We start from the raw sequence: 56,313 nt of genomic DNA on the forward strand, positions 1-56,313 counted from the left end.
TGCCGGCCATCTCCGGTTGCTGCAGGCGGTCGTCGCGCACGCCGGCGTTGCCCTGACCAACGCCCGGCTGGTGGACCAGCTGAGTCACAGCGCCCAGCACGACAGCCTGACCGGCCTGCCCAACCGGCACAAGCTGATCGCGGACCTGCGTCAGGCCCTGCAGGACCGGCCGGACAGCAACTCGCAGGTCAGTGTCCTCCTGCTCGACCTGGACCGCTTCAAAGACATCAACGACGCGCTCGGGCACACCATCGGTGACGACGTTCTGCGCGAGGTCGGCCGGCGGATCCAGGTCCGCTTCGGCGACCGGGCCACGGTCGCCCGGCTCGGCGGCGACGAGTTCGGCGTCCTGATCTCGGATGCCGGCTCGGAGGACGAGGTTCTGGCCGTCGCGGCGGATCTGCACGCCATGCTGGAGAAGCCGACAACGGTGTCGGGCCTCGCTCTGACCACCCAGGCGAGCATCGGAGTCTGCCTGTCCCCCCGGCACGGCACCGACCCGGACCAACTGCTGCAACGGGCCGACATCGCGATGTACGTCGCCAAGAGGGCCCGCAGCGGCGTGCACGTCTACAGTCCCGAGGATGACCAGGACACGCCGCGCCGGCTGGGCCTGCTGACCGATCTGCGCACTGCCGTCGAACAATCGGCGGTGCAGGTCGCCTACCAGCCGAAGGTCGACCCGGCGACCGGCCGGGTGCTGGGCGCCGAAGCGCTCGCCCGTTGGTCACGCGCCGGCGTGCCTGTCCCCCCGGACGAGTTCATCCCGTTGGCCGAACGCGCGGGCCTGATCGCGTCCTTGACCGAGCACATCCTCGACACCGCCCTGGCCGCGTGCGCATCCTGGCGGCGGGCCGGGCACCCCCTGTCCGTGGCGGTGAACCTGTCGCCGCAGATGCTGACCGACCGGACCGTCATCCAGAACGTGGTGCAGCAGGCGCTGAACAAGAACGGCGTACCCGCGCACGCGCTCACGTTGGAGATCACGGAGGGCGGAATCATGGCTGACCCCACCAACGGCGTACGCGTCCTGCACGCGCTCAGGGCTCTCGGCGTGAAGCTGTCAGTTGACGACTTCGGCACCGGCCACTCGTCGCTCAGCCGGCTGATCGACCTGCCCGTTCAGGAGCTGAAGATCGATAAAAGCTTCGTCCAGGACATCGTTCACCACCGCGGTCGACAGGCTGTCACCGCGGCCTCGCAGCAGCTCGGCCACGCGCTCGGCCTGCACGTCGTCGCCGAAGGAGTCGAGACGCTGGAGGAGTTCGACTACCTGAAAAACGTGGGCTGTGACTCTATCCAGGGCTACTTCATCTCGCGCCCGCTCCCTCCGGACGACTTCTTGCGATGGCTGACCACCCCCCAGCCGAAATACGACCTTGCCGGCGCGGCGGCCTCCAACTCGGCGACCTGACGCTGGTCGTCAAGCGTCAGGCGGCGATAGTGACGGAGAACGCGTCGGCTGCCCGGCTGCGTGCTGTTAGGCTCAAAATCCTTTACGTACCGTCTGGTACTGATTGCCTGCGGCCGGGGTCCGCACCCGGCAGGCCGGGAGGGAACCGACGTGGCCTGGAGCACGAGCGAGCTCGCGACACTCGCCGGCACCACCGTGAACACGATTCGGCACTACCACCGGCTGGGCCTGCTCGAGGAGCCCGAACGCCGCTACAACGGCTACAAGCAGTACGAGACATCGGATCTCGTCTGCCTGCTGCGCATCCGGCGGCTGGTCGAGCTTGGTGTGCCCCTGTCCCGGATCAGCGAGCTGGGCGCGGGCTCCCCCGAGGCGCTGCGCCAAGTCGACGTCGACCACGCGGACGCCATCCAGAGACTGGAGAAGGCCCGGCAGGGCATCGCGGCCATCCTGAACGAGAACGCACCGCCCGACACGCCGCCGGGGTTCGAGTCCGTCGGCGGCCGCCTGTCCGACGCCGACCGCTCGATCATCCACATGTACACGCAGGTCTTCGACGAGCAGGGGCTGGCCGACGTGCGGCAGGCGGTGGAGAACGACGACACTGTCAACGAGGACTTCGAGGCGCTGCCGGCCGATGCCGACGAGGCGACGCGGCAGAACCTCGCCGAGAAGTTCGCACCGTCGCTGGCCCGTACCTTCCGGGACTTCCCCTGGATGGATGGCGACCCGATGGCCCACGTGGTGAAGGGCAAGTCCGTCACGCGGCAGACGTTCATCGACGCCGTGCGCGAGCTCCACAACGAGGCCCAGCTCGACGTCCTCCGCCGCGCCAAGGACATGGCCCGCGAGCAGTTGCGCGCCGAGGGCTGAGGCCGCCGTCGGTCCCCCGGCGCTTGACCCTGTGCGGGGGACAGGGTCTTCACTGTCAGCCCACAGATCTCGTCCCGGGCCGACTACGCCGCCTCCCCGTCGAAAGGCAAACCCGATGACACCGCAGCCCGGCCCGCCGACCCTGGCTGAAGACCTCCTGATCGTCCTGAAACCGTTCGGCATCGATACGGAGCCCGTGCTGGTCCGCACGCTCGCCGGAGCGCTGCTGGCCGACCTCAGCCTCGGCCACCACGTGCGAACCCTCCCCGGCCGGGGTGGATCGATCCGGGTGGAAGCGGTCACCGAACGCCCGCCGGCCGACGACTTTCTCCGATCGGCCTGGGAGTTGCTGCGCTCACATCCTCGCGGCGTCCAGGCCGCACTCGCCGAGATCGGGCCGACCTTGATCAGCCCGTTGCTCCCCCGGCTCGACCGGCCCGGCGACTCACCCCGGGCCGGTTCGGTCGACCCGGATTCCGGCGGGGACGGGGAAGCCGGCCGCCGGGTCCGCCTGGTCTCCGGCGTACGGGGACTGCTGGTGGACGGCGCGGAAGCGCCGCAACGGATCGTCGCGCTCGCCGCGCTGTTGTCCGCGAGCGGGACACTTCGGCGATTCGACCCCGAGATCCCCTGGACACCCGCGGTCATCGCCCGAGCCGCGGGGATCGAGCGTGACGTCTGGGAAGCCCGGGCCGTCGCCGAGGCGCTCACCCGAGCCGTCGCCGCGGCCCTGGCCGGCAACGTGATCCTCGCGGCCGCCGTCCTCTCCGGCAGCGAACGGCACTGAACCACCGAACGACCTCTTGACCGTGTCGCCGGGACAGGGTGTCGACTGGCCGCGATGTCCAGTGGCTCAGGAGGAACCGACGTGGCCTGGAGCACGCGTGAGCTCGCCGATCTGGCCGGCACAACGGTGAACGCCATCCGGCACTACCACCGGCTCGGCCTGCTCGAGGAGCCGGAACGCCGGTACAACGGATACAAGCTGTACGGCGTCCGGCATTTCGTTCGCCTGCTTCGTATCCGGCGGCTGGCCGAGCTGGGAGTACCACTCTCGCAGATCGAGGTGGCCGGCATCGAAGGCGACGCCGGCCCCCAAGTGTTGCGTCGAGTCGACGCCGGTCTCGAAGCGGAGCTCGAACGCCTGCGTCAAGTGCGCTCCGAGATCGCCGTGATGCTGCGGGACGGCGCTCCCGCCGACGCGCCGGCCCTGTCCGCCGCCGACAGCTCGTTGCCTCACCTCATCAACCAGCTGTGCGACGAGGACGCCGTGCAAGACCTGAGACGCATGGCTGAAGCCGGCACCGACCCCGTGGGCGCGGAGTTCGACGACCTGCCGGCCGACGCCGACGAGGAGTCCCGCCGGCACCTCGCCGGGCGGCTCACGCCCATCCTCGTACGGCACCTCGTCGACTACCCCTGGCTGAGCGATCCGGCGACTTGCCTGGTCCGGAGTGGGCACGTCACGCGGCAGACGTTCATCGACGCCGTGGTCGACTTCTACAACGCCGCCCAGCTCGACGTGCTGGGCCGGGCCGGCGTCCTTGCCCAGGAACAGATCCGGCTCGCCCGCGGGACCAAGAACGCTGTCCTCAACGCGTCCGGTGCGGACCGGCCGGAGTCATCCGCTGCCGGTCGGTGAGGGCGTCGCGCAGGGCGGCCCGCGAGCTGATGCCCAGCTTGGGAAACACCCGATAGAGATGCGACGACACGGTACGCGGCGAGATCACCAGACGCGCGGCGATCTCCTTCGTGGGCAGGCTGGCCGCGGCCAGCTCGGCGACCTCGAGTTCCTGCGGGGTGAGGGCATCGGCCCGCAGCTCTCTGGCCGGCCCCGAGCCGGGCCCGGGCGGCCCACTGCCGGTGGTCCGCGACGCCGAGGCGAGAGCCCCGAATTCCAGCAGGGCCAACGGGTTTCCCTGTGCCTGATCCGCCACCTTCGTGATCACCCGGCGCGGGAGGCCGGTGAACCGGCGCGACAACAGCCTGATCGCGTCCGCCTCGGCCAGCGGCGCCAGCGGCATCTCCGGCAGACGGAGGTGCTCGGGCAATTCAGGGATCCCGGTGCGGAGGGCTGCCAGCACTCCTAGGCGGTGGCCGCCGGTGCGCCGGGCCACGAAGCTCAGCACGTACCAGCTGGCCCGGTCCAGCAGGTGCAGGTCGTCGACCACCAGGAGCAGAGGTCGCTCGCGGGCGGCCTCGGCGAACAGTGAGAGGGCGGCGTGCAGGATCGCCATGTCGGCCGGGCCGGGTCCGGTTCCGAAACCGAGCGCGGCCTCCAGGACCTCCCGGGCCGGCTGCGGCAGGAGAGCCAGTTCGGCGCCGAGGGGATGGACGAGCTGGTGCAGGCCCGCGAAGCTGATGTCCGACTCGTACTCGACACCGCCACCCCGGATCACCCGGATGCCCGCGGCCACCGCCCGGTCCGCCGTCGCGCTCAGCAGGGCCGTCTTGCCGACGCCGGGCTCGCCGGTGAGCAGCAGGGCGGCACCGTCCTGAGTGGCCTCGTCCAGGAAGGCACCGAGGCCGGCCCACTCGCTGGCCCGTCCCACCAGACCGGTCCCGTCGACGAGCGCCCGAGAGCCTTCACCGGCCGGTCCGGCGCGCCGGACCGGCTCGTCGAGGGCCGGCAGGCTCGAGCCGACGCGCGAAGTGGTTGTCATGTGCCGCCTCCCCACCCGAGAAAGTGCGATCCGGATCCGGTTGCATCGTCGATTGAAAAGCATGTTCTTGCCACCGGGTCAAGCCGCGCCGCGGCCCCGACCAGCAGTTTCACTGATTCGACGGCGGCGCGGCCGGGACAGCCTCAGGCGGTGCTCGACTGTGTTCCAGCCACCCGGTGTCGGCTGCAGCGGACCGTATCGGCCGCGCCCGGCCGGACTTGGTGGACGGCTCTGCACCGATTCAGCCGATCGACCGGGCCGCGTCGAGGATGAGCTCGGCGACCGCGACCGGCTCCGACGCGGGAAGGGCGTGCGACGCACCGGCGATCTCCACTGTGGCGCGGGCGCCGGACCGCTTGGCCATGAAGCGGTGTGCTTCGAGCGGGATGTTGTAGTCCAGCTCCGGGAAGATGAACCAGGACGGCACGCTCGTCCACGCCGGCTCGCCGGCCCCCTCGTTGAGCGCGGTGGTGTTCAGCGGGCGTTGAGCGGCCGCGTCGACGGCGGCCCGCTCGGCCGGGAGGTCGGCGCTGAACTGCCGGTGGAACTTCTCCGGCCGGATGTAGAGGTCAACGGTTCCGTCCGCCAGGGGGACCTCCCGCAGCGTCTCACCGAGGGTGCTGCCGGGGAACTTGCCGGACAACGCGCCGATGCTCTCGCCGGCCTCGGGCGCGAAGGCGGCGACGAAGACGAGCGCCTTGACGTGGTCGTGACCGACGGCGGCGTTGGAGATGACCGCCCCGCCGTAGGAGTGGCCGACGAGCACGACCGGCCCGTCGATCGTGCTCAGGATGCTGGCGACGCCGGCGGCGTCCCCGGACAGGCTGCGCAACGGATTGGGCGCGGCGACGACCGGGTGGCCGTCGTCGAGCAGGCGCTGGATGACGCCGCCCCAGCTGGCGGACTCGGCGAACGCGCCGTGAACGAGAACGATGGTGGGTTTCACGTCAGTACCTTTCATCGGGCCGGCAGAAACAGGTGGTATGGGCCCAGGAGAAACCATGTTCCTCGAACAAGGTCAAGACCCGGCCCGTCCGCGCTCGTCACCTCAAGGCGCCCTTGACTGCGTTCCCGCGACAGGGTGTCGCATCGACACCGGACGCCGACGGAGGACGCAGGAGGTTTCACATGTACCGAAAACGTGGCGCTGTGGTGATCGGGGCGATCGCCTTGCTCGGCACATTTGTCGTTGCCGGGCCGGCTGCTGTGGCCCGGCCAGCCGCACCCGAGTTGACCTGGGAGGCGTGCCCGGCCGATGTCGTGATGCCGGCGCCGGTCGCGGTGCAGTGCGCGAAAATCCCCGTACCCCTGGACTATCGCGACCCAGGGGGCGAGCAGATCGAGGTCATGATCTCGAGGATCGCCAGCACCAACCCGGCCCAGCGACGCGGCATCCTGCTGCTCAACCCGGGCGGGCCGGGCGGTACCGGGCTGAATCAGGGCTCCTTCCTGATCAACCGCGGCCTGCCGACCACCGTCTCGGACGCCTACGACCTGATCGGCATGGACACCCGCGGGGTCGGGCACTCGACGCCGATGAGTTGCGGCTTCACGCTCGACGATCCGTACTGGGCCAACATTCCGCCGTACGCGGTCGACGACGCCGCCGTGACCCGGCAGGCCGCGATCGCGAAGCAGGTGGCCGACAAGTGCGCCGCCACCGACAAGGACGGCCGGCTGCGGCACATCACCACGGCGAACGTGGCTCGCGACCTCGATCGCGTCCGGGCGGCGCTCGGCGAGAAAAAGGCCAGTTACTACGGAGCGTCCTACGGTTCGGCGCTCGGGGCGGCGTACGTCTCCCTGTTCCCGAAGACCACGGACCGGATCGTCCTCGACAGCAACGTCGGCGACACCCATCTCGACCGGGCGGGCATGCGCCGGTACGGGCTCGGCTTCGAGCAGACGTTCCCCGATTTCGCCCGGTGGCTGGCGGCCCGGCACGACATGTACGGCCTGGGTCGTACACCGCAGGAGGTCCGCCGCACCTTCCTGCGGATCACCGAGCGGCTCGACAAGACGCCCGCGCCGGACGGTGCTGACGGTGCCGTCGTCCGGTACCTCACCTTCGCCGGCCTCTACAGCGAAATGCTGTACGGCCGGACCGCGCGCATTCTGCAGACGTACCTCAAGCCGGCCCAGACCCCGGCGACCCGGCAAGCGGCGCCGGCGAACCCCAGCGACAACGCGTTCACGGCGTTCCTCGCGACCACCTGCAACGACGTCGACTGGCCCGAGGACGTGGCGACCTACCGCCGTGCCGTCGCCGAGGACCGCAAGCGGTACCCGCTGTTCGGCGCCGCGACCGCGAACATCACGCCCTGCGCCTACTGGAAGCACGAGCCGACCGAGGCCCCGGTGAAGGTCGACGACAAGGGCCCGGCCAACATCCTGATCCTGCAGAACCGCCGCGACCCGGTCACCCCGTGGGCGGGTGGCAAGCTGCTACGCGACAAGTTCGCCTCGCGCGCCAAGCTGGTGACCGCCGAGGAGAGCGGCCACGGCGTCTACCTCGTCCACACCAACGCGTGCGCACACAACATCACCACGAACTGGTTGGTCGGAGGCAGGATGCCGGCCCGGGACACAACCTGCCGGCCCAGCTGAACAATTGGCACCGGAAGCCTTCCGGCCGTCAGCCACGACGGCCGGAAGGCGCCGCTATCGTTGAGCGGTGATCGGCAACCTTGAGACGTTCCAGGACGAGCTGGCCGCCAGCGGGTTCCCGCCGCTGGTCAACAAGCTGGCCGGGGCCGGATTCCGGGGCCGGATCGTCACCCGTGACCTCGGGCCGCTGCGACTGATCTCCCTCGACACACCCGCGAGTTCCTGTGTCGGGCGGCAGCGCGACGCCTCCGACGGCGAGAACCTGGCGATCAAGGTGATGACCCGAGGCCGGACGCGGATCGAGCAGGGGCGCGGTCACGCCGAACTCGGGCCGGCCGACCTGGTGCTGCTCGATCCCACGCGTACGCTGCAATTCGAGAGCACCGCCGCGACGCACGTCACCGTCCTGGTTCCGCGCCGGGAGCTTCGGCTGCGGCCCGCGCAGATCGACCGGCTCATCGGCCAACGCATCGACGGCAGCCACGGTCCAGGTGCTCTGGTCTCCGTGCTGGCCCGGGAGTCGGCGCGGTCGGCGACCGAGTTCCGCGAGGCGGAGGCGCTGCGGTCCGCGGGCGCCGTCATCGAGCTGATCGCGGTCGCCCTGGAGGCCCGGCTGGGCGACGAGCAACCGGCCCCGGACGAGAGGCTGCGGAACCGGATCGCCGGCTACATCGAGGCCCGGTTGGCCGATCCCGATCTGTCCCCGCCCGGCATCGCCGCCGCGCACCACATCTCCGTACGCCGGCTGCACAAGCTGTTCGAGGATCAACCGCTCACCGTCGCGGCCCTGATCCGCCGTCGCCGCCTGGAACGCTGCCGGGCCGAGCTCGCCGGAAGCGGACGTACGGTCACCGCCGTGGCCGCCCGGTGGGGATTCTCCGATCCCACCCATTTCAGCAAGCTCTTCAAGACGACGTACGGCTACAACGCCCGCGCACTGACAACCAGCAACCGTGCACGGACGACCAGGACGCGCCCAGCCGGCCCGGAACAGGATGGTGGTCACCAAGGCCGGCAATAGCAAGGGAGAAAGTCGTGGCGAAGGTGAACATCGTCCGCCCCGGTGAGGGCGAGATCCTCGGCAGCGGGGCGCAGCGGATCCGCATCCTGGAGAACGGCGAGCACACCGACCACCGGCTGGGGTTCGCCGAGGTCACCATTCCACCGGGCACCCCGAGCCCGTTGCAGCACCGCCACGCCCAGCACGACGAAGGCTTCTACGTGCTGGCCGGAACGTTCCGGTTCACCGTCGGCGAGGAGCAGTACGACGCCGGGCCGGGCACCTGGGTCATCGTGCCGACCGGGGCGCCGCACACGTTCGCCAACGTCGGCGACGAGAACGCGGTCATGCTCAACACGTTCACGCCGGATCTGTACGTGCAGTACTTCCGCGACTTCAAGGCCATGATCGATTCCGGGCAGCCGGTCAACGCCGAGACCATGAAACCGCTGTGGAAGAACTACGCCACCGAGATCTCAACCGAATACGCCTCGTGAAGCGCCTCCAGTACCACCGCTACGGCGGCCCGGAGGTGATGCGGCTCGCGGACTTCGAGCCACCACGGCCGGGTCCGAACGAGGTTCTCGTCCGCGTCCGGGCGGCGGCCTCCAACCCGCTGGACTGGAAGATGCGCAACGGCGAGATGAAGCTGATGACTGGTCGCTCCTTTCCCCGGGCGATGGGGCACGACTTCGCCGGAGTCATCGAGGCCGTCGGCGCCGGTGTCACCCGCTTGAAGTCCGGCGACGCGGTACTCGGTGGGGCTCGGTTACGGCAGGCGGGGGCGTTCGCCGAGATGGTGGTGGCCCCGGTGAAGTCGGTCGTGCTGAAACCGGTGGACCTCTCGTACGAGCAGGCCGCCGCGCTGCCGACCGTGGGCTTGACCGCCTACCAGGTCATGGCGAAGGCCCGGCCCGGGCAGGCGGTCTTCGTCAACGGGTGCCTGGGCGGGGTGGGCCGGGCCGCCGTCCAGTTCGCCCGGGCGCGGGGAGCCTCGGTCGCCGGCAGCTGCCGCGACACCGCGGCCGACGAGGCCCGCGAGCTCGGCGTCGAACCGGTCGTGGGTTTCGGCTTCGACCCGGCTGCCCTCGCGGGACGCTTCGATCTGGTCTTCGACACGCCCGGCATGCTTCCCTTCGCCGCCGCCCGGACGCTGCTGAAGCCGGGCGGAACCATCGTCGACATCGTCCCGACTCCGGTCAAAATGATCAGAAGCGCCCTGCCCGGACCGTTCCGGGCGACGATGGGCCGGCCGGTGACCGCCGACCTGGATGAGGTGGCCCGGGCCCTGCGCCTGCCCATAGTCCGTACGGTCCCGTTGGCCGAGGCGATTCCCGCCCTGACCGAACTGGAGCGCGAGCAGCGCCCGAAGGGCGGCAAACTGATCATCACCGTGGCCGGAAGCTGACCCTCGGGGGCTCGCACGGACGGTCGAACGCCCTCGATCACACGCGGCCGGCTACTCCTTCAGTGTGAGCGGAAAACCGAACGTCGCCGCGAGGACAGGATCATGGAACTTGGTCACTCGCGAGATGCCGGTGGAGGTCGCCGTCAGCACGACGACGCCGTCGGCGGAGTAGGTGCCGCTCGAGTCCAGGCGGTAGACCACCGCAGCCGGCTGGCCGTTGGCGGTGGTCGCGATCATCCTCCAGTCGCCGGGTGAGCCGAGGACATACGTGTCGAGCACCTGGAGGCACATTGTCCGGCCCGACTGCCAGTCTCGGAAAGGCGTCGCCTCCAGGGTGGCGTCGGCGCGCAGCACATGTTGCAGGAGACGAACGTCAGAGCGCTCGAAAGCCGCGATGTAGCTGGCCAATAGCGCGCGAGCCCGTTCGTCGCTCGGCTCGAGCAATTCGGTGGGAGTGGGATCCCTCTCGTCCAGCCGAGCCCGGGCGCGCTGGAGTCCGCTCTTGACCGCGGCAGTGGTGGTGTCGAGGATGTCCGCGGTCTCAGCGGCTGAGAAGTTCAGCACTTCGCGCAGGACGAGAATCGCGCGTTGCCGGGAGGGAAGGTGCTGCAGGCTGGCGACGAGTGCGAGCCGGATCGATTCGCGGGCGATCACCACCTCGGCCGGGTCGTGTTCGGACGCACCGATCCTCGTGTCCGGAATGGGTTCCAACCACGAGACCTCGCCCTTTGCCAAGGACCGAGGCGGACGATCGGCGCCCTCGTTGGGTGGCACCAGCCCTGAGGGTAGAACGCGAATCGGGCGCGGTTTCAACGCTGTCAGGCACACATTGGTGGCGATCGCATAGAGCCAGGACCGGATCGACGCCCGGCCCTCGTACCGGGAGTAGGACCGCCAGGCCCGGAGGAAGGTTTCCTGCACCAGGTCCTCGGCGTCGTGCACCGATCCGACCATGCGGTAGCAGTGCGCCAGCAACTCCCGGCGGAACCGCTCGGTCTCGGATGTGAACCGGTCCTGGTCCGACGTCAGGCGTAGGTGCGAGGTCACGCGACGAGCCTAGTGACCACCATGGGGACGGCCCGGGCCGGCAGGCTTCTCACGGCAACAGCGCCAATTTTCCGATCGTGGCCCTGTCTTCCAGTTCCCCGAGCGCTTTCGGTCCGTCGGTCAACTCGTACGTTGTGGGCCGACCGGCAGTCAGGACTCCAGCTGCGATGAGGGCGGACAGTTCGCCCATCAGGGCACCGAATATCTGTGGTGTTGCCTGGATCAGCGTTCCGAGATTGAAGCCGGCCAGGTGGACCTGATGCCGGTACACCAGGTCCCAGTTGGTCAACGAAGCCTCGCCGCCGGCCAAGCCGTAGATGACCACCCGACCTGTCACCCGCTTGGCCGCAGCCAGGCTGGCCTCGAAGGTGAGCCCTCCGGCCGACTCCAGCACCAGATCGGCACCGACGCCGCCGGTCAACCGCCGCACCTCGGAAACGATGTCACCGCCGACGGAGTCGAGCACGTGATCGGCACCTGACGCTCGTACCACCTCGTGCTTGCCGGGTGAAGCAGTGGCGATGACCGTCGCCCCGTAGTGCTTGGCCACCGTGACCGCCACCTGTCCGGTCGCACCCGCGGCGGCGTGAATCAGGACCGTCTGCGTCGCGGCCAGACCGCCGACGGGCTTGAGCACCGCGAGCGCCGTGACCGCGTTCACCAGCAACCCCAGCGCCTCGACCGCGGTCCAGCCAGGCGGCACCGGCATCACCCCGGCCGCGGGGAACACCGCATTCTCGGCGAAGGTGCCCTCGCCGACACCGACGACGAAGGTTCCCACCAGCTCCGTGGCCACCGCGGCACCGACCGCGACGATTTCGCCGGCAGCCTCGAAACCAGCCAAGTACGGGGGCGTCGGGCCGTCCCGGAACGTACCCCGCGATTTCGAGATGTCAGCGAAGTTGACGCCGGCAGCGACGACCCGAACCAGGACCTCACCCGAGCCGGGCCTCGGCACCGCCGCGTCCGTGATCAGGCGCATGTCCTGCGGCCCGTTCAGAGACATCTGCTGCAGCGCGCGCATTGCCGTGGGAAGAGTCATCAGCGAACATCCTCTCGGTCTGAACATGGCAGGTCGTGCACGACTCCCGGCGAGCGGGCCGAGGATCACAACATGTAGACCTCAGCGAGCCCGCGAAGGAATCGCTTCTGCCGGCACGCGGCTCCGGACGGGCACGCGCCGGCGGAAGTGGTGGCCGGCGAGCCGCCGAAATGCAAATCTTGCAACTCCTTGTATTGATATCTACAGATGCCTATCGTCCGGAGGTAAGCGCTTTCCTGTCGTGGGGAGGGGCGCGCGACACATCCCCGACGATGGAAGTGAGACAAAGTGAAACGATCAGTCGCCCTACGGTGGTCGGCCGGGGCCGCCACCGCGATCACCGCCGCCGCGATCGTGATGACACTGCCGGCCACCCAGGCCCTCGCGGCCGACAACCTGAGCCTGGGCGGCGGCGCCGACGGCTCGAGCAAGGCCAGTGGTACCAGCTACGGCAACGTCAAGGACGCGAACACCGGCACCTACTGGTCACCGGCCAGTGCCACCGGCTACGTCTCGGTCAAGTGGAGCAGTGCCACCGCGGTCTCCTCGGCCATCATCAAGCAGAGTTCGGGCGGTGGCTCGATCAGCGCCTGGCGGGTGCTCAACGGCGACACCGGCGCCGTGCTGACCAGCGGTAACGGCAGTCCGAGCACGATCTCGTTCGCCTCGACGTCGCTGAAGAAACTCACCTTCGACATCACGAGCGCGTCCGGCGCACCGCGCATCGCCGAGTTCGAGACGTACGGCGGTGGTGGCGGCACGACCCCGACCACCGGACCGACCCCGACCAGCCCCCCGACCAGCCCCCCGACCAGCCCTCCGACCACCCCTCCGGCCGGCGGCACACCGACCGGCGCCTGGCCGTCCTCGGCCGGTTCGGTGAGCATCTCCGGCACGGTCAACGTCTCGGGCACCTTCGACGGTGGCATGAAGACGTACTGCTGCATCGGTGACGGCTCGCAGAACGAGTCGCAGGACCCGATGTTCAAGATCGCCAACGGTGGCACCCTGCAGAACGTCATCCTCGGCTCCCCGGCCGGCGACGGCGTGCACTGCGAGGGCACCTGCACCATCCGCAACGTCTGGTGGAACGACATCGGCGAGGACGCCGCCACCTTCAAGGGCACCGGCAACGGCACCAGCTACGTCATCGGCGGCGGCGCCCGCAACGGCAGCGACAAGACGTTCCAGCACAACGGCAACGGCACGGTCAGCATCTCCGGCTTCTACCTGAGCGGCTCCGGCAAGCTGTACCGCGGCTGTGGCAACTGCACCAGTTCGTACACCCGCCACGTCAAGATCGACAACGTGCTGCTGAACGACATCGACATGGTCGCCGGCATCAACTCCAACTGGGGTGACACGGCCACCATCACCCGCGTCACCCTCACCAACAGCTCGAGCGCCACCGTCTGCGGCAAGTACCAGGGCGTCGCCAAGGGCAGCGAGCCCAAGTACCTCGGCGCCGGCTGGAACGACGCCAACTGCAAGGTCAGCCAGAGCGACATCACCTACCGGTAAGCCCGCCCGAGTCACAGGAGGAGCCCGACGCTCCTCCTGTGACCGTGCGGATGATGCGTTCCGGCTACCAGCCTCGTTCGGCGAGGGCGGACGGGTGGTCAGCGGGGCTCGGCCGCGCACGTGACGTCGTGACGCGGGCGGTGTCCGGTGGTGAGAAACGCGGTCACCGTGTTGTTGGCGCACATGTTCGCGGCGAACAGCAGATACGCGCCATGGCCGCCCTGGTCGGCCGTGACCATCCGGGCCCGGTCACCGAAGGCCTTCCGGAGCTCGCGGGCGCCGACCAGCGGGGTCCCGGGATCACGAGAGTTCTGCACCAGAAGCACATTGGACGGCCCGCGGTCACCGATGCGCACCGGCCGTTCGACCGGGGACGGCCAGAACGCGCACGGCCCGATGTTGGCCGCGGCCGCCCCGATCAACGGATGCCTGACCCGTTGGACCGCGACGTCGCGCTGGTAGGTGCGGACCGAGCGCGGCCAGCGGGAATCACCGCAGATCACGTGGAGACGGCTGGAGATCGAGTTGTCGATGTCGCCCAGCGGCGGCTCGGGAGGCAGCGGCTGGTTCGTGTCGAGCGCCTTCCAGACCGCGGCCAGCACGGACATGCCCGTGTCGGTGTAGAGGAGGTCGAACGTGGTTCCGCGGAACAGTGAGCCGTTGATTCCCTGCACGGGCGTCTTCTCCAGCCGGGCGGCGAGTTCGAAGAACTTGGCGCGCACCTGCTTCGGCGTGGTACCGAGCCCGTACTGCGGATTGGCGGCCGCGAACTTCGCGAAGTCCGGGAACCGATCCTCCATGCCGCGGCCGAACCGCTGGTGGGCAGTACGGTCGTACCCGCCCGGCCCCAGGTTGCTGTCGAGCACGAAGCGGTCACTGCGCTGAGGGAACATCGTCGTGTAGACCGCACCGAGGTAGGTGCCGTACGACGTACCGAGGTAGGAGATCTTCGGCTCGCCCAGCGCTTCGCGGATCCGGTCCATGTCGCGGGCAGTGTTCGCGGTGGTGATGTGGGGCAGCAGCGCGGCCGTCTCCGACGTCGCACACTGCCGGGCGATCGCCTGGGCGATCCGGGCGTCCCTCAGCACGTCGGCCGCGTCATCCGGGTACGGGAGATTTCGCCGGGCGATCTGCTCCGGCGTCACGTCGCAGGTCACCGGCGTGCTGTGGCCGACGCCGCGGGGGTCGAACCCGATCACGTCGTACCGGTCCCGGACGCTTTCGGGCAGAGGCCGCGGTGTCAGGTCACTGGCCAGCAGGCCGGGATAGCTCAGTCCGCCGGCACCCGGGCCGCCCGGGTTGGTCAGCAGCACGCCCCGGCGCTGCGACGGGTCCTTGCTCGGCAACCGGGAGACCGCCACGTCGAGTTGCCGCCCCTGCGGCTTCCGGTAGTCCAGGGGGACTTGAACCGTTGCGCATTCCAGCCCGGGCAGCGCACTGTCGGCCGGACACGGACCCCACCGCAGGCGGCTCTGCGCCGCAGCTTGAGAGGCCCCGACAGAAACCAGCGACATCGCCGCGATCGCTGAGACGAGCACGGCCGACAAGGTTCTTCGCATCTGACTCCCCCACTCATGACTGGACGGACCCAGTGGAAACCCTGTCGTCGCCACACGGTCAAGACGACGGAGACGTGGGCCCGGCTGTCTTGACTGTGTGGCGAGAACACGGTCTGCACTGGTTCACGCCGGACGAACGGGCCGGATCAAGGACGACCATTCAGGGAAGGCAGAACCGACGTGGAGCAAGCGGAGACATCCCGCGCACCGTCCTCACCCGCTGTCGAAGTAGACCGGCTGAACGTCTCGTACGGTGAATTCCAGGCCGTCAAGGATCTGACCTTCCGGGTCGAGCAGGGTGAGCTGTACGCCCTGCTCGGCACCAACGGAGCCGGCAAGACCTCGGCCCTGGAGGTCATCGAGGGGCATCGGAAGGCGTCGTCGGGCACCGTCCAGGTCTTCGGCACGAGTCCGGCGGACCGGCGCGCGGTGCGGCCCCGGATGGGGATCATGCTGCAGGAAAGTGGGTTCTCGGCCGACCTCACCGCCGCGGAGTCCGTCCGGCTGATCGGCCGGCTGTCGGGCCGCTCCGATTCGGTCGACCGCGTCCTGGGCATCGTCGGCCTCACGCACAAGGCCGCGACCAGGGTCGGGCAGATGTCCGGGGGCGAGAAGAGGCGACTCGACTTCGCCACCGCCGTCTACGGGCGGCCGGAGCTGATCTTCCTGGACGAGCCCACCACGGGGCTGGACATCCAGTCACGGGACGCCCTGTGGGCGGCCGTGGGGGAACTGCGCGACAACGGTTCGACCGTCATCCTGACGACGCACTACCTCGAAGAGGCGCAGCAGTACGCCGACCGCATCGGGCTCATGCACCAGGGCACTCTCCGCAGCCAGGGCACGGTGCCCGAGCTGACCCGGACACTGCCGGCCGCGATCCAGTTCTCGCTCTCACCCGGCGCTCCCGTACCGCCCTTCGGCACCACCGGGCCGGCCGGCCCGGCGTACCAGATCGAGACCTTCGAACTGCAGGCGGATCTGAAGCGGCTGCTCGACTGGGCCGATCTGCACGACGTCGACCTGCACGGGCTCTCGGCCGCGCCGACCCGGCTGGACGACGTCTTCCGCGCCATCGAGACCGACCCGGTCCCCACCCCGACACGCTGAAGGCAACGACATGCTTCCCATCGCATACAGCGAACTCGCCCAGATCTTCCGCAACCGTGCCGTGTTGATCTCCAACCTCATCATGCCGTTGGCGGTCGCCGCGTTCTTCATCTACAGCCGGGACACGTTCACCGAGATCGGCAGCCTGGGTTACATCGCCGCGGTTCTCGTCTTCACCGTCGGCGCGTTCAGCCTCTACACCACGGCGGTCACCACCCTGTCCGCCCGTCGGCAGGACCTCTTCCTCAAGCGGCTGCGCTCCACCGCGGCCGGCGACGCGGCGATCCTGTCCGGCCTGACCCTGCCGGTCGCCCTCACCGCCCTCGTCCAGGTGGTGGTCATCCTCGGGGTTTTCGCCGGGGTGAGTGGCCGCCCGGCCGATGTCGCCCTCCTCGTCGTGGCCATCCTGGCGACTTTCGCCATGATGCTGGCCCTCGCCCTGGCCACCGCCGGACTGACCGGCTCACCCGAGCAGGCTCAGGTCACCACGCTGCCGATCAGCCTGGTGACCATCGCCGTGACCAGCTGGGTCGGCATCACCGGCACGGAAAGCCTCACCCTGCTCAAACGTTTGCTGCCCGGCGGGTCGGCCACCGAACTCATCGTGAACACCTGGAACGGCGGCGTGCCACTCTCCGATTCGCTGCCGCTGCTGGGTCCGACGTTCGGCTGGGTCGTCGTGGCCGTCGTGCTCGCCCTGCGGCTGTTCCGGTGGGAACCCCGCCGCTGACCCCGGCGCGACGCTGCGAGCCAGTCGCCCCTGCGTCGAATCACTGTTCGCCGAGGGGCATCGGGGACGACGCCTGACGCCTCTCGCCGGCCGCGAGTTGCTCGCGTACCGGTGCGGCGATGCGGGCCAGGGCGGCACCGAGGTGGCGCTGCTGTGCCCGGCTGAGCGGGTCGAACACCAGCCGCCTCACCTGATCGACGTGAGCCGGGGCGCTGTCGGAGACCTTCCGCAGACCGAGGTCGGTCAGGGTCGCACGGGTGTATCGGCCGTTGTCCGGGTCGGGGTGGCGGATGATCCATCCCTGCTGCTCGAACCGGACCATCAGCTTGGACAACCGGGGCAGCGTGCTGTTGCACTGCGCGGCCAGGTCGCTCAGCCGCATCGTGCGCGACTCGGTCATGGACAGCCGGGCCATCACGCTGTATTCGAAGTTCGAGATCCCCCCGTCCCGCTGCATCTGACGATCCAGCAGCGTGGGCAGCGCGATGACCACGGTGAGCAGGTCCTGCCACAGCTGCTGCTGCTCGTCGTCGAGCCACTGGGGCGAGTCGGTCATGAACCGACCTTACTTGCCTGGGCAACCTCAACCACTCGCCGGCCCCTGAGAACGGCTCTGTGATGACGCCCCTCTTGACTTGCCTAGGCAAGTGAGCGACAGTCCTTCTAACTTGCCTAGGCAAGTGTCGCGACGAATCCGCCGCGCCAACACCATGAGGAGAATGTCGTGAAGGCCATCCGTTACCACGAGTTCGGCAGCACCGAGGTGCTACGCCATGAAGAGGTGGAGCGCCCAGCTCCCGGCGCCGGCCAGGTGCTGCTGAAGGTGGCGGCCACCTCGTTCAACCCGGTCGACGACCACATCCGGCTCGGCGTGCTCGCCGCCGCGATCCCCACCACGCTGCCGGTCACCCCTGGTCTCGACGTCGCCGGCACCGTCGCCGAGCTGGGCGACGGGGTCGGCGGCCTACAGGTGGGCGACCAGGTCATCGCCATGCTGCCGCTGAACGAGCACGGCGGGACCGCCGAGTACGCGGTCGTCGCCGCCGATCTGGTCACCGCGGCGCCTCGCAGCATCACGCTGACCGACGCCGCCGCCCTGCCTCTGACCGGCCTGGCCGCGCGCCAGGCGTCGGTCGAGCTCGCGGGAATCACGACCGGTCAGACCGTGCTCGTCAACGGAGCGGGCGGCGCGGTCGGCAGCCTCGTGGTCCAGCTTGCCGTCCAGGCCGGTGCGAAGGTGACCGCCGTCGACGGGCCGCAGCACACCGACCGCTTGATCGGCTACGGTGCGGCTCAGGTCGTCGGCCCGCTGGACCTCGACGCAGGGCCGGCCGCGGTGGGCGGCCCCTTCGACGTGGTGGTCAACCACGTGCGGTTCGGCCCCGGCGACCTCGCGAAGCTGACCCCGTACGTGGCCGACGGCGGCATCGTCGTCAGCTCCGCCGGTCCGGTCCCGGCCGACGATGCCCGCTCGGTGCGCACGGCCGCTGTGTGGGTCAGCCCGGATGCGTCCCACCTGGCCGACCTGGTCTCGCGCGTCGACGACGGTGTCCTGAAGCTGCACGTCGTCGACCGGCGCCCGATGCAGGACCTCCCCGCGGTTCACCAGGCCTCGGCCGGCGGCAAGCTGCCCGGCAAGACGGTCATCATCGTCGCCTGACGCCATCCGAGCCGGCGTCCACCGTCATCGACCGGAAATGGACGCCGGCTCACGGCATCTCCCTGCGGCGAGCCCGAGCGAAAGTGCACGTCACCGCGCCGGCGAGCTATCTTGCTGACAAGATGCGGACGCGTGCGCGGTGACTCTGATCGACCTCGGCAACGCCGGGGCTGCCACCGAGGCAGCTGCCGCGCCGGTCAACCTGCCGCGGCTGCGCCGGCTGGCGCTGGCCGTTCTGACCGCGGTGGGCCTGGCCGCGATGACCGCCTCGGCGCCGCCGGCACCGCCCCTGGTGCGGCCGCTCTGGACGACGGCGTTGCAGCCGAGCGACGCCGTGGCCGTGGACGGCCGGACCGTCTACCTGAATCGCAGCAGTCCTTCCGGGCCGGCCGAGGTTGTCGCCTACGACCTGCACACCGGACGCCTGCGATGGAGCACGCCGACCGGCGACGCGTACGATCTGCGGCCCGTCGGAGGCGTCGTGCTGGCGACCACCGGCCCGTTGCCGCCCGGCTCGGCCGCGTTTTCGCCGGGACCCCGCACGATCGCGCTCGACGCGGCAACCGGCACGCGACTCTGGCAGTCCGCCGGCGCCTCCTCGCCGTCGTCGGTCGGCTCGGGGGTGCTGCTCGCCGAGACCGGCCAGTCGGGGGCCATCACGGGCCTGCGCCTGGTCGGGCTCCGGGACGGCCACCAGGTGTGGCGACGGTCGATCACCCCGGCCGAGGAGTGGACAACCGTCACGGAGGGTGGCCGGCCTACCTCGGTCGTCACGGTGACCCCCACCGGCGATGCCACCGTCTACGGCTACGACGACGGTGCCGTACGCCATCGCAGCCGCATCCCCTGGAACGGGGTGTATTCCGCGACGTTCTTCCCGGTCGGCGACCAGCTGGTGGTGATCCGCACAGCCTCCGCCCAGACCGCCGCCGCCATTTACCGCGCGGCCGACCTGCGCCGGTTGTGGCGATCCGACGAGCTGATCGGCTCCGTCACCGGCTGCGGCCCGCTGATCTGTACGGCCGGTGTGCGCGGTGTGGCCGGCCGAGATCCCGCCACCGGTCGTCAGATCTGGCGGCGCGACGACATGAGGTTCGTGTGGGACCTCGGCGCCGACCGCCTGCTGCTCTCCGCCGCCGCCAATCTGGCCTCGTCCACGACGGTCCTGGTCGACGCCGCCACCGGCCGCACGATCGGCCGTCCGCTCGGCGGCCAGGAGGCGTTCGTGGCCGGCCCGTCCGGTTCGCTGATCCTGCTGCGCGCGACCGGAAAGCCCGAGGATCGCACCGCCGTGAATCGCCTTGACCTGGCCGATGGCCGGCAGACCTCCCTCGGCACGGTCGACCGGCTCGCCGAGCAGGCCTGCCAGGGTGTGCCCGGCTATCTGCTCTGCCCGCGCGGGGCTGCCTTGACCGTCACCGCCGTCGGTTGATCCCCGGCACCGAGGCCATCACGCAACGCGGCACGGCGCTGCTCACCTTCGCCGCTGCGCCTTGCTGGTCGGTAAGCGCCGGGCTTGACCGTGTTCCGGCAACACAGTGTGTGCTTCACCGGCAGAGCATCCGCCCAGAAAGAGACTCGCCATGACATCCATGAACCCCGTCGCGCGGGAAGTCGGTCTCGGCCACGGATCACCCTCGCGTCCGGCCGATGACACGCGTCCGTTCGGGACGCACATCCGGATGCCGTGGTGGAAGTCGCTGATCATCATCGCCGCGATCCCGCTGACCCTGCTCGTCGTTCAGCTCGGGTTCTACCTGCTGGCCGGTCTGGTCGAGAACGGCGACCCGCTCGAGTCGACGCTCACCCCGATGAAGCTGCTGGCGGCCAATCTCAGCACCGGACTGACGGCGCTGCTCGCCGTGGTGCTGGTTACGCGGTTCTCGCAGGTGCCGTGGCGCAGCGTCTTCAGCTCCCCGCGACGCTTCGATCCGCGGCGTCTGGGGGTCTCGTTCGCCGGCTCGGTCGTGCTCGTCGGGGCCGGCATCGCCGTCGTGGCGGTCGCCGCGCCCGATGCGACGGGCTGGGTCGGCTTCGGCTTCAGCGGCACCACCGTGGCATTGCTCGCCGTCGTGGTCCTCTCCACGCCGATCCAGTCGGCCGGTGAGGAGATCATGTTCCGGGGTGCGGTGCTCCCCGCCGTGGGGTCGTGGTTCCATGCTGTGCGGCCGGCGTTCATCGCCGGTCTGGTCGTCTCGAGTCTCGCGTTCGCCGTCGTGCACGCGGCCAGTGATCCCTGGCTCTTCGGCTACTACGTGTTCCTCTCGGCCTGCACGGCCCTCATGGGGTTGATCACCCGCGGTCTCGAGGCTGCGATGGCGTTCCACATCGCCAACAACGTGGTCGCGACGACCATCAACTCACTCCTGGCCGGGGGTGGCTCGCTGGTCGTCGACCGCACCGCCGGCGGGGGTGGTGGTGGTCCTGCGCTGATCGTTCCGGCCGTCGTGAATCTGGGGGTGCTGGCGTTCGTCTGGCATCACGAGCGCGCGCGCCGCACCGACGCGGGGTAGCCCACGCCCGGCTCGATCATGCTGCACCGGCCCGTGCTGCAGCGACTGGTACGGCGGCGGTGACCCGGTTGCGGCCGTCGTGCTTCGACCGGTACAGCGCCTCGTCCGCCCGGGCGACGAGTTGCTCCGGGATCTCCCGGCCGTCCCACAGCGCGACACCCGCCGAGAAGCTCTGCCCGCTCGGCGTGACCGCCCGCATCCGGTCGAGAACGGCGATCGCGGTCTCCAGGGACTGGCCGACCAGCACCACCCCGAACTCCTCGCCGCCGTAGCGGGCCAGCAGGTCCCCGGTACGCAGCTGGTCGCGCCAGGCGGCCGCGGCCTCCTTGAGCAGCCGGTCGCCGGCCGGGTGGCCGTGGGCGTCGTTGAACCGCTTGAAGTGGTCGATGTCCATCAGGGCGACGGCGACCGGCTCGCCGCTGCGGACCGCTTTGGCCATCTCCCGGCTGAGCTCGAGGTCCCAGGCCCGGCGGTTCGGCACCCCGGTGAGCGCGTCGTTGTGGGCCAGCGCGCGCAGCTGGGCCGCCTGGTCCTGGACCCGCGAGATCAGGCCGGCCATCCGTGCGAGCACCAGCAGGAAGAGCACGACCGAGCTGATCGCGATCGCCGGCCAGTCGATGCTGGCCGGAGTGGTCAGACCCTGCACGGTCAGGACGACGGGGGCCAGCAGCGAAGCGACCGCCAGCAAGGTGAGGCGGCTCCTGGTGAACCGTTCCGTCCGGTCCGGCGCGATCTCCGACAGGGCCCGCATCGACGGATGCAGGGCCGCGGCGCCGAACAGCACGTACATGCCGATCCAGCCGGCGTCGAGGACGCCGTCGCTGTAGGTGGTGAACAGGTTCACCACCGCATAGCCGATGTCGCTGACCAACTCGGCGACGAGCCCCGCGATCACCAGGCGGTAACTGGCGGTGCGGGCTCCCGGCGTGGTGATCAACCGCACCACCATGATCAGCAACAACAGATCGCCCGCCGGATAGGCGAGCGAGGCCAGCCGCTGGAGCACGCTGAGGGACTCGTCGACGGCGATCGGCCGCATCAGGAACGACCAGCACAACAGCGACAGGCTGGTGGAGACGATGGCCGCGTCGAGCAGGCCGGCCCGGTCACGGCCGGAGATACGACCCTTGATCAGCTGGAAGGCGCCGATCGCCAACATCGGATAGGCCAGCAGGTAGAGCCCGTCGGCCGGGGCCGGGAAGCTCTGCCAGTCCCAGACGAAGAACTGCACCTGATAGACGACGTCGCCGGCGGCCCACAGGGCCAGCGCCGCCGCGAACCAGTACCACGGTCCGGATCGGCGAGGCCGGTTACGCCGGACCCCGATCACGATGGCAGCGGCCGAGGCGAACCCGATGACGTTGTAGAGCCCCCAGGCCCACGGGTTGTCTGACGGAAGAGCCAGATAAACGGCACCCATCAAGCCACCGCACAGTAACCACCAATGCCACAACGGTCGCCTACCAAGAAGCATCACGCCGCAGCCATCGACGACCGGGAGAACGGCTTGAGGCGACGTACGTATGGAGTGGCTCACACGGTCGGCGGGTGCCGGGCCACGCCCGTGGCATCCAAACCCAGCCGAAGGACGCCTTACACACTATTCAGTAGCGAAATTCGGCAACGAGTTCCGACAGTTCGGCAGAGGTGCGGCTAAGGCCGTCGGTGACCTGACGTGAATGTTGGACACTTTGACTGGTGTGACGAGCCGCCTCTGCCACACCGGTGATGTTCTGGGCGATCTCGCCGGTGCCGGTAGCGGCTTCGGACACGCTGCGATTCATCTCAGACGTTGTTGCGGTCTGCTCTTCCACAGCGGAGGCGATCGTGGTCTGGAAGTCGCTGATCCGGGCGATCACGCGACTGATCTCCTCGATGGCGAAAACGGCGCCGCTGGTATCGGCTTGAATGGTTTCCACGCGGCGGGAGATGTCCTCGGTGGCACGGGCGGTTTCCTGGGCGAGGTCTTTGACCTCGGATGCGACGACCGCGAACCCCTTGCCGGCCTCACCGGCCCGGGCGGCTTCGATGGTGGCGTTGAGCGCGAGAAGGTTGGTCTGTTCGGCGATCGCAGTGATCGTCTTGATGACGTTGCCGATCTGCAGTGATGACTCGCCGAGCTTGTTCATGGTAGTTGACGTCGTTGCTGCCAGATCGACGGCCTGTCCGGCAACTTGAGCTGCTTCGCTGGCGTTCTGTGAGATCTCACGGATGGAGGCGCCCATTTGTTCGCTGCCGGCCGACACTGTGTCGACGCTGCGAGAAATCTGTTCCGAGGCTGCCGATACGGCCTGCGCTTGAGTCGATGTTTGATCCGCCGACGTCGCGATCTGCACGGTGATTCCGGACATCTCGTCAGCTGCACCGGACACAGCGGCCGCAGAGTTGTCGATGGCGGAGACTGTCTGACGGAGCCGCACCATCGCCGAATCCAGCGCCTGACCCATTTGCCCGGGTTCATCCCTGGAGGTGAGGCCGGACGTGCGCGTCAGATCACCATGAGCGAGCCCTTCACACACGTCCTTGACCTTGTTGAGGGCCCGGACGATCTGTCGAGCCACCAGGCGTCCGAGGCCGATCGCTACGAGCAGCCCGCCGCCGAGCAGGACGAGAGCCAAGGTGCGGTTGGACGAGTAGTCCGATCTGGCGATACTGGCCTGGCTGTCCGCGTCGGCGTCTTCGGCGGCGTCGAGCGCGGTGAGATCCTCGAGCATGGCGTTGGCCAGCGGTGCGATCTCCTCGTCGCGGGTCGCCTGCCAAGCAGCGATATCGTTTCGCCGGCTGGCGGGCAGCTGCTCGTTCTGGGCAACCTGTTTATAAGCTTACCAGTTCGCCTCGAGCCGGTGCAGGATCGCCGGATCCCCGAACGGATCAGTCCCTCGGTAGGTCGCGAACGCGGCATCGACCGCCTTCAGGTTCTCGGCGAAGGTCTGCTCGTACTTGGCCTTCGTGGCCTGGTCTCGCGACACGGCGTGATTACCCAACGTCAGCCTGCTTTGGAGCATGGCCGCGTTGAGCTCACCCACCGCCCCGGTGGCGTCGACGTTGCCGTACAGCCGTTCGGTCGCCTTGGTGGCACTACTCAACGCCAAGAGCCCGGAAAGACCAACCACCACCGCGACCAGTCCGGCGACAGATACGGAGGCCAGGACCTTGGTGCTCACTGGAAGGTCGGCCAGGGCGAACCTGCTGCGCTTACCGGTAGGCGCCACGGACATGACAACAGTGCTCATCGAACCTCCACGCCACATCGGTATCGGGAATTACGCTGCGGCACAGCGGCTCGATCGGCGGCGGTCGCCACCACCGCTTCCCACTGCTGCAACGTCCCTTCAATGCGATCCAGTGCCGCCCGGAGCCCGAGGACGATCATGTGAAGATCAGGCATTCGCTCACTGTCGCGTAGCAATCGCGTGGCGATGTTCTGCGCCCACCGCAGCCGCAACACGGCCACATCAAGTTCTGCATTCACCGTCGGCAGCACGATCCGGGGATCAATCGGCTTTGAGGCAGTCACTTCATCACCGTAGGAGTGAATGATCGCGCAGGCGGCGCCTTCGACCGAATCCATCGGGCCCAAGGTGGCGCGAACGCTTTCGGCTCGGCGCGTGGGTCGGACTGAGAGATCGACGAGCGCGATAAGGTGCCGCGGTTCCGGCTCGAGTCAGGATCGGCCGGCGAGGAGTCCGGCAAGGTAACAGCTGCCGCTACCGTCGCGCTGGCACCTTCGGTGATCACCGCCGGGTTGGCTGTTGACAACACGGCGTTGCAGGTACGGTGGTCGGCGTCACCGTCCACACGGGTTGGCAAGGCGGAGGTAAGGGTGCCGGTCACAGGCCAACGCGTCGTGCGTCGGGCGTTGGGGCGGCGTTTGACGCGGCTGCGCACGGCGTCCGGGATGAGCCGGCGTGATGTGGTGGAAGCGCGGCTGGGCATCTCGGAGCCGACGCTGCACCGCATCGAGACGGGCAAGGTGCCGGTCACCGGGGCCAACGTACGCGCGCTCTGCTGGCTCTACAGTGCCGACCAGAGCATCACTGACGCGCTGGCCGACCTGGCACTGGGCACGTCACAGCAGGAGTGGTGGGACGCCAGCCCGGTGATCCCCGAGTGGTTCAAGCTGTATGTCGGGCTGGAGGCGTCCGCATCCCGCATGTCCGGGTACGACGGCGAGATCGTTCCCGGCGAGCTGCAGACTCCGGAATACGCGCGCGCCATCTTCGGCGCCGAGCAGCCGGTGGACTCGGAGCTCGCCGAGCGGCACATCAAACTCCGCCTGCAGCGGCAGAAGACGCTCTTCGCCCGTAACCCACCGATCCACCTCGTGACGGTGCTCGGCGAGGGAGCCTTGACCCGCCCGGTCGGCGGCGACCAGGTGATGAAGGGGCAGATCGAGCATCTACGGCGGCTGTCCCGAGAGGACACGGTCGACATCCGGGTGCTGCCGTTCTCAGTCGGGGCGCACGCGGCGATGGCCGGTGCCTTCCGGATCCTGGAGTTCGACGACCCGGACGATCCCGACGTGGTCTACCTCGAATCGCACGTCGGTGCGCTCTACCTGGAAGAGCAGGTCGAGGTGGACGAATACCGGCGGATCTTCGATCTCATCGGCAAAGATGCCATACCGGTCGGAGAGTTCCGCTGACGAACTGATCCGTGGTGGAGGTCCGCCGCGATCAGTCGGTCAAGAGCGCGTCGAACTCGCCGCGCTTGGCGCCGAACAGGAACGAGTCCCACTCCTCGACCGTGAACACCACGGTGCCGGCCTCGCGCGCCTTGCTGTTGCGGACCTCGATGAGGCCGTCCTGGCGGCGGGCCTCGACGCAACTGCCTCCGTTGCCTGTCGACCTGCTGGAAATGATCCAGCCTGATTCGCCACTCATCAGTGCCCCTCCCCCTGGAGTTGCTCACTGTGGGTCATCAACTTGCCACTGGTCCAGTGACCGTTACGTCCCCCAGAGCGTGTCTGACGTGCAAAATCAGTGCACCAGGCCATCCGACGACTCTTTCACCACGAAAGTGCACATACCTAGAGTAGCCGAAAGCCGCCTCGGATGCATCATGTCGTCGTGACAGTCGTCGCCGTGAAATCTTGCACGCGCCTCGCGTGACTGCCATGATTCAACTGTGGCGCTGGTGATGCCTCGCCGTCGTCTCGACAGCTCCCGCTGGACCGCCGCAGTTCTGAGAGGACGGCCGATGCGGATCCTCGATCCTGCCGCCGCCGACATGAGCGGTTCACTGCCAGATGACGCTCAGCGGCGGACCGAGTCCGAAACCGCCCGCCTCCAAGCCCGCATCGATCAGCTCGCGGCGCACGTCCAGCAGCTGGAGCACGAGCGCGCCTCGCTCCGATGGATGGCCGGCCACGACGAGCTCACCGGACTGGCCAACCGCCGCCTCTTCCACGCGCTCGCCTCGGAGCTGCTGCGCGGCGACGATGGCTCGTCGGCCGTTCTGGTCCTCGACCTCAACGGTTTCAAGCCGATCAACGACACCTATGGGCACGACGCCGGTGATGAGGTCCTCTGCGTGGTCGCCCGGCGCATGGCCGTCTGCCTCGGCGACCACCTGGTGGCCCGGTTCGGCGGTGACGAGTTCGCCGCGCTGCCGCGGGCGCCGCGCGCCGGCGTCCCGGAGGCTTGGTGGCACGAGGTGGCCGGCTCGCTTAGCGCGGCGATCGCACTCCCGATGGACGTGCAGGGTCACACCCTTTCCGTCACAGCCTCGATCGGTGTCGTGCCGGCTGGGCGCTCTACTGACCTTCCCGATCTGCTGCGCCGCGCGGACCGGGCGATGTTCAGCGCCAAGCAGCACGCCAACACCACCGGCAAAGCCGTTGCCACCTGGGCCTTGGCCACCGAAAGCGGCGGCCACACCGAGATGTACGGGACCGCCACCACCCCAGTGTCCCCGCCCTCGGAACCTGCAGGGGCGTGCCGGCCGGGCGACCCGGTATGGGTGCACCGCAGTGGCGCCCGCCGTGCGGGAGTGGTCGAGAGCGCCTGCGAATGGGCGGCCCTGGTCCGCTACCGATGCCCGAACGGCGCCGGCACGATGGTCGACACGATCCCCACGAACTGCCTCACGATCCGGGCCGAAGCCGATCCGTACCTGGACCGGAAGTCTTCCGCCTACCGGTGAGATCCGAGCTGACGGCCGCCGCCACGTTCCCGTCAGCCCAGCGTCAGCACGATTTTTCCGCGCAGGCCACCGGCCAATACCCGCCGGTGGGCGTCGGCTGCTTCGGTCAACGGCATCGTGGCCGCCACGCGCGTACGCAATCGTCCCGCCGCCACCTGATCCACCAAGTCGGCCAGCAGCTCACGATCGTGCGCGATGAGTTGCAGCTCTTGGCGCACGCCACGTGCTGGAACGATGGCCGGCGTGGGCCGGGTCGCGACCACGACTCCCCTGTCCTCGACGGCAGCGGCCGCCGCTTCCCCCACGGGGACCGCGTCGAACACCGCGGCCACCGGCCCGACAGTGGCCAGATCGACGGAACGGGGAACTACCTCGTGTGCGCCAAGACCATGCACCCACTGCTCATCGTCGTGGGCGGCCTGCGCCAGGACGCGGTAGCCGCGCTGAACCGCAAGCTGGGTGGCGAAGCCGCCGACACCGCCGCCGGCACCGGTGACCAGAATGCTGCTGCCGGCCGGAAGCATGGCCAAGGACACCAGTGACAGCCCCTGGTGCGCGGTCTGGGCGTTGAGCGGCACCGTGGCTGCGGACACGAAGTCGAGCCCGTCCGGCAACCGCACCAACCAATCCGTGTCGGCCGCCACGAACTCGGCGTAGCCACCTGGTGCACCCCGCGTCAGATACCACGGGATCATCCCGACGACACGATCGCCCACCCCGAAGTCAGCCGTGCCGGGGCCGACCGAGGCCACCTCGCCGGCGATGTCCCACCCGGGCGAGAACGGCGGCACATCCGGCCCGCGCGGAATTTCTCCGGTGGTGGCCGCCACGTCGGCCGGGTGCACACAGACCGCACGGATCCTGACCACAACCTGCCCGGGCTTCGCCTCAGGCTCGGGCAGTTCGGTCACCTGCAACACCTCTGGACCGCCAAGTGCGGCCGCGACGACTCCCAGCACGCGTCCACTCTAGACCGGTGGCTCCCGATAGATAGTCCCGCCGACTGTTTCGTAGCCCGCCATTCATCCAGCGTCGAGCCCGGCACCGGATCAGACGCGGGGATGTCCGGTTCTCATCTGATGGGAGCGCTCCCATTCGTTGACCAGGACATTGACGTACGTCGTTGCCTTGATGCCGCCGACTCCCTAACCTGCGGTAATCCCCGCCGTTCCCCCTCCCCCAAGGAGCGCCATGTCTCCCCACCGCTTCACCGCGCCGACGTGGTCACTGTTCCGGATGGTCGTCGGTTTCCTGTTCCTGTGCCACGGGCTCGCCTCCGTCTTCGGGGTGCTCGGCGGCAACCGCGGCTCCGGCCAGGCGATCGAGCCGGGCACCTGGCCGAACTGGTACGCCGGAGTGATCCAACTGTTGTGCGGCGCCCTGGTCCTGGCCGGACTGGCCACCCGCCCGGCGGCAGTCGTGGCCTCCGGCTCGATGGCCTACGCCTACTTCGTCGTCCATCAGCCGCAGGCTTTGCTGCCGATCCAGAACGGCGGTGTCACGCCGGCGCTCTACGCCTGGGCCTTCCTGGCGATCGCGGTGGCGGGCGCCGGTCCGTGGTCCGTCGACGCCCTCATCGCCCGGCGCCGCGGCGTTCCGGCCACCGTGGCGAGCGATCGCGAGCTCCAGACCAGCCGCCGCTGACACCCCATCACCCGCCACGAAGGAGAAAATCCATGCGTCACCTCGTCGCCGCTGCCGCCGCGGCCCTGATGCTCGGTGTCGCCCCGGCCGGCGCGGCAAGCGCCGCCCATCGCGGCGCCTGCACCAGCGATCTGCTCTTCTGCGAAGACTTCCAACGCCTGCCTACAGGCGGCCCCAGCACCCTGAAGTGGGGCACCGACACCCGCAACGGCACGCTCAGCGTCGAGCGCGCCCGTCGCGGCAACCAGGTGCTGCACGTCCACACCGTCGACAACGGGCGCGCCTTCCTGCGGGTCGACGATCTCGCCGTGCCGGGCGATCGTCTCTACGGCCGGATGCGGCTGCGCACCGACGCGTTCCCCACCGCCCCGGACTGGGCGCACTTCACGCTCGTCGAGGCCACCGGCAGCGGCAGTGCCGAAGTCGTCCGCCCGATCGGCGGCCAGTACGCGCCCACCGTCCCCGGAACCTTCTGGGGCGTGGGAGCCGACGGCGGCCCCACCGGCGACTGGACCAGCTGGCGCGAGTCGGCGCCGGTCGTCGAGGACACGTGGCAGTGCTTCGAGTGGTCGCTCGACCGGACGGACAACAACGTCGCCGTGTGGATCGACGGCGTCGCGAATCCGGACCTGACCGCCTCGACCAACGAGCACGGCGGCAACGAGGTGCCGTTCGTGCTGCCGGCCGTGGACACCGTCAAAATCGGCTGGCAGCTGTACCAGGGTGGGACCACGCCGGGCGAGTTCGACCTGTGGATCGACGACGTCGCCCTGGGCACCCGACGGCTGGGCTGCTGAGCGGCCCGCGGCGCGCCATCGTCAGCGTTGCGCGTACGGGGCGGCCCAGTCGGACCGGTCCACTTCGTCGAGTCGCCGCAGCTGATCCGCGCTCAGTTCCAGCGCCACACCGTCGAACGCGGCGTCGAGCTGGACGAGCTTGCTGCCACCCAGCATCGGCCGGATACCGCGGCTCAGCAACCATGCCAGCACCACCTGGCCGCGGGCGGCGTCGGCCTCCTTGGCCACCTCATCCAGGACAGCCAGCCGGGAGGCGTTGCCGGGATGGTCGTACGCCTCGGGAATGTCCTTCCGCGGGTTGTCGTAGGCACCTGACAGCAGCGGCGTGTACGCCCACACGTCCATGCCGTGCTCGGCGGCGTAGTCGGCTTGTTCGTCGCTGAGCACCCCGAAGCGGTGTGCGACACCGGGTGGAAGCGTGCCCGGACGGGGCCGCAGATAGGTGGCATTGAGTTGCAGGGCGTCGAACGGTCGCGCCCCGACCGACCGGGCATGCGCGCGGCCCCGCTCGACCAGCCAGGCCGGGTGATTGGAGATGCCGAACCGGTCGGCGGCCAGCCCGTCGAGCGCGTCGACGGTCTCCTCGATCGGCACCGAGCGATCTTCCTGGTGCAGCCACAACAGGTCGACGCGGTCGACACCGAGACGGTCGAGGCTGCCGGCGAAAGCCGTTCGCACCGCGGCGGGAGACAGCCCCTCCCGGCGGTCGGGCCAGGAACCCGGTTCGAGCGGCTCGGCTCCCAGCTTGGTGGCGATCCGCACCTTCGAACGGATGCCGGGACGGGCAGCGAGCCATCGTCCGAGCACCCGTTCGCTGTCACCGCCGTGGCCCGTGTCGCTCGCCCAGAACGCGTAGCAGTCAGCGGTGTCCAGCCACACTCCGCCGCGTTCGACGAACCGGTCGAGCAACGCGAACGATGTGGCCTCGTCGACGGCGGTCCCGAACATCATCGCGCCGAGCACCAGCGAGGATGGCTTCACCTCAGTCATGCCGCACACCTTGGCACTTCGAGTGCACTCGAAGTCAAGAACGCTTTGCCGAACGCCGGTGAACCACCACGCTGCGATGCTGAGCCGCAGCCCCCGTATCCCGAACCCGTCAGCGACAGGCCTCGGTGTGCCGGCCAGACAGGCTTTTCCCGTACGGATGCCCTGCTGCCACGGCCGACTCGCCGTTCAACGCGCGGCGGGCCGCAAGGCGCTGACGAGCAGCAAACCGCCGACGATCGCAGCCATGCTGCCCACGACCAGCGGTGCGGTGGCCCCGATGTGGTCCACCAGCAGACCGCCCCCGACCGCGGCCAGGGCGATCGCGATCTGGAACACCGTCACAGTCACCCCGCCCAGTTGCTCGAGGTGTTGCGGATCGGTGCGGGCGGCCCACGTCTGGGCCGTGGTCGGGACGCCGCCGAAGCCGAAGCCCCACAGCGCGACGGCGACGAACAGCCCGGCCCGCGTGCTGCCGGTGACAACCATGGCCACCATGCCCAGGCTGATCATCGCGGGGAAGAACAGAGCGGCGACCCGCAGTACGCGGTCGGCCAGCACGCCGCTGACCGCCGTGCCCCCGACGTTCGCGATCCCGTAGACGAACAGCAGTACCGCCAGTCCGGAGGCGTCGATCCCTGACACGCTCTCAGTGGCCGGGCGGATGTAGGTGAAGCCGGTGAAGTGACCGGCGACAACCACCAGAATCCCCCCGAGTCCGAACAGGACCGTACGCGAGCGCAACGTCACGACCAGGACCCGAAGGCTGCCGGCCGCGTCCGGGACGAAGCGCGGCAAGGTCACCGCCTGCACGAGCAGCGCAGCCAAGGCGGCTCCCGCGGCGAGCAGGAACACACCACGCCAGCCCCAGAGGGCGCCGAGCCAGGTGCCGAGCGGGACGGCGGCGATCGTGGCGACCGAGACGCCGGCGTTGATGACGGTCACGGCGCGGCCGAGGTAGTCGCTGGGCACGAGGCGGGCCGACATGGCGATCGCGACGGCCCAGAAGCCGCCGAGGCTCACGCCCATCAGCAGGCGCGCGGCCAGCAGGACGACCAGGTTGGGCGCGAATGCCACGAGCACGTCGGAGACGACGGCGGCCGCCGTAAGTCCGATCAGCACCAGCCGCCGGTCCGTGCGGGGCAGCAGGGCCGGCAGGAAAAGACCCGACAGCCCCGCGCCGATGGCCGTCATGGTGACCGCCTGGCCGGCGGTGCCCTCGCTCACGCCGAGGTCGGCGGCGATGGCCGGGAGCAGGCTGGCCGGCAGGAATTCGGCCATGACCAAGGCGAAGACACCGAGGCCGAGCGAGGCGACCCCGGCCCAGGACGTGGTCTGGGCTGGGACCTGCTTGGCGTCAGGCGCCGAAACGTTTTGCATGTGGGGACCCCCGTCGCTTTCTACCGGTCGGTTGCCTCGCTCGACGTGTACGGGTCCTGCCAGTTCAGAGGCGGTGAGCCCGATCACGGAGGTTTGGTACGGACCCGCGAACAAGCGGGGTCCGCCACCCGTCTGTGTTTTCAGCACAGCGTCCGAACCACCACCGATCCGGCCCGTTGTTGTCATCGAGCACGCCCAAGAGATCCCCGATCGCCCGGCGCCTCCACAACGGCTATCGCCAATCCTCCGCCTTGAGAACGCGACCACCACGAGAGGTCACCGACGATGACGAGCACCACCGACGCAACCGGCCAGATCTTGCTGATCCTCACCTACACCCTCGGGGAGCAGGACCGAGAAACGTTCGAGCGCATCGCCGGCGCCCACGCGGCGGCCGCCGACACCTACCCGGGTTGCATCCGCTTCGATCTTGGACGCGACGTCCTGCACCCCGGCCGCTACCAGCTCGTCGAGCAGTGGCAGAACACGGCGGACCTGGAGGCGCATGGCGAATCCGAGGCGTTCCACCGAACGATGGCCGCACTCAAGCAGTGCCCCACCCTGCAGGTCAAACGCGACCGGTACGAAATCGCATAGTCCGACAGCCGGCTTCCATTGCCAACTATGGGACGAAGAGGCTCGCCGCCACCGTCGTGGAGAAACACGATCAGCGGCTGCCGGCGTCTCCACCGGCGAGCCCCCGGAAGACCGGCGATCCGGTCCAGCCGGGACGGTCGGCGAGGGCGACGTCGTACCCCTCGCGGATACCCGAGTGATAGAGCAGGAACTCGCTGAAGGACAGCTCCGGCCAATCGATGCGGAGGAAGCCCGGCCCGAGCGCGGCCACACACCAGCGGTCCGGGTCGGGATGCCGGGGCAGCCAGCCGAGGAGCCAGCCGTCCTGCGTCACTCCCCACGGGATCATGCCGCCGGCGTCCGGATGGAAGCGCAGATGGTCAAGGCCGGCGGCCGTCACCTGCTCGCGGCCGGCCCGCAGCAGCTCGGCCAGATTCCAGCCGCCCGGCGCGTCCGGGCCGAAGATGCCGATGTCGCGGAACATGCCGGGGCCCAGCGTGTCGTGGACGACGCGGAAGTCGGCCGGAAACATGAAACCCCACTGGCCGGCCCGGACGAACCAGTCCAGGGTCCGTTCCTCGGCCGGGGTTGCGCCGAGCGCGTCGAGCAGGGCCTCGGCCTCGCCGGCGGGTTCGGCGTGCTCGGCGGAGAAGCCGATCGGCCCGGCCTCGCCCACGCCGCAGAAGGTATCGAAGCCACCCGGGCCGGTGACCGCGGCCTCGGCCGGGCCTGTTCGGAATCGTTGTGCTGGTAGCCATTGGCGCTGATCACCGGGTGAGCAATTGCCTCACGACGTCGGGTGATGAGCGGTCGTACGCTACGTTCCTAGCACGACCGGCTGACGCCACGGACATCTGCCGACAGAGGCCGACGAATTCGGCCGCCGGTGCGGTCGAGGGCCTGCACCGGCGCAAGAGATCAACGGTGCATCAGCCGCGTCGGCCCAAGGCTGCGGCTGTCGACGGCATCCTGCTGGGCAGCGTCCAGTGTGGAGACACGGTGGCCACGGGGAGACCCGCGCCGCGATCGACCGGTGAGGCAATGCGAGCCGGCGACCAACACCCTGCGATCGGAAGCGCCAGGGTGATGTGATCGACAACGAAGGAGTTCACGATGACCACAACGTTCGAGCCGGTCGGCCACCACTCCGACCTGCTGACCACACCCACACCCGGCCTGCCGGCCGACGCTTTCGCCGAGCGGCTGCTGGCCGCCACCCTCGGCACGATGGAGATGTACGCCGTCTACTTCGGCGACCGACTGGGTTGGTATCGCGCGCTGCACGAAGGGGGCCCGCTCACCTCGACCGAACTGGCCCGAGCCACCGGAACCGCGGAGCGCTACGCCCGGGAGTGGCTGGAGCACCAGGCCGCCAGCGGCTACCTGGCGGTCGACGACGCGGCCGCCGCACCGCAGGACCGCCGGTTCCGGCTACCGGCCACGCACGCCGAGGTGCTCCTCGACGGCGACAGCCTCGCCCACCTCGGCCCCCTGGCCCGGATGGTCGCGGCCAGCGGCCTCCACCTCGACGACATCCTCGAGGCGTACCGCACGGGCGCCGGCGTGAGCTGGCGGCAGCTGGGCCGCAACGCCCGCGAAGGCCAGTCGGCAATCAACCGGCCAATGTTCCTGCACGCGCTCGCGCAACAGGTGCTACCCGGGGTCGCCGACCTCGACGCGCGCCTGCGATCGGGCGCGCGGGTCGCGGACGTGGGGTGCGGCGAGGGATGGTCCTCGATCGGCATCGCGACGGGCTACCCGCAGGTCACGGTGGACGGCTATGACGTCGACGCGGAGTCCGTCGACGCCGCCCGCCGGCACGCCGTCGGCTCGGACGCCGCCGACCGCGTGACGTTCACGCTGCAAGACGTCGCTGCCCGGCGGCTCGGCGACGGGACACCGTACGACGCGGTGTTCGCCTTCGAGTGCGTGCACGACCTCGGCGACCCCGTCGGCTTCCTCCGGACCGTGCGTGGCGCGGTGGCCGACGACGGGTTCGTCGTCGTCATGGACGAGCTCACCGAGGAGAGGTTCACCGCGCCGGCCGGGCCCTGGGAGCGACTGCTCTACGGCTTCTCCATCACGACCTGCCTGGTCGACGGCATGGCCCACAAGGACAGCGCCGGCACCGGAACCGTCATGCGGCCGGAGACACTGCGCCGGTACGCCCTCGAGGCAGGGTTCAGCGAGATCGAGATCCTGCCCTCGCCGGCAGAAATCACCTTCCGGTTCTACCGGTTGCACGTGTAACACCGGACCACCTGAGGCGCCCAGGACGCCACTGGCCCTCGTGCTGCGAACCGCGTCCTGGAACGCTTTATTGCGCGCCGCATCGGGCAGCGCAGCTCACCGCTCACCCGGCACCGCGTTGGCCCCCTGCGCGGCATCCGGCGAATGCAGGTGTGGGTCAGCGCTCAAAGCCAGCTCCCACAGCGCCTTACGGAGCGCTCGCATCCGTCGGACGCCCAGGACGCCCTGCCAGTCGGCCTCGATCCGCGTTTCCTCGGCGATGGCGACGGGCAGCACACCCCGGCCGTGTGCTGTCAGCCGGACCAGTCGTGCTCGCCCGTCTGAGGCATCCGGCACCCGCTCCACGAAGCCGGCCGCCTCGAGTCCGTTGACCAGAGCGAGGGCGGTCTGCTTCGGGATCCGGGCGCGGTCGGCGAGGACCACCAGCCGGGTGCCGTCCACGTCGATCCCGGCCAGCAACCGCGCCTGCGCCCGGGTGATGTCGGCGTAGCCGGCCTCGGCAAGCGCGGCGACGATGCGGTCCTCAGCCGCCCGGAAGCCGATGAACATCAGCCAGCCGGACGAGATCTCGCGTTCCACAAGAGGCCTTTCAGGTAGTCCCGATCAGGACTAAATGGTAGTACCATAATCGTACTATCTCCAGCCGGCGGAGGGATCGGACGCCATGGACGACACCGAGGTCTGGTCGGCCGTCGACCGGCGACGCCGCGTCATCGTTGAGCTCTTGACCGGTCTGGCCCCAGCCGAGTGGGACACTCCCTCGCTGTGCGAAGCCTGGACCGTCAGGGATGTCGCAGCACACCTGACAATGCCGCTGCTCACCCTGCGGCAGTTGGCTTTGCTCGCCATCCGGCATCCGGGCGGGACCAACCGTCTCATCCGGGAAGGCTCGATCGATCTCGCCCGACGCCACGATCCTGGACAACTCGTTCACAGGCTCGGCCTGCTGATCGGACGGCACCGCGCATTCCCGGGCTTGACCTGTCGCGAGTCGCTCATCGACGCCGTCGGCCACACCTTCGACATGGCCATCCCCCTGGGCCTGGAGATCCGCGTCCCCGCCGCCGAGGTGGCCGAGGCAGCCGACCGGGTGGTCTCCTACCGCGGCCGCGGGAACGCGAAGGTCTTCCGCTCGCTGCCGCTGACGACATTCCGGCTGAACGCCACCGACTACAACTGGTCCACCGGAAACGGCGCGCAGGTGGCAGGCACCATGACTGACCTGTTCCTCTTGCTGACCGGACGCGCCGTCCGGATCGGGCACGTGCACGGCCCTGGAGCAGACGCCCTACGGCATGCCGTCGCCTCCTGATGCCGCGCCCGCCGCTCGCGAGCGGCGGGACCGCGCCGTGCCGTCGTCCGGCTCCCCCAGGGCGCCCGGCGAAGTCGGGCCGCTAGGCTCCGCGCATGCAGCATTGCCGACGTTCCCCCGCAAAACGCACAGCGATCGGGGCGCTACTGCTGGGCTTGGCCGTAGCCGGCTGCGACTCCACCGCAAAGTCGTCCTCCATTGCCACGCCGTCGAGCCCTGACATCGCCGCTACCGCGACCGCTTCCCGCGCTGCTTCTCCAGCAAGTTCCCGTGACGCCGACCCCTCCGCAACTTCGTCCCCCACTGTGGACCGTTCACGGAAGGCGGAAGCGGTCCGGAAGCCCAAAGCGACACGGAAGCCGAAAGCGCGGCAGGAGACGAAGGCGCCGAGCGAGGGCAGCACCAAGTACAGGGAGTGTGCCGACGGCGACTGCAAGGTGTCCTTCTCCAGTTCGGTCAAATTCGCACTCGCCAGGTGGACGGTGTCGGCCTCCACAGAGGATGGCGGTGTCCACGTGCGAATGACCGACGCTGATGGGCAGGGCGGCGGTGGCGGCTTCCTGGCCGGGCCTGGGTGCGCTGTGGAGCTGCGTGCTGACGGCGGCGGGCGACTCGGCTGCGACCAACCCGGAGCCGAGCCCGAACCGGGAGGGTACATCGTGCACCTGCTGAAACTGAACGGGGACACTGCGGTCATCCGAGCAGCCCTGGGCTGACTGTGAGGATCGCTGTCGCAGCCTGATCGTGTTTGGACTCGTTCCGCCGCCGCACCAGTCGCGTCCCGGCGTCCCGAAGTCGCTCAGGACGCCGCGAGTGCGGCCAGCAGGTGCAGCTTCTCGGCGTTGTCGCCGGCCTCGTCCGGGTAGTAGAGCACCAGCAGAAGGCCGTCGACCGGCAGCTTGTCGCGGTGCAGCGTGAGTTCGCCGACCACCGGGTGCCGGACGGTGGTCGTACCGCCCTGAAGCTCGCGCACATCGTGGCGGGCCCACAACGAGCGGAACCGTGCGCTGGACAGCGACAGCTCACCAACCAGCTCGACGACCCGGGCGTCGTCGGGCGCATCACCGACGCTTTGGCGGAATGCCGCGACGAAACTCGCCACGGCGCGCTCCCAGTCGACGTGGAACTCGCGTTCCTCCGGGTCGAGCAGCATCGAGCGCAGCCGGTTCTGACCCGGGCGCAGCCGGGGTGACAGAGTCGTGGCCAAAGCGTTGGCCGCCAGCACGTCGAATGATCGGCCCTCGACGAAGGCTGGTACGCCCACAGCGGCCAGCAGGTGATGCAGCCGCGTGGGAACCTGCTCGCGATTGCGGCGGGGGCGGGCTCGCGGGCGGGGCGCGGTGAGCTCGATCAGGTACCGGCTCTCGACGTCGTCGAGGTGCAGGACCCGGGCGAGGGCCTCGAGCACCTGCGGAGACGGATTCTTGTCGCGGCCACGCTCCAGCCGCAGGTAGTAGTCGGCGCTGATCCCGGCGAGCAGCGCCACCTCCTCGCGGCGCAGGCCCTTGACCTTGCGACGGGCACCGGGCCGGATGCCGGCCTGCTCGGGCGTGACCAACTCTCGCCGTGCGCGCAGGTAATCGCCCAGCCGGTTGGCGCCGTCCTCACCACTCATGAGGCCGAGGCTAATACCAGCGCCGGCGCGGACAGGGGGTCCTGCCACTACCCGGATTCGCGAAGTACTTCCTCCGCCTCGCTGAGGCTGCGACCTTGGGTTTCATGGACATCACGAACCGCACGGTATTCATCGCCGGGGGCACCTCCGGCATCGGCCTGGGTATGGCCCGCCGCTTCGCCGCCGCCGGCGGCACCGTCATCGTCGGCGGGCGCCGGCCCACTCCCCTCGACGGGCTGAGTGTGGTCGAGATCGACGTCACCGACGCCGGCTCGGTACGACGCGCCCGCGACAGCGTCCTGGAAAGCTACCCTGGCCTGGAGCTGGTGGTCACCATGTCCGGCATCCAGCTGACCGAGGACCTGCGCGACCCCGAGCACTTCACCACCGCCGAGACCACGGTCCAGACCAACCTGCTCGGCACCATCCGGGTACTCGACGCGTTCACCCCACACCTGCTCACCCGCGGCGCCGGCACCTTCGTCACGGTGAGCTCCGGCATCGGCTTCCTGCCGTTCCCACTGATGGCCACGTACGCCGCCACGAAGGCAGGCGTGCACGCGTACACCGAAGCGCTGCGCGCACAACTCGCCGGCACCGGTGTAGAGGTCGCCGAGCTGGTACCGCCGGCGGTAGCGACCACGCCGGAGCACAAGCGGCTCAACCCCCGCGCGCTCGACCTCGACGACTACCTCGACGAGGTCTTCGCATTGCTCGGACAGGACCCGACCCCGGATGAGATCCTCGTGCAAGGTGTTCTGCAACACCGCTGGGCCGAACGCGACGGCACCTACGCCGATCTGGTGGCGCAACGGTCCCAGGCGCTCAAGACACTGCCCGGGCGCTGAAAGCGCCGGTAACGGCGGTATCGACTCGCTCAGACCGGCCGCCGGCCCGGAACTGCGCGGATCGCGGTGCGAGTGCCCCGCAGCGTCCCCGACAACGAATTCATGGGGCGATGGTGACTCGGACGGACGCGGCCGTGTTGTTCCAGCCGATGGTCCTGAGGTCCGCCGCCGCGTAGTCCTTGTCGACGACGTAGGTGCGGTAATTGCCTTCGGTGTTGCAGTTGGTCCATTCGAAGATCTGTACGTTGGACCGAAGGGCGCTGTCGGGGTCCTTTCGCAGTGCCCAGGAGGACGCTGAGTCGTAAGCCCAGAGGCCGCTGGAGTATGAGCTACCGGTGAGTTCCAGCAGCCGGCAATACCGCTCGTGCGGGTCGCTCTGAGGGTTACGTAGCTCCGCTGCAAGTGGCCGCGCCGGCAGCTCTACGCGGCCCTCGACGGCCTATCGACCCACGTCGAAGGGACGGCACCCGCTTCCGAGCGCCGTCCCTTCGGCAGAGGTTGACGGCAGACCCAACCCGTATCGAGGTCAGGACAGCGGCTGGCCGCCGGTGACACCGAGCACCTCGCCAGTGACGTAGCTGGACTCCTGCGAGGCGAAGAACACGTACGCCGGAGCCAGCTCCGCCGGCTGCCCGGCGCGCTTCATGGGAACCTGCTCACCGAAGGACTCCACCTTCTCCTCCGGCATGGTGGCCGGGATGAGTGGCGTCCAGATCGGACCGGGCGCCACCGCGTTCACCCGGATGCCCTTCTCGGCCAGGCTCGCTCCGAGGGCCTTGGTGAACGCGACGATGCCGGCCTTGGTGGTGGCATAGTCCAGCAGTTCCGGAGACGACTGGTACGCCTGGATCGACGCGGTGTTGATGATGGTGGAGCCCGGCTGCAGGTGGGGCACGGCCGCCTTGCTCAGCCAGAACATGGCGTACAGGTTGGTCTTCAGGACCCGGTCGAACTGCTCGGTGGTGATGTCGGTGATCCCGCCCGGCTGGGCCATCTGGTAGGCGGCGTTGTTGACCAGGATGTCCAGGCCGCCAAGTTCGCTGACCGCCCGCTCGACGATCGCGGTGCAATGCGCTTCCTCACGGATGTCACCGGGCACGGCGACTGCCTTGCGTCCGGCCTTCTCCACCAGCTGCACCGTCTGCTGCGCGTCTTCCTCTTCGTCAGGTAGGTAGGCGATCAGCACGTCAGCGCCCTCGCGGGCGAAGGCGATCGCGACCGCGCGGCCGATGCCCGAGTCCCCGCCGGTGATGATCGCCCGCTTGCCGGTCAGTCGACCGGTCCCCTGGTAGCTGTCTTCACCGTGGTCGGGCTGATCCTGCATGTCGCCGGTGCGTCCGGGGTGCGGGATCTGATCGCTCTGCTGCTGGTCGGGCTGCTCGAACTGCTCCTGCGGGTTTTGCTTGCCGTACTGGTTCTCGGCCACGGGGATTGCCCTTTCCATGCGCGGTAACGTCTCGCGGCGCATTCCCCCATCAACTCCCGCTATTCCTGAGAAACCGCAGACAGCGACCGGCTGTGCCGGACCGGAACACTGCGGGACGCGTTCGAAACGGCGGCTTCTGGACTGGCGGCCCCTACGCCGGGCTGCGGTGCATCACCCCGTACGGGAAATGCAGCCGGACCGAGGTGCAGCCTGGCGCCGTGTCGGTGATCACGATGTCGGCGAGTTGCCGCGCCAGCCACAGCCCCCGGCCGCCCGGAGCGGCGCCGGCCGGTTGGGGACGGCGGTAGCCGGCCGTGGCCGGGATGGGACGGCCGGCGCTGTCGTCGCACTGGACGATCAGGGTGTCCTGGCCATGCCAGGCGCGCACGTGCACCGGTGCGGCGCCGTGGCGCAGGCCGTTGGCGGCCACTTCGACGGTGGCCGTGACCAGGTCGTCGGCGGATTCACCGGCGAAGTGGTGCTGGTCGGCCCACGGGTACAGCACCGCGCGTAACCGGCTCAGATCAGCGACCTCGGTCAGGACCACCTCGTGGTCGACGTCGGCGGGGGCGGGTTGCAAGGACAGGTCCTGCCGTCCGGCCAGGTATCGCTCAGGGCCCTGATAGGTCGGGGACGGGACGCGGCCGGCCGTGGTGAGCAGGTAGCGGTGGGTGGCGCGTACCCCGTCGAGGACGCCCGTCAGGTGATGGCGCTGGTTCCAGATGCAGGTGACCGCTGCGTCGTACGGCGCGTAGGTGTCGTTGCAAACCGCCTCATAGGCCAGGTAGGCGGCCGCGCGATCGGCGTGCATGCCGGCGTCCACGCCGCCGGCCAGGTCGGGCTCGGCGATCACGTGCACCCGGTGACCGGCGGCGTGCTGTTCGGCCAGGTAGCGGCGGAAGCCTTCGTAGGCGAATCCGAGCCGTTGGTAGAACGCCGACGGATCACGCCAGTGCAGAGCGCCGCCGAGGTCGCCGAGGTGCTCCGCCAGCATCGTACGGGTGTCTCTGCCGATCACCAGGAGAACTTCGTCGTAGCGGCCGGCCGAGCGACGCAGCTCGGGTAGCAGGGTGTTGAGCAGCTCATTGTCCGAGTCGATGATCAGCGCGGTGTGCGCCGGGCCATCAGCACCTTCGTGTCCGGACGTCATGAAGGTCTCGCGGGTGGTGCCGGTGCCGCGGGCGGCCTGTTGAAGATCGTGTACGTCATGTCTTGCTGTCCTTCGCACGGGTGCGCAGGGGTCCGGGCGTCTCCGTGCACGTCGTTGAACGATACGAGAGTTTGGTACCCGGGCTGTTGTGGCTTACACGTGCACCCGACTGCTGCGCCCGGCAACGCCGAGGACAAGGCCCGGCAAGCTGGTCAGGCGGCGGCTTCGCCAGGTGCGGCGGCTGATGTGGTCAACCTGGCCCAGACGACTTTCCCTGAGCGCTCCGGCCTCGCGCCCCAGGCGCGGGTGACGCCGGCAACCAACAGCAAGCCTCTACCGCCGAGGCGGTGCGTGTCGGGAGGATGGACCTGCGGCAGAACCGGACTGTGGTCGCGCACCTCGATGGTGATCGCGTGAGCATCGGCGGTGAGCACGAGTTCTCCGCCGCCGCCGGTGTGCTGGGTGACGTTCTGCACCAACTCGGAGATGACCACCATCGCGTCGGCAAGGTCGTCAGCAGCCAGCCACGGCATCAGCGCGGAGCGGGCCGAGTGGCGCAGCGGACCGGCAGGCTCACCATGCTCGAAGGGCCGGCGCAGCACTTCCACTGTTCCTCCGATCCCCTTCCCGCGTTCGATCTCCATCATGCCGTAAGTGGTTGATCACGAACGGTCGAGGAGCGGGTCCGGTTATCGGTCGGCGAACGACAGTGGAGCCGAGTCCGGCGCCGCAGACGAAGAAGGACGTAACCCGGTCCGGGTCCGGCAGCGGCTTGTCGAGGTGTCATGCCGCGACGGGGGCCTGCGGCGTCCCAGCCTGGCCTTACACCTTGGCGGTTCGCACCTCACCCGCGCGGTGCAGCTGGAACCCGACGAGGACGCCGGCGACCAGGACCGCGGCGAGAAGGCCGACCGTGGCCACCGGGGAGAGGTCGAGCAGGACGACCACCAGGACCAGGAGCATGCCGGCACCCGGCCAGATCAGCGACCCGCGTACGCTCCGGCCCAGATGCGCCTGCATGAGACCGGCGCTGAGGAGATAGCCGGCGGCGGCGATGCCCAGCACCCAGCGCGTCCCCGCGCTCAGGTGCGGGTCGGCGCCGTGGAGCACGGCGTGTTCCAGTCCCACCGCCACTGCGGCCAGCGACACCGCCAACGGCAGGTGAACATACACGTAGAAGTCATGCACACCGTGCTTGGTGACCGCGTCACCTTCGGCGGCCAGCCGGCGCTTCGCCGCACCGCCGGACAGATCGAAGTACACCCACCACAGCGCCGCGGCGACCGTGAACGCCAGGCCCGCCGTGATCACCACGGGACCCTTCCAGCCGCCGTCGTGCACGCCGGTCACGACCGCCGCGACCGACTCGCCCAGCACCAGGATGACGAATAGCCCGAAGCGCTCCGGTAGATGCTCCAGATGCAGCGGGACGGCGTCTTTCAGCCGGGCTGCAGCGGTCGGCCACACCACGTCCACCAGCACGCCGACACCCCAGAGCCAGTATCGGGCCGGCGTCGGGACAGCCAGCGAAACCAGCCAGATCGCCGCACCCAGAGAGTGCCCGATCAGATAGAGCCGGGCCGTCGATCGGGCCTGCGGCACATGCCGCCATGCTCGTACGTAGCCGGCGATCAACGCAAGACGGATCACGACGTAGCCCAGAGCGAACCACCGCCCGGCGGAACCGTCGATCTTGTCCACGGCAGCCGCCATCGCAGCCACGCCGGCCATCGCGGCCAACGTGAGCAGCCGGAACACCGCGTCGTCGGTATCGAATCGGTTGGCGTACAGGGTCGTGCTGGCCCACGCCCACCAGCCGATCGTCAGAACGGCGGTGAACACCAGCGCGCCGTGCCAGCTCTCGTCCTTCGCCAGGACGTCGGCGCAGCGCGCCACGAACAGCACGAACGCCAGGTCGAAGAATAGTTCCAGACGGGTAGCCGAACGGTTCGACTCCTGATTGAGGTCGGGCGGCCGGACGGCCTCGACCTGCTCGGCCTCCTCCTCGTCGAGCTCCTCGTCTCCGTCGCCGAGCCGATCGTGCGCGCGGGTCATCATGCCTCCGATCCGTCGCAGTGACCTGGGCGAGCGGACTACCCGCACTGCGACGGATCACACGACGGGGGTCACCCCTGGCGAGGACCCGGTCCCACACTGCTCGACACGGTCGTACCGTTCGCGCCGTTCGCCGTCGCGGCGTCGAACGGCACCTTCTCCTCACCGACGGTCGGCTCTGACTTGAGCCGGCCGCGGCGGGTGTCCCAGATGTCACGGGCGATGATCTGAATGACGCCGGCGACGGGAATGGCCAGCAGCGCGCCGAGGACTCCCATGATCGCGAGCACCGCGTACGTGAGACCACCGCAGATGACACTGATCAGCAGACTCCCGGTGATGTAGCCGGTGATCTTCTTGGCGCAGTCATGGCCGACCCGACGGATCCGCTCGGCCCGGCGGTCGTCGAACAGTGCGAGACGACCTTCGGCGCCTCCAGCACCATCGGGTAGGCGAGCACGAAGATGGTCACGATGCCCGCAACACTCGTCGCCGCGCCACGCAGGACGACCAGCGTGGGTGCGCCGAGACGGCCCGCGTACTCCCGGAACTGTTCGGCGTGATTCTGCGCGTACTCGAGCACGTTGGACCGCTCGATCAGGCGAACAGGCGAGCCATCGATCAGGGAGAGGCGGCTCCGGCAGGCGCGTCAGCGTCCCACAGCCACACTCAGCTTGGGACGCGAAGGCGTGTTCGCCGGGCACGAATCGAGGAAACCACCAGCGTCGTTGATCTGAGTGGCAGGCCAAGTCCTACGCTGACGCGAACCACGCTCCGGTCATCGAGATCGAGGCGCGGCACACCGACATCGACGTCCGTCCCGGGCAGAAGGTCAATCTGCGGGCCTTTGTCTCCGACCCGGACGACGACAAGCTGACGACCAACTGGTGGCAGTACCGTGAGGCGGGCACGTACCGAGGCGTGGTCGACATCGCTCGGCCCTCGGACCGGAGAACGAGCTTCGCCGTCCCGTCGAACGCAAGGCCGTGCCAGACGATCCACATGATCCTCAAGGTCACGGACCCGGGCCGAGAAGCCGATGACTCGCTACGCACGAATCGTCGCCACTGTCCGCTGACACGCTACGGGTCCGTCGACCGCACAAGCCCGTACTAGACAGGCGGCGCGAGAACCGCTTCCGCCGTGCGGAAGGCGGCCGCGACCGCCTCCCGCACCGGGGCCTTCCGATGCTCCTCGGAGAGGATCTCGACGCCCCACGGACCGTCCCAACCCGCGGCGCGTAGCGCTGCGATGACGCCGGCCAGATCGAACGCGCCTTGGCCGCACAGCCGCCGCCGGTTGACGGTGTCGTCGAAGAGCGTGCCGACCGGCTCCGCGTCGGCGTCGTTGAGTTCGACGCCCACGATATAGCGCAGCGGCACCGCGGCGAGATCGGCCGGTGGAGTGTGCGCACGCTCGGTGTGCCAGACGTCGATGATCAGCCCGCCGGCCGCCGCGCCGGCCGCCTGGACCAGCGCGAGCCCGTCATGCACGGTCTTGATGTTCGACCAGGGCAGGAATTCCAGGCCGACTCGGGTTCCAGCGTTGGCGGCGTCGGCCGCCAGTCCGGCGAACGCCGTGACCCACTCATCGCGGTTCCACGGGCCGTCGGTGACGTCGGGGGCGATCTTGACATGCCGGGCGCCGAGCGCTTCGGCTGCGGTGAGCAACTCGCGGCGTACGGGATCGGACTTCCGCCGGTTGGGGTCTGTCTCCCACCAGCCGGTAATCAGTTCCAGCTCAAGGTCGACGATGCCGTGGTCGTCCAGAAGAGCGCGCAGGCCGCGTACTCCGTATTCGTCGAGCGCCGGCATCAGGTCCGCGTGGAGCAGACCCATGCCCCCGAACCCGGCGCCGGACGCCGCCTCGACCCGCTCGCGGATCCCGACCGGGCTGCGCTGGTCGCCGGGGTAGGGGTTCGCATCGCCGGCGGTGGTCCAGCAGGTCGCAAGGAGACTCATGGCCGAATCCTGCCCGCGACCGGGCCGGGGAACCATGCCTGAGGGCTTTTTGATGGGTTCTGGTGTGATGAACGCACAGTCACGGTTCCTACGCTGAGCGCCATGCGTATCGGATTGATCGGCCTCGGCCGGATCGGCGCTTTCCACGCCGGCACCCTGAGCTCCCTCGACACCATCGACTCGCTCGTCGTCACTGACATCCTGCCGGAACGGGTCCGCCAGGTCACCGACCGCTATGGGGCCGAAGGCGTAGGTTCGGTCGGCGAACTACTCGCGGCCGGGGTCGACGGCGTTGTCGTCGCGGCCGGCACCGACGTGCACGCCCCGCTCATCCTCGCCTGCGCGGAGGCGGGCGTACCGACGCTCTGCGAGAAGCCGGTCGCATCCGACAGCGCCGCCGGCGCCGCTCTGCTGCGCCGGCTCGCGGACTACGACGTACCCGTGATGATGGGTTTCCAGCGTCGTTACGATGGTGCGATGGCGGCCGTCAAGGCCGCGGTCGACGCCGGCGAGCTCGGCCGGCTGACCACGGTGCGATCGACCACCATGGACCCCGAGCCGCCGTCCCGCGATTACATCGCGGGCTCGGGCGGCCTCTACCGCGACTGCGGAGTGCACGATTTCGACATCGTACGATGGGTGACCGGCCAGGAAGCCGTCGAGGTCTACGCCATCGGCAGCGACCGCGGTGCCGCCTTCTTCGCCGAGGTGGGTGACGTCGACACCGCGACGGCCGTCATCACCTTCGCCGACGGCACCCTCGGCGTCGTGTCCAACACCCGCTACAACGGCCGCGGCTACGACGTACGGCTGGAAGTGCACGGCTCGGCCGACAGCATCGCCGCCGGCATCGACCCGAAGTGGCCGATGCGCGACGCAACGCCAGGTACCGCAGCCGCCGGCTCCCCTCCGCATCGCTTCTTCATGGACCGCTTCGCCGACGCCTTCCGCGTCGAGTTCGAAACGTTCCTCGACGTCGCCGCCGGGAAGCAGCCGTCGCCGTGCACGGTCGCCGACGGTCTCGAAGCCGACTGGATCGCCGAGGCCTGCGTCCGTTCGGCCGCGGAGCACCGCCCCGTGCGCATCGAGGAGGTCCGGCCGGCGGCGACGGCGGACTCGAAGCCCTCCGCGTCCTGAAACGACGCCTGTCCGACGTGGTCTACCGAGCCTTGCAGGTCGACTGCGCCGTCACAGGTTGACAGAGGAGCTATTTACAGTCCTTCACGGCCGGGTGATGTACGAGCCCAACAGGGTGATGGCGACGGCGAGCACCAAGGTGTTGAACAGGAACGCCAGCAGTCCGTGGGCGAGGACCTGGCGCCGCACCCGGCTTCGGGTGACGTTGACGTCGGTCGTGCCGAAGGTGGTGCCGATCGCGGCCGAGAAGTACAGGAAGTCGACGGTATTGGGTTCGTCGTCGCCGGGGAAGTCCAGGCCGCCCTTCTCGGAGTACAGCCGCAGGTAACTCAGGCCGAAACCGGTCTGCAGCACCAACCAGCCGGTGAAGACGGCGGCCGTGCAGACGATGAGCACCACCGGCAGTGGTGCGCCGAGCAGTCGAGCCTGCGGCATCGCGACGACGGTGGCGACCAGCGCGGCCACCGCGCCCGCTTGGGAGAACTGCTCCGGCGCGGAGACCAGCAGGCGATCAGTCATGCTGCGGCGGCGCGGGATGAGAACGATCGCCTGTGATTCTTCCGAGGTGCGGCCGCGGAAGGCGAACCAGGTAAGCACCAGATAGGTCATGGCGTAGAGGTCCCAGGCGGCCAGAAACTTCATCAGCACGTCACCCGGCACCAAGATGCCGAGAAAGGCCGCCGGCAACGACAGCAGTTGCCGTGACGACTCGCGCGTCCACCAGTGCATCTTTCGGGTCTCCTCAAATCACGCGGCGGGTGAGCGACGGTGTGCGTCGCCCACCCGCCGCGGCTGGGTGTCGTTGATTCAGCTCACGAAAGGATGGCTTCCGGGGCCCTGGCGGTGGGATCCCGGGCCGGACGTCGTGGAGGCCGCGCAGCTCGTGTCCTTCGGCAGCTTGCCGTCGACGAGCCACGCTGTGCCGATGTTGAGTGCGCACGCGTTGCCGCCGTAGACGTAGACGCCGTGCTGGTTGTCGTCGACGGTCACCAGGCGGGACCGGTTGGCGAAATTCTTGCGGAAGATCTGCCCGCCCAGGAGCGGCGTGGCCACGTCACGGCGATTTTGCATGATCACGATGTTGGCCGGCCCGTTGTCGTTGATGGTGACCTGGGGCTCGGAGGGTCCGGCTTTCCAGAACGCGCACGGGTTGATGTTGGCCGACGCGGCCCCGAAGATCGGGTACTTCTTGCGGTCCTGGGCGACACCGCGCTGATAGGTCCGGACGTCGCTCGGCCACTCGGTGTCGTTGCACGTCACGGCCAGGAACGCGGAGAAGAAGTTGGAGCGCGGGTGGGCTTGCGCCGTCGCGGCCTTCGGGGCGTCGGGGGTGGCTGCTGCGGGGCTTTGCAGCGACTGCCAGAGCTGAGCCAGCTGGTCGTAGTTCGACTGGTTGTACAGGAACCCGTAGCTCAGGAGCCGGAAGACGCGCCCGTCGAACCCGGGGATGGGCTGCTTGTCGAGTCGCTCGGCGGTGGCGAAGTATGTCTTGCGCACCTCCTTCGGCGTCCGGCCGAGGCCGTACGCGATGTGTCGTTCGGCGGCCCAGGCGGCGAAGTCCGGGAACGCCTGCTCGGCGCCCAGCCCGAACCGGCGCAGGCTGGCCCGGGTCATCGCGGTGTCGCCGAGGTTGCTGTCGATGATGACCCGGTCGGTGGTTGTGGGGAACATCGAGGCGTAGGCAGCCCCGAGGGCCGACCCGTAGGACACGCCGAAGAAGCTGGCCTTCTTCTCACCCAGCGCCACCCGGATCCGGTCCAGGTCCCGCGCCGTGTTGGCCGTCGAGATGTGCGCCAGCCGTCCGTCCTTGTCGTTGGCCGAACATTGTTCGGCGACGGCCTTGGCCGCCTTGGCGTCCTCGGCGACCACGGCCGCGTTCCCGGCCCATCGCGGAACATTGCCGGCGTAGTTCTGTTCGAAGGTGAATTTGCAGTCGACCGGGGCCGAATAGCCGACACCGCGGTTGTCCATGCCGATCAGGTCGTAGGTGTCGAGAACGCTGCTCGGGATGCCGCGCTCGCTCAGCTGGGCCGGCATCTTCAACCCGGTCTCGCCCGGCCCGCCCGGGTTGAGCATCAGCACACCGCGTCGCTTCTCCGGGTTCGCGCTGGCGATCCGGGACACCTTCAGAGCGATCTTCGTCCCGGCAGGTTTCCGGTAGTCGAGCGGCACCGACACGGTCGTGCACTGGAGACCGGGCGCTTCCGCCGCGATCTCGTCCGGGCAGGTGCCCCACACCAGCCGTTTTGTCGTTTCGGCGGTCGTGGTCGGCGCCGCCGCCACTGAACCGGCCAGACCGACTGTCGCCGTCAGAATCAATCCTGATATCACCATGCCACGCCTTCGACGCACGTCTCTCTCCGCACTGTTGTCTCGAGCTGGAGCCCTCGCATGGCCGAGTGAAAACGTTGTTGTCGCCACACAGTCAAATCGGGACGAGACCACCGCCTTGTACTGGGCGTTCGAGAGGCTCGCTGCCTTCACCGCAGATAGGCGAGCCGCACCCGTACCCGGCGCTGCGGTGATCGACCGGTGGCGGCGCCATCAGATCGCGGCGTCACCTCCGACACGAAGCTTCTGCGCGAGGCGTTCCGGATCCGGCCGGCCGGTCGGCGTGCGTGCCGTCGCGGTCGCCCGCTCGACGTGTGCCGGGGCACTGTCCGCGACCTTTCGCAGGCCGGATGCCGCGCAACGCGGCGGCTGTGGTGTCAGCGGTCAGTCCACCCGTCATCAACGATCCACGCCTTGCTCACGCCGACCGAACGAGACTGATCTTCACCTCATCGGGGACCTCGCCACCGAGGATCCGCTGATCTGCGACGGCAAAAAGGCCGGCCGGTCACAGCGCATACATAGCGCGGGCCTTGGCGACGATCCCCGGCTCGATCTCACCGCACCGGGCCAGCGCGGCCAGCGCCGCGACCACAATGGACTGTGGATCGACGCCGAAGTGCCGGCGGACTGCCTCCCGGGTGTCGGACAGTCCGAATCCATCGGTGCCGATCGAGTTCCAGTCCTGCGGCACCCATTGGCTGACCTGATCCGGCACCGTACGCATCCAGTCGCTGACGGCGAGGACCGGGCCGGCCGCTCCGGCCAGGACCGAGGCGACAAACGGCACCCGCTCCTCCCCCGCGGCCCGGGCGGCGTCGCTGGCCTGGCCGTCACGGCGTAGCTCGCTCCAGGAGGTGACGGACCAGAGATCGGCCGCCACACCCCAGTCGGCGGCCAGCAGGCGCCGGGCTTCGAGAGCCCAGTGGACAGCAGTGCCAGAGGACAACAGCTGCAGGCGCGGGGCATCCGGCGGTGGCGGCGTGGTGATGGCGTGGTCTTCGGGCAGCCGGTAGAGACCCCGGAGGATGCCCTGCTCCACCTGCTCCCCCGCCGGCTGGCGCGGCTGGATTTTCGGCTCGTTGTAGACGGTCAGGTAGTAGAAGACGTCTTCGGCGTCCGGGCCGTACATCCGGCGTAGGCCCTCGCGGACGATGACGGCGATCTCGTATCCGAAGGCGGGGTCGTAGGAGATCGCGGCGGGGTTGGTCGATGCGATCAGATGCGAGTGGCCGTCTCCGTGCTGCAGGCCTTCCCCGGTCATCGTCGTGCGCCCGGCGGTGGCGCCGATCAGGAAGCCGCGGCCGAGCTGATCGGCGAGGGCCCACATCTGGTCGGCCGTACGTTGCCAGCCGAACATCGCATAGAAGATATAGAACGGGATCATCGGCTCGCCGTGCGTGGCGTACGCGGTGGCCGCCGCGGTGAAGTCAGCCATGGAGCCGGCCTCGGTGATGCCCTCGTGCAGCACCTGGCCGTCGGTGGCCTCGCGATAGAAGAGCAGCGTGTCGCGGTCCACAGGATCGTAGTTCTGGCCGCTGGGCGAGTAGATGCCCACGCTGGGGAACAGCGACTCCATGCCGAAGGTGCGGGCCTCGTCGGGCACGATCGGCACCCACCGTCGACCGGTCTCCGGGTCGCGCATCAGGTCCTTGAGCACCCGCACCAGGGCCATGGTGGTGGCGATCTCCTGCCGGCCGGAGCCCTTGGCCAACGCCGCGAAAGCCTTCTCCGGCGGCTCCGGCAGGGCGGCCGCGTATACCCGGCGGACCGGCGTGGGCCCGCCCAGCGCGGCCCGGCGCTCGTGGAGATAGCGAACCTCCGGCGCGTTCTCGCCCGGATGGCCGTACGGCACCAGCTCAGCGTCCAGTTCGCGGTCGGTGATGGGCAGGTCGAGACGGTCGCGCAAAGCCCGGAACTCGTCGCCGGTCAGCTTTTTCATCTGGTGGTTGGCATTGCGCGAGGTGAAACCCGGGCCCAGGGTGTGGCCCTTCACGGTCTGCGCCAGGATCACGGTCGGCGCGCCGCGGTGCTCGACGGCCGCCCGGTACGCGGCGTGAATCTTGCGCGGTTCATGTCCGGCGCGCGAGTCGTGGAAGGATTCGACGATCGACTCGTCGGTCAGCCGGGCCGCCATCCGGGCCAGTACGGGGTCGGCGCCGAAGAAGTGGTCGCGGATGTAGCCGGCCTCGCGGGCCGCGTACGTCTGGAACTGTCCGTCCGGAATCTCGCCGAGCCGGCGCGCCAGCGCGCCGGTGGTGTCGAGGGCGAACAGGTCGTCCCACGCCGCGCCCCAGAGGGATTTGACGACGTTCCAGCCGGCCGCCCGGAACTGGGCCTCCAGTTCCTGCACGATTCGGTGGTTGGAGCGGACCGGGCCGTCGAGCCGCTGGAGGTTGCAGTTGATCACGAAGGTGAGGTTGTCCAGGCCCTCGCGGCCGGCGAGGCCGAGCGCCGCGGTCGACTCGGGCTCGTCCATCTCGCCGTCGCCGAGGAACGCCCAGACCCGCGCGGCGGAGGTGTCCTTGATCCCGCGGTGCTGCAGGTAACGGTTGAACCGGGCCTGGTGGATCGCCGCCAGCGAACCCAGGCCCATCGACACCGTGGGGAACTCCCAGAACCACGGCAGCCGCCGAGGATGCGGGTAGGACGGCAGGCCGTCGCCGCCCACTTCCTGGCGGAAGCGGTCCAGGTGTCCCTCGGTGAGCCGCCCCTCCAGGAACGCCCGGGCGTAGATGCCGGGCGACGCGTGACCTTGCAGGAACAGCTGGTCACCCGATCCGTCGAGGTCTTTGCCGTGGAAGAAGTGGTTGAATCCGACCTCGTAGAGCCACGCCGCGGAGGCGTACGTGGAGATGTGCCCGCCGAGACCGTACCGGCTACCCCTGGTCACCATGGCGGCGGCGTTCCAGCGGTTCCACGCCGCGATGCGGCGTTCGAGGTCCTCGTCGCCGGGAAACGCGGGCTCGGCCGCGGTCGGGATGGTGTTGACGTAGCCGGTCGTCAGCAGTTCCGGAAGCACCAGACCCGACCGCGTGGCGTGGTCGAGAGTTCGGCGCATCAGGTAGGAGGCCCGTTCCGGACCGGCCGCGGAGGTGACGGCGTCCAGCGAGGCAATCCATTCGCCGGTCTCCTCGGGGTCCCGGTCCGGTACCTGGTCCAGGGGTGAACCGCGCATATCAATGCCACCTTCTCTCAACGATGCGTGTCACCTGATTTGCTCCACCAGGCCCAGCGGCCTCTGCACGTACGCGAGCGACATCTCGTACACCAGGTCGGCCATCTCCTCGGCCGGGACCCGGCAGCCGTCGTTGAGCCAGGACTTGAGGAGCAGGAACATGCCGCCGCTGCGGTAGTCGATGATGTAGCCGAGCAGCGGCGGCGTCCCGACGTCCTCACGCCCGTACCGGGCGAACATGCTCATCAGCTCGCTGATGTGGATCCGGATCCGCTCGATCAGCTGGTCACGGTTCTCCAGCCGCATCACCAGCCGCAGCGATCCCGCGTGTCGTTGCCACTCCACGAATGCCGCGACGAGCAGGTTCCGCAGGCCGATCCGCTGGGGGTGCGCGGGCGACGGCACCAGCGCCGCCCTGATGCCGGCGAAGATGTCATCGAGATGGCTGAGCAGCAGGTCTTCCTTCGAGGAAAAGTGCAGATAGAACGCCTGGCGGGAGACGTCGGCCCGGGCGGCGATCTGGCTGACCGTGATCTTCGACAGCGATTCGCTGCGCAACAGCTCGATGATCGCGTCCTGCAGCACCTTGCGGGTCCGGCGGGCACGCCGGTCCCGCCGCTGGTCGCGGCCCGCGCCGCGGGTCAGCCCTGAGCTCATCGGGAACTTTTCTCTCGCCATCGTGACCATGGAAGAACGACGGATGAGCGCGACGCAATGTGACATCCTCCGCGCTGCTGCTGATCAACACCGGCAACTGGGGCGCCTGCGGACGAGTTCGCGAGCCCGTCGCGGTGTGGCCCGTGGTGCAGCCGGCTCACGGCCGACACCACCTCCGCAACTTCGCCGGGGCGGTCACCGCCCACAGGTTCACCACCCGGTCCCCGCCGGTCGCGACGATCAGCACCGCGAGAGCCGCGCCGTTGCGGCGGACAACCAGGCTGGGACTGCCGTTGGCCGGCTCCACACTGACCTCCCCGCCGGACACCCGGAGCAGGGTCAGCGCGACCTCGGTTACCTGATCGGTGCCGGAAGCGGTCTTCCAGGGTCCGCCGTCGCATACCGCACGAACCCCGGCGTGCAGCTCGGCCCGGAAGGCAGCCCGGTCGTTGCGCCGGGCGGCCAGCGCCAGTCTGCGGACGATCCCGCCCTGTTCTTCAGTCATGACGACATCACCCACCTTTGACGAATGAGTGGGGGTGGCGTGTGACATCCGGGTCAGATGCCCGGACGGGCCGCCGTGAGTGTCAACCTGTGAAGGACACCTGCGCCCGGGTCGGTCTCTGGCAATTCGGCGCGGGACACCAGCTCGTCACCTACCAGCATGCTGACGCCACGACCGAGTGGCTCGACGGCTTCGCCGTCCGGCGGGACAGCTACCCACGGATCCCGTCGGACGACCACACTGCCTGGGGCCGGACGTACGGGTTCACGACGGAGGTGGAAGGCAGCCGGAGTTTTACGGTCGAGCCGTACAGCCCGGGCGACACGTACGCATTGGCGGAGGAAACCTTCCTCGAGGGCCCGTCCCGACTGATCGACGACCGGACCGGCGCTGTGGTCGGGACCGCCGTCACCTCGGTCGCCGGCGACCCCGGAGGATAGCCGTCGACCTCGAGACCCGTGCCCGGGTCGAGGCCGACCGTGCACACCACTGCGGATGAACTAAGCGGCACCCAGACGTCCGCGCCCGGCCCGTCCTCCAGGGTCGGTCGCCATTCACACCAGCAGGGCGACGGGAACCCCGCCGCTGCCACGGTTGACCAGACTCAGCGCCTCGTTCAGCCCGAACGTCCGAGTCTCGGAAGCCGCAAGATCCCGCTCTCCAGCATGGCGCTGAGCACGGTCAACTGGCCGGCGTCCGGGTGCACGACGTGATAGTGGTTCTCGATGCCCCGGACTCCGGCCGTCGTCCGTCATCTTGGGGGACGTGTTCGAGCAGTTGCGGCAACGGCTTGATGGGTGTTCCCGGGTCGCCGCCGGTGACGAACTCGTGACGGGGCTGTTGCACCGAGGCCAGCGACACGATGTCCCGGCCGGACACCAGCGCGGTCAGCCAGACCGCCAGCGCCCGGATCTTCCGCTCCCAGCTGGGCACCGCCAGCACGTGGTATCCCCGGTGCACCAGCCAGGCCGGCAACCCCTTGATGACGATCCCGCGGTACTGGAAGATGCCCCGGCCCAGGCCCAGCGTGGCGACTGTGCCCAGGCTGTGGTGCACGTACTGCTTCGCCTTCCGCCCGCGCAGGGTGGCGACGAGGTTCTTCGCCAGGAGCTTCCCCTGCCGGACGGCGTGCTGGGCGTTGGGCACAGTGGTGACCCCCGGCCGGTCCGCCGCCAGGTCCGGGACCGCCGCGTCGTCGCCGGCCGCCCACGCGTCCGGCACCGGCTCGTCCTCGGTGCCGACCCGCAGATCCGCCCGTACGACGAGCATCCCGCGCTCGTCGATGGGGAGATCGGTGTGGTTGTGCACCATGGGGTTCGCGGCGTTGCCGACGGTCCACACGATCAGTTCGGAGTCGAACTCCTCCCCGGTCGACAGGACCACGTGGCCGTTGTCCGCGGAGACCAGTTGCGCGTTGAGGTGGACGTGCCCCCCGCGCTTCTCCAGCGACTGCACCACCCACCGGCCGGGCTTGTCAGTGACCTCGGGCAGAATCCGGTCCCGGGCCTCCACCAGGTGGAACTCCAGCTCGGCGAGATCGATCTCGGGGTACGCCCGGACCAGCGACGTCGCCAGCGACAACAGCTCACCGAAGCCCTCGACGCCGGAGAACCCGCCCCCGACGAACGTCACCGTCAGCAGTTGACGCCGGCGCGGCCCGGGCTCGAGAGCCGCGGCCTGGTCGAAGGCGGTGAGCAGCCGGTCGCGGATAGACACCGCCTCTTCGACGTGTTTCAGGCCGATCGCCTGCTGCGCCACGCCCGGAATGGACAGCTTACGGGTCACGGCACCGGCCGTGACGACGATGATGTCGTAGCTGAGCGGGAACTCCGGGCCTTCGGCCGGCCGTACGGTGACCGTCCGGTGCGCGTGGTCCACGGCGACGACCCGGCCCGGGACGAGCCGGGTGCGGCGCAGATGCTTGCGCAGCGAGACCGCGGCGTGCCGGGCCTCCACCGAGCCGGCGAGCACCTCGGGCAGAAACGGCTGATACGTCATGTACGGCCGCGGATCCACCACCACCACACGAGCCTCGTCGCGCCGGAGTTTCTTCTCCAGCTTCCATGCCGTGTAGAAGCCGGCATAGCCACCGCCCACTATCAGAATCGTTTTCACGTCAACACGACGGGTGCCGCCCGGGCGTTTGTGACGGCTGTCGGCGTGCCTGTCACGGGCGTCACTCAGGCCGGGCGGCGGCACCGGCCGCGCCGCCGCCCCCTGCGCATCAGGCGTGGACCGGAAGGCGAAGCGGCACGAGCGCGTTGCTCCACGCGATGGTCTCGTCCAGCACCTTGTGGAGTTCAGCCGTGTGCCTCTCCGCCGGGCGGAAGATGCTGAAGTTCTCGAAGTCGGTCGCCAGGTGGAGGGCCACCAGTGCCCGCACGTCGGCCATCGCCAGTTCCGCGACCACCGCGCGCAGGTGGTCGATCGCCCGGGATCCGCCGTACGCTCCGTAGCCGACGAAGCCGACGGCCTTGTTGTTCCACTCCTTGTTGAGGAAGTCCAAGGCGTCCTTCATGGCGCCCGACGTGAAGTGGTTGTACTCCGGCGTGACGATGATGAAGCCGTCGAACGAGGCGATCTTCTCCGCCCAGGCCAGCGTGTGCGGCTGCGAGTACTGGTCCATGGCCGGCGGCACCTCCTCGTCGAGGTGCGGCAGGCTGTAGTCGATCAGGTCCAGCAGCTCGAACTCGGCGTCGGTGCGGGTCACGGCGACCTGCTGAACCCATGCGGCCACCTGATCGCCCACCCGGCCCGGCCGGGTGCTGCCGAGGATGATTCCGATCCTGGTCATGACGACTCCTTTTATTCTGCCAGTCGAACGCTATTTCTGGAAAAGGTAAAGACGGCCAACGGCGACGGCAATGTCACGTCCGGCCGGGGGTCAATTAGCTGACGAAATGACGCAGCCGTCCCTGCGTACCGGGACTGGACAAACGCCGGCCGGCGACCGGCCTCTGGGGAGCCGGGATCGACGAGATGTCACGGCCGGCGGGGCTGTCCCGTCATACCGGTGACCGATCAACCTCAGGGGGACGACATGACTACTGCGATCACACGGGTGCTCGTCGGCATCGACGGTTCCGAACAGTCCCTCGCTGCGGTACGCGCAGCCGCTGCCGAGGCGGCACGTCGAAAGGTTCCTCTGCATATCGTTCATGCCTTCGTCTGGTCGTCCCTGCACGTCTACGTCGGGCCGGTGGCCCCCGACCT

General features: G+C 69.0%; 57 protein-coding genes (2 of these 57 running past the window's edge). 26 read left to right on the plus strand and 31 right to left on the minus strand.

Going from position 1 to position 56,313, the window contains the following annotated elements:
• The 4 genes from NAG42_RS22350 to NAG42_RS22365 form a co-directional block, all read left to right on the plus strand.
• On the plus strand, positions 1-1,414 hold the 3' portion of the coding sequence (locus NAG42_RS22350) for a putative bifunctional diguanylate cyclase/phosphodiesterase (protein ID WP_250032723.1). The gene continues 1,115 nt to the left of window position 1, outside the view; 1,414 of the gene's 2,529 nt are visible here — the last part of the coding sequence; the start codon falls outside the window, past its left edge; its stop codon occupies positions 1,412-1,414.
• Between the two features lie 150 nt (positions 1,415-1,564).
• Positions 1,565-2,287 carry a helix-turn-helix domain-containing protein gene (locus NAG42_RS22355; RefSeq protein ID WP_250032725.1) on the plus strand — a complete coding sequence of 241 codons (723 nt, stop codon included), beginning with the start codon at positions 1,565-1,567 and terminating at the stop codon, positions 2,285-2,287.
• A gap of 115 nt (positions 2,288-2,402) precedes the next feature.
• Positions 2,403-3,074, plus strand: a complete 672-nt coding sequence (locus tag NAG42_RS22360) for a GOLPH3/VPS74 family protein (protein WP_250032726.1) — start codon at positions 2,403-2,405, stop codon at positions 3,072-3,074.
• 81 nt (positions 3,075-3,155) lie between these two features.
• Positions 3,156-3,929 (plus strand): MerR family transcriptional regulator, encoded by a 774-nt coding sequence (locus NAG42_RS22365; protein ID WP_250032727.1) that lies wholly within the window; start codon positions 3,156-3,158, stop codon positions 3,927-3,929.
• Here NAG42_RS22365 and NAG42_RS22370 read toward each other — a convergent pair.
• Positions 3,880-4,950 carry a helix-turn-helix transcriptional regulator gene (locus NAG42_RS22370; protein WP_250032728.1) on the minus strand — a complete coding sequence of 357 codons (1,071 nt, stop codon included), beginning with the start codon at positions 4,948-4,950 and terminating at the stop codon, positions 3,880-3,882. The two genes, NAG42_RS22365 and NAG42_RS22370, sit on opposite strands and share 50 nt — an antisense overlap.
• Before the next feature lie 241 nt (positions 4,951-5,191).
• On the minus strand, positions 5,192-5,896 hold the full coding sequence (locus tag NAG42_RS22375) for an alpha/beta fold hydrolase (RefSeq protein ID WP_250032729.1): 705 nt from the start codon (positions 5,894-5,896) through the stop codon (positions 5,192-5,194).
• Between the two features lie 182 nt (positions 5,897-6,078).
• Between NAG42_RS22375 and NAG42_RS22380 the strand changes: the two genes are divergently transcribed.
• The 4 genes from NAG42_RS22380 (at position 6,079) to NAG42_RS22395 (ending at position 9,965) form a co-directional block, all read left to right on the plus strand.
• Positions 6,079-7,557 (plus strand): alpha/beta hydrolase, encoded by a 1,479-nt coding sequence (locus NAG42_RS22380; RefSeq protein WP_250032730.1) that lies wholly within the window; start codon positions 6,079-6,081, stop codon positions 7,555-7,557.
• 67 nt (positions 7,558-7,624) lie between these two features.
• The gene (locus NAG42_RS22385) at positions 7,625-8,578 is read left to right on the plus strand and encodes a helix-turn-helix domain-containing protein (protein WP_250032731.1); all 954 of its coding nucleotides are present in this window, start codon (positions 7,625-7,627) and stop codon (positions 8,576-8,578) included.
• A 14-nt stretch (positions 8,579-8,592) separates the two neighbouring features.
• Entirely contained in the window at positions 8,593-9,054 is a 462-nt protein-coding gene (locus NAG42_RS22390; RefSeq protein ID WP_250032732.1) for a cupin domain-containing protein, read from the plus strand.
• A complete protein-coding gene (locus tag NAG42_RS22395; protein ID WP_250032734.1) occupies positions 9,051-9,965 on the plus strand; it encodes an NADP-dependent oxidoreductase in 915 nt (304 codons plus the stop codon). Before NAG42_RS22390 ends, NAG42_RS22395 begins: the two co-directional genes overlap by 4 nt.
• Before the next feature lie 51 nt (positions 9,966-10,016).
• Here NAG42_RS22395 and NAG42_RS22400 read toward each other — a convergent pair whose 3' ends face one another.
• Positions 10,017-11,012: a sigma-70 family RNA polymerase sigma factor gene (locus NAG42_RS22400; RefSeq protein ID WP_250032735.1), complete on the minus strand. Its 996-nt coding sequence runs from the start codon at positions 11,010-11,012 to the stop codon at positions 10,017-10,019.
• Between the two features lie 49 nt (positions 11,013-11,061).
• Positions 11,062-12,054 (minus strand): zinc-binding dehydrogenase, encoded by a 993-nt coding sequence (locus tag NAG42_RS22405; RefSeq protein ID WP_250032736.1) that lies wholly within the window; start codon positions 12,052-12,054, stop codon positions 11,062-11,064.
• A gap of 288 nt (positions 12,055-12,342) precedes the next feature.
• Between NAG42_RS22405 and NAG42_RS22410 the strand changes: the two genes are divergently transcribed.
• The gene (locus NAG42_RS22410) at positions 12,343-13,575 is read left to right on the plus strand and encodes a pectate lyase (RefSeq protein ID WP_250032737.1); all 1,233 of its coding nucleotides are present in this window, start codon (positions 12,343-12,345) and stop codon (positions 13,573-13,575) included.
• A gap of 98 nt (positions 13,576-13,673) precedes the next feature.
• Here NAG42_RS22410 and NAG42_RS22415 read toward each other — a convergent pair whose 3' ends face one another.
• Positions 13,674-15,134, minus strand: coding sequence for an alpha/beta hydrolase (locus NAG42_RS22415; RefSeq protein WP_250032738.1), 1,461 nt, complete (start codon positions 15,132-15,134; stop codon positions 13,674-13,676).
• Between the two features lie 180 nt (positions 15,135-15,314).
• On the opposite strand from NAG42_RS22415, the gene NAG42_RS22420 reads away from it, so the two are divergent.
• On the plus strand, positions 15,315-16,244 hold the full coding sequence (locus NAG42_RS22420; RefSeq protein ID WP_250032739.1) for an ABC transporter ATP-binding protein: 930 nt from the start codon (positions 15,315-15,317) through the stop codon (positions 16,242-16,244).
• A 10-nt stretch (positions 16,245-16,254) separates the two neighbouring features.
• Positions 16,255-16,974 (plus strand): ABC transporter permease, encoded by a 720-nt coding sequence (locus NAG42_RS22425; RefSeq protein ID WP_250032740.1) that lies wholly within the window; start codon positions 16,255-16,257, stop codon positions 16,972-16,974.
• 40 nt (positions 16,975-17,014) lie between these two features.
• Here NAG42_RS22425 and NAG42_RS22430 read toward each other — a convergent pair whose 3' ends face one another.
• Entirely contained in the window at positions 17,015-17,530 is a 516-nt protein-coding gene (locus NAG42_RS22430; RefSeq protein ID WP_250032742.1) for a MarR family winged helix-turn-helix transcriptional regulator, read from the minus strand.
• Between the two features lie 168 nt (positions 17,531-17,698).
• Here NAG42_RS22430 and NAG42_RS22435 point away from each other — a divergent pair, with 168 nt between their 5' ends.
• The 3 genes from NAG42_RS22435 (at position 17,699) to NAG42_RS22445 (ending at position 21,147) form a co-directional block, all read left to right on the plus strand.
• On the plus strand, positions 17,699-18,634 hold the full coding sequence (locus tag NAG42_RS22435; RefSeq protein ID WP_250032743.1) for an NADP-dependent oxidoreductase: 936 nt from the start codon (positions 17,699-17,701) through the stop codon (positions 18,632-18,634).
• Between the two features lie 139 nt (positions 18,635-18,773).
• Positions 18,774-20,066, plus strand: coding sequence for an outer membrane protein assembly factor BamB family protein (locus NAG42_RS22440; protein WP_250032744.1), 1,293 nt, complete (start codon positions 18,774-18,776; stop codon positions 20,064-20,066).
• Between the two features lie 151 nt (positions 20,067-20,217).
• The gene (locus tag NAG42_RS22445) at positions 20,218-21,147 is read left to right on the plus strand and encodes a CPBP family intramembrane glutamic endopeptidase (protein ID WP_250032745.1); all 930 of its coding nucleotides are present in this window, start codon (positions 20,218-20,220) and stop codon (positions 21,145-21,147) included.
• A 16-nt stretch (positions 21,148-21,163) separates the two neighbouring features.
• Here the strand turns inward: NAG42_RS22445 and NAG42_RS22450 are convergent, their stop codons facing one another.
• From NAG42_RS22450 to NAG42_RS22460, 4 genes are all read right to left on the minus strand, one after another.
• Positions 21,164-22,567: a GGDEF domain-containing protein gene (locus NAG42_RS22450; RefSeq protein ID WP_250032746.1), complete on the minus strand. Its 1,404-nt coding sequence runs from the start codon at positions 22,565-22,567 to the stop codon at positions 21,164-21,166.
• Positions 22,568-22,751: 184 nt separating this feature from the next.
• Positions 22,752-23,861, minus strand: a complete 1,110-nt coding sequence (locus NAG42_RS22455) for a methyl-accepting chemotaxis protein (RefSeq protein ID WP_308201170.1) — start codon at positions 23,859-23,861, stop codon at positions 22,752-22,754.
• Between the two features lie 108 nt (positions 23,862-23,969).
• Positions 23,970-24,380, minus strand: a complete 411-nt coding sequence (locus tag NAG42_RS45005) for a Tar ligand binding domain-containing protein (protein WP_308201171.1) — start codon at positions 24,378-24,380, stop codon at positions 23,970-23,972.
• The gene (locus NAG42_RS22460) at positions 24,377-24,718 is read right to left on the minus strand and encodes a hypothetical protein (RefSeq protein WP_250032747.1); all 342 of its coding nucleotides are present in this window, start codon (positions 24,716-24,718) and stop codon (positions 24,377-24,379) included. Before NAG42_RS22460 ends, NAG42_RS45005 begins: the two co-directional genes overlap by 4 nt.
• Before the next feature lie 72 nt (positions 24,719-24,790).
• Between NAG42_RS22460 and NAG42_RS22465 the strand changes: the two genes are divergently transcribed.
• Complete coding sequence (locus NAG42_RS22465) at positions 24,791-25,792, plus strand: helix-turn-helix domain-containing protein (protein WP_250032749.1); 1,002 nt, start codon at positions 24,791-24,793, stop codon at positions 25,790-25,792.
• Between the two features lie 31 nt (positions 25,793-25,823).
• On the opposite strand, the gene NAG42_RS22470 is transcribed toward NAG42_RS22465, so the two are convergent.
• Positions 25,824-26,030, minus strand: a complete 207-nt coding sequence (locus NAG42_RS22470) for a DUF397 domain-containing protein (protein ID WP_250032750.1) — start codon at positions 26,028-26,030, stop codon at positions 25,824-25,826.
• A 316-nt stretch (positions 26,031-26,346) separates the two neighbouring features.
• On the opposite strand from NAG42_RS22470, the gene NAG42_RS22475 reads away from it, so the two are divergent.
• On the plus strand, positions 26,347-27,291 hold the full coding sequence (locus NAG42_RS22475) for a GGDEF domain-containing protein (protein ID WP_250032751.1): 945 nt from the start codon (positions 26,347-26,349) through the stop codon (positions 27,289-27,291).
• A 32-nt stretch (positions 27,292-27,323) separates the two neighbouring features.
• Here NAG42_RS22475 and NAG42_RS22480 read toward each other — a convergent pair whose 3' ends face one another.
• The gene (locus NAG42_RS22480; RefSeq protein WP_308201172.1) at positions 27,324-28,250 is read right to left on the minus strand and encodes an NADP-dependent oxidoreductase; all 927 of its coding nucleotides are present in this window, start codon (positions 28,248-28,250) and stop codon (positions 27,324-27,326) included.
• A 232-nt stretch (positions 28,251-28,482) separates the two neighbouring features.
• On the opposite strand from NAG42_RS22480, the gene NAG42_RS22485 reads away from it, so the two are divergent.
• Together NAG42_RS22485 and NAG42_RS22490 are read left to right on the plus strand one after the other, a co-directional pair.
• Positions 28,483-28,935, plus strand: a complete 453-nt coding sequence (locus tag NAG42_RS22485) for a DoxX family protein (protein WP_250032753.1) — start codon at positions 28,483-28,485, stop codon at positions 28,933-28,935.
• Positions 28,936-28,967: 32 nt separating this feature from the next.
• The gene (locus NAG42_RS22490) at positions 28,968-29,732 is read left to right on the plus strand and encodes a hypothetical protein (protein ID WP_250032754.1); all 765 of its coding nucleotides are present in this window, start codon (positions 28,968-28,970) and stop codon (positions 29,730-29,732) included.
• Positions 29,733-29,753: 21 nt separating this feature from the next.
• Here NAG42_RS22490 and NAG42_RS22495 read toward each other — a convergent pair whose 3' ends face one another.
• Both NAG42_RS22495 and NAG42_RS22500 read right to left on the minus strand, forming a co-directional pair.
• Entirely contained in the window at positions 29,754-30,722 is a 969-nt protein-coding gene (locus NAG42_RS22495; RefSeq protein WP_250032755.1) for an aldo/keto reductase, read from the minus strand.
• Between the two features lie 186 nt (positions 30,723-30,908).
• Positions 30,909-32,099: an MFS transporter gene (locus NAG42_RS22500; protein WP_250032756.1), complete on the minus strand. Its 1,191-nt coding sequence runs from the start codon at positions 32,097-32,099 to the stop codon at positions 30,909-30,911.
• A 285-nt stretch (positions 32,100-32,384) separates the two neighbouring features.
• On the opposite strand from NAG42_RS22500, the gene NAG42_RS22505 reads away from it, so the two are divergent.
• A complete protein-coding gene (locus NAG42_RS22505; RefSeq protein ID WP_250032757.1) occupies positions 32,385-32,696 on the plus strand; it encodes a putative quinol monooxygenase in 312 nt (103 codons plus the stop codon).
• Positions 32,697-32,766: 70 nt separating this feature from the next.
• Here the strand turns inward: NAG42_RS22505 and NAG42_RS22510 are convergent, their stop codons facing one another.
• A complete protein-coding gene (locus NAG42_RS22510; RefSeq protein WP_250032758.1) occupies positions 32,767-33,351 on the minus strand; it encodes a hypothetical protein in 585 nt (194 codons plus the stop codon).
• Positions 33,352-33,788: 437 nt separating this feature from the next.
• Between NAG42_RS22510 and NAG42_RS22515 the strand changes: the two genes are divergently transcribed.
• A complete protein-coding gene (locus NAG42_RS22515) occupies positions 33,789-34,925 on the plus strand; it encodes a class I SAM-dependent methyltransferase (RefSeq protein ID WP_250032759.1) in 1,137 nt (378 codons plus the stop codon).
• A gap of 96 nt (positions 34,926-35,021) precedes the next feature.
• On the opposite strand, the gene NAG42_RS22520 is transcribed toward NAG42_RS22515, so the two are convergent.
• Positions 35,022-35,504 carry a MarR family winged helix-turn-helix transcriptional regulator gene (locus tag NAG42_RS22520; RefSeq protein WP_250032760.1) on the minus strand — a complete coding sequence of 161 codons (483 nt, stop codon included), beginning with the start codon at positions 35,502-35,504 and terminating at the stop codon, positions 35,022-35,024.
• Positions 35,505-35,589: 85 nt separating this feature from the next.
• Between NAG42_RS22520 and NAG42_RS22525 the strand changes: the two genes are divergently transcribed.
• On the plus strand, positions 35,590-36,237 hold the full coding sequence (locus tag NAG42_RS22525) for a maleylpyruvate isomerase family mycothiol-dependent enzyme (RefSeq protein ID WP_250032761.1): 648 nt from the start codon (positions 35,590-35,592) through the stop codon (positions 36,235-36,237).
• Positions 36,238-37,036: 799 nt separating this feature from the next.
• Here the strand turns inward: NAG42_RS22525 and NAG42_RS22530 are convergent.
• Entirely contained in the window at positions 37,037-37,852 is an 816-nt protein-coding gene (locus NAG42_RS22530) for a helix-turn-helix domain-containing protein (protein WP_250032762.1), read from the minus strand.
• A gap of 104 nt (positions 37,853-37,956) precedes the next feature.
• Here NAG42_RS22530 and NAG42_RS22535 point away from each other — a divergent pair, with 104 nt between their 5' ends.
• Positions 37,957-38,700 (plus strand): SDR family oxidoreductase, encoded by a 744-nt coding sequence (locus tag NAG42_RS22535; protein WP_250032764.1) that lies wholly within the window; start codon positions 37,957-37,959, stop codon positions 38,698-38,700.
• Between the two features lie 526 nt (positions 38,701-39,226).
• Here NAG42_RS22535 and NAG42_RS22540 read toward each other — a convergent pair.
• The 6 genes from NAG42_RS22540 to NAG42_RS22565 all read right to left on the minus strand — a co-directional run bounded on the left by NAG42_RS22540 (position 39,227) and on the right by NAG42_RS22565 (position 43,914).
• Entirely contained in the window at positions 39,227-40,126 is a 900-nt protein-coding gene (locus NAG42_RS22540; protein WP_308201175.1) for an SDR family oxidoreductase, read from the minus strand.
• A 151-nt stretch (positions 40,127-40,277) separates the two neighbouring features.
• Complete coding sequence (locus NAG42_RS22545) at positions 40,278-41,276, minus strand: sensor histidine kinase (protein ID WP_250032766.1); 999 nt, start codon at positions 41,274-41,276, stop codon at positions 40,278-40,280.
• 212 nt (positions 41,277-41,488) lie between these two features.
• Complete coding sequence (locus NAG42_RS22550) at positions 41,489-41,923, minus strand: ATP-binding protein (protein ID WP_250032767.1); 435 nt, start codon at positions 41,921-41,923, stop codon at positions 41,489-41,491.
• A gap of 175 nt (positions 41,924-42,098) precedes the next feature.
• Positions 42,099-43,331, minus strand: a complete 1,233-nt coding sequence (locus tag NAG42_RS22555) for a low temperature requirement protein A (protein WP_250032769.1) — start codon at positions 43,329-43,331, stop codon at positions 42,099-42,101.
• Positions 43,332-43,402: 71 nt separating this feature from the next.
• Positions 43,403-43,621, minus strand: a complete 219-nt coding sequence (locus tag NAG42_RS22560; RefSeq protein WP_250032770.1) for a hypothetical protein — start codon at positions 43,619-43,621, stop codon at positions 43,403-43,405.
• 32 nt (positions 43,622-43,653) lie between these two features.
• On the minus strand, positions 43,654-43,914 hold the full coding sequence (locus NAG42_RS22565) for a hypothetical protein (RefSeq protein ID WP_250032771.1): 261 nt from the start codon (positions 43,912-43,914) through the stop codon (positions 43,654-43,656).
• A gap of 254 nt (positions 43,915-44,168) precedes the next feature.
• On the opposite strand from NAG42_RS22565, the gene NAG42_RS45355 reads away from it, so the two are divergent.
• Positions 44,169-44,447, plus strand: coding sequence for a hypothetical protein (locus tag NAG42_RS45355; protein ID WP_369077109.1), 279 nt, complete (start codon positions 44,169-44,171; stop codon positions 44,445-44,447).
• Here the strand turns inward: NAG42_RS45355 and NAG42_RS22570 are convergent.
• Positions 44,444-45,439: a sugar phosphate isomerase/epimerase family protein gene (locus NAG42_RS22570; RefSeq protein WP_250032772.1), complete on the minus strand. Its 996-nt coding sequence runs from the start codon at positions 45,437-45,439 to the stop codon at positions 44,444-44,446. The two genes, NAG42_RS45355 and NAG42_RS22570, sit on opposite strands and share 4 nt — an antisense overlap.
• Here NAG42_RS22570 and NAG42_RS22575 point away from each other — a divergent pair.
• Entirely contained in the window at positions 45,395-46,429 is a 1,035-nt protein-coding gene (locus NAG42_RS22575) for a Gfo/Idh/MocA family protein (RefSeq protein ID WP_250032773.1), read from the plus strand. The two genes, NAG42_RS22570 and NAG42_RS22575, sit on opposite strands and share 45 nt — an antisense overlap.
• A gap of 84 nt (positions 46,430-46,513) precedes the next feature.
• Here the strand turns inward: NAG42_RS22575 and NAG42_RS22580 are convergent, their stop codons facing one another.
• The 5 genes from NAG42_RS22580 to NAG42_RS22600 form a co-directional block, all read right to left on the minus strand.
• Complete coding sequence (locus tag NAG42_RS22580) at positions 46,514-47,158, minus strand: DUF1345 domain-containing protein (protein ID WP_250032774.1); 645 nt, start codon at positions 47,156-47,158, stop codon at positions 46,514-46,516.
• A gap of 78 nt (positions 47,159-47,236) precedes the next feature.
• A complete protein-coding gene (locus NAG42_RS22585) occupies positions 47,237-48,763 on the minus strand; it encodes an alpha/beta hydrolase (RefSeq protein ID WP_250032775.1) in 1,527 nt (508 codons plus the stop codon).
• Between the two features lie 505 nt (positions 48,764-49,268).
• Positions 49,269-51,938: a pyruvate dehydrogenase (acetyl-transferring), homodimeric type gene (aceE, locus tag NAG42_RS22590; protein WP_250032777.1), complete on the minus strand. Its 2,670-nt coding sequence runs from the start codon at positions 51,936-51,938 to the stop codon at positions 49,269-49,271.
• A 30-nt stretch (positions 51,939-51,968) separates the two neighbouring features.
• On the minus strand, positions 51,969-52,616 hold the full coding sequence (locus tag NAG42_RS22595) for a TetR/AcrR family transcriptional regulator (RefSeq protein ID WP_250032778.1): 648 nt from the start codon (positions 52,614-52,616) through the stop codon (positions 51,969-51,971).
• A gap of 136 nt (positions 52,617-52,752) precedes the next feature.
• Entirely contained in the window at positions 52,753-53,100 is a 348-nt protein-coding gene (locus tag NAG42_RS22600; RefSeq protein ID WP_250032779.1) for a sigma-70 family RNA polymerase sigma factor family protein, read from the minus strand.
• 89 nt (positions 53,101-53,189) lie between these two features.
• Between NAG42_RS22600 and NAG42_RS22605 the strand changes: the two genes are divergently transcribed.
• The gene (locus NAG42_RS22605) at positions 53,190-53,540 is read left to right on the plus strand and encodes a hypothetical protein (RefSeq protein ID WP_250032780.1); all 351 of its coding nucleotides are present in this window, start codon (positions 53,190-53,192) and stop codon (positions 53,538-53,540) included.
• Between the two features lie 241 nt (positions 53,541-53,781).
• Here the strand turns inward: NAG42_RS22605 and NAG42_RS22610 are convergent, their stop codons facing one another.
• Both NAG42_RS22610 and NAG42_RS22615 read right to left on the minus strand, forming a co-directional pair.
• Positions 53,782-55,215, minus strand: a complete 1,434-nt coding sequence (locus NAG42_RS22610) for an NAD(P)/FAD-dependent oxidoreductase (protein ID WP_250032781.1) — start codon at positions 55,213-55,215, stop codon at positions 53,782-53,784.
• A gap of 109 nt (positions 55,216-55,324) precedes the next feature.
• Positions 55,325-55,894 (minus strand): NADPH-dependent FMN reductase, encoded by a 570-nt coding sequence (locus NAG42_RS22615; RefSeq protein WP_250032782.1) that lies wholly within the window; start codon positions 55,892-55,894, stop codon positions 55,325-55,327.
• Positions 55,895-56,140: 246 nt separating this feature from the next.
• Between NAG42_RS22615 and NAG42_RS22620 the strand changes: the two genes are divergently transcribed.
• Positions 56,141-56,313, plus strand: the 5' portion of a protein-coding gene (locus NAG42_RS22620; RefSeq protein WP_250032784.1) for a universal stress protein. Its footprint extends 733 nt past the window's final position; the window shows 173 of its 906 coding nt (coding positions 1-173); it begins with the start codon at positions 56,141-56,143; the stop codon falls past the right edge of the window.

Source organism: Paractinoplanes maris, from assembly GCF_023544465.1.
GTDB classification, from domain to species: Bacteria; Actinomycetota; Actinomycetes; order Mycobacteriales; family Micromonosporaceae; genus Actinoplanes; species Actinoplanes maris.

Bases quoted from the DNA above. Each gene is read 5' to 3' on its own strand.
- NAG42_RS22600 (WP_250032779.1), bottom strand. From the start codon at position 53,100: ATGACTGAAGAACAGGGCGGGATCGTCCGCAGACTGGCGCTGGCCGCC.
- NAG42_RS22455 (WP_308201170.1), bottom strand. From the start codon at position 23,861: ATGCTCGAGGATCTCACCGCGCTCGACGCCGCCGAAGACGCCGACGCG.
- NAG42_RS22405 (WP_250032736.1), bottom strand. From the start codon at position 12,054: ATGACTCTTCCCACGGCAATGCGCGCGCTGCAGCAGATGTCTCTGAAC.
- NAG42_RS22370 (WP_250032728.1), bottom strand. From the start codon at position 4,950: ATGACAACCACTTCGCGCGTCGGCTCGAGCCTGCCGGCCCTCGACGAG.
- NAG42_RS45005 (WP_308201171.1), bottom strand. From the start codon at position 24,380: ATGAGCACTGTTGTCATGTCCGTGGCGCCTACCGGTAAGCGCAGCAGG.
- NAG42_RS22470 (WP_250032750.1), bottom strand. From the start codon at position 26,030: ATGAGTGGCGAATCAGGCTGGATCATTTCCAGCAGGTCGACAGGCAAC.
- NAG42_RS22445 (WP_250032745.1), top strand. From the start codon at position 20,218: ATGACATCCATGAACCCCGTCGCGCGGGAAGTCGGTCTCGGCCACGGA.
- NAG42_RS22575 (WP_250032773.1), top strand. From the start codon at position 45,395: ATGCGTATCGGATTGATCGGCCTCGGCCGGATCGGCGCTTTCCACGCC.
- NAG42_RS22425 (WP_250032740.1), top strand. From the start codon at position 16,255: ATGCTTCCCATCGCATACAGCGAACTCGCCCAGATCTTCCGCAACCGT.
- NAG42_RS22430 (WP_250032742.1), bottom strand. From the start codon at position 17,530: ATGACCGACTCGCCCCAGTGGCTCGACGACGAGCAGCAGCAGCTGTGG.
- NAG42_RS22595 (WP_250032778.1), bottom strand. From the start codon at position 52,616: ATGGCGAGAGAAAAGTTCCCGATGAGCTCAGGGCTGACCCGCGGCGCG.
- NAG42_RS22500 (WP_250032756.1), bottom strand. From the start codon at position 32,099: ATGCAAAACGTTTCGGCGCCTGACGCCAAGCAGGTCCCAGCCCAGACC.
- NAG42_RS22585 (WP_250032775.1), bottom strand. From the start codon at position 48,763: ATGGTGATATCAGGATTGATTCTGACGGCGACAGTCGGTCTGGCCGGT.
- NAG42_RS22580 (WP_250032774.1), bottom strand. From the start codon at position 47,158: ATGCACTGGTGGACGCGCGAGTCGTCACGGCAACTGCTGTCGTTGCCG.
- NAG42_RS22530 (WP_250032762.1), bottom strand. From the start codon at position 37,852: ATGAGTGGTGAGGACGGCGCCAACCGGCTGGGCGATTACCTGCGCGCA.
- NAG42_RS22415 (WP_250032738.1), bottom strand. From the start codon at position 15,134: ATGCGAAGAACCTTGTCGGCCGTGCTCGTCTCAGCGATCGCGGCGATG.
- NAG42_RS22515 (WP_250032759.1), top strand. From the start codon at position 33,789: ATGACCACAACGTTCGAGCCGGTCGGCCACCACTCCGACCTGCTGACC.
- NAG42_RS22525 (WP_250032761.1), top strand. From the start codon at position 35,590: ATGGACGACACCGAGGTCTGGTCGGCCGTCGACCGGCGACGCCGCGTC.
- NAG42_RS22485 (WP_250032753.1), top strand. From the start codon at position 28,483: ATGTCTCCCCACCGCTTCACCGCGCCGACGTGGTCACTGTTCCGGATG.
- NAG42_RS22550 (WP_250032767.1), bottom strand. From the start codon at position 41,923: ATGATGGAGATCGAACGCGGGAAGGGGATCGGAGGAACAGTGGAAGTG.
- aceE (WP_250032777.1), bottom strand. From the start codon at position 51,938: ATGCGCGGTTCACCCCTGGACCAGGTACCGGACCGGGACCCCGAGGAG.
- NAG42_RS22545 (WP_250032766.1), bottom strand. From the start codon at position 41,276: ATGACGTCCGGACACGAAGGTGCTGATGGCCCGGCGCACACCGCGCTG.
- NAG42_RS22615 (WP_250032782.1), bottom strand. From the start codon at position 55,894: ATGACCAGGATCGGAATCATCCTCGGCAGCACCCGGCCGGGCCGGGTG.
- NAG42_RS22490 (WP_250032754.1), top strand. From the start codon at position 28,968: ATGCGTCACCTCGTCGCCGCTGCCGCCGCGGCCCTGATGCTCGGTGTC.
- NAG42_RS22360 (WP_250032726.1), top strand. From the start codon at position 2,403: ATGACACCGCAGCCCGGCCCGCCGACCCTGGCTGAAGACCTCCTGATC.
- NAG42_RS22460 (WP_250032747.1), bottom strand. From the start codon at position 24,718: ATGGATTCGGTCGAAGGCGCCGCCTGCGCGATCATTCACTCCTACGGT.
- NAG42_RS22505 (WP_250032757.1), top strand. From the start codon at position 32,385: ATGACGAGCACCACCGACGCAACCGGCCAGATCTTGCTGATCCTCACC.
- NAG42_RS22495 (WP_250032755.1), bottom strand. From the start codon at position 30,722: ATGACTGAGGTGAAGCCATCCTCGCTGGTGCTCGGCGCGATGATGTTC.
- NAG42_RS22380 (WP_250032730.1), top strand. From the start codon at position 6,079: ATGTACCGAAAACGTGGCGCTGTGGTGATCGGGGCGATCGCCTTGCTC.
- NAG42_RS22535 (WP_250032764.1), top strand. From the start codon at position 37,957: ATGGACATCACGAACCGCACGGTATTCATCGCCGGGGGCACCTCCGGC.
- NAG42_RS22450 (WP_250032746.1), bottom strand. From the start codon at position 22,567: ATGGGTGCCGTTTATCTGGCTCTTCCGTCAGACAACCCGTGGGCCTGG.
- NAG42_RS22475 (WP_250032751.1), top strand. From the start codon at position 26,347: ATGCGGATCCTCGATCCTGCCGCCGCCGACATGAGCGGTTCACTGCCA.
- NAG42_RS22555 (WP_250032769.1), bottom strand. From the start codon at position 43,331: ATGACCCGCGCGCACGATCGGCTCGGCGACGGAGACGAGGAGCTCGAC.